Here is a 41068-nt window from a genome sequence, read left to right on the forward strand (position 1 = left end):
GCTTCGCGGGACAAGCCCGCTCCCACATTTGTTGCAACGTGCCGAACCTGTCAGGCCATGGTTGCCTGCCTTGGTGCATGTCTTGAGACTGGTGAGGCGGCGGCAGCGCCAGCCGAGAAATTGAGTCGGACCAACAAGGCTGACAACCATGGCCTGACAGACATGGCCACGTTGCAACAAATGTGGGAGCGGGCTTGTCCCGCGAAGCGCCGCGCGGGCGGCGCTCGATCTCACTGGCGCAGAAAGATGTCATGACAAGAGCAGGCTTGCCAAAACCATAGAATCTCCCACAGGGTCCCTGCTAATTCACAGGGTTATGTGAGAGCGGGTCCAATAAGGCAGCGCTTCAATAGAACAACCGCGGCTCCGGCGAATCCAGCAAGCTGACCAGCTTGGTCAGGGCAAAGCCGAGTTCCTGGCGGCTGGGGGCCATCAGGGCGATGCGCACGCCGCAGGGGGCGTGGCTGCGTTCTGGCAGGAACTGGCTGCCACTGACTACCGTGACGCCATTGTCGCGCGCCAGGTTGGCGAATTCGTCGCTGGTCCACGGCTCCGGCAACTCCAACCAGATGTGGAAGCTGTTGGGCTGGCTGCGGATCTTGTACTTGCCAAGGATCTCCCGGGCCATTTGCTGGCGCGCGGCCGCCTCGTCCTGCTGTACCCGCACCAACTGGTCGGCCATGCCGTTGTTGATCAGGTTGCTGGCCAGTTGCGCCATCAACGGCGATGGCATCCAGACGCTGCTGCGTACCATCGACGATAACCGCGAGAGGGTTTGCGGTGGCGCGTACAGGTAACCGATGCGCAGCGCCGGCAGCACACTTTTGGACAGGCTGGTCAGGTACACCGAGCGTTCGGGCGCATACGCGGCCAGGGGCTGGTAATCCGGTGCGGGTTCGAGAAAACCGTAGATATCGTCATCGACGATGAACAGGTCGAACTCGCGGGCGATCTCTGCAATGGCCTGGCGCCGTGCGTGGGGCATGATCGAGTTGGTCGGGTTCTGGTGGGTAGTGACGCACACCAGCAGGGAAGGGCGGTGCTCCAGGCAGGCCGCGCGCAATGCCTCGGGAATAAGGCCATGCTCGTCCATGGCCACGCCACGCAGGCGGCGGCCCATGCTGTGGGCCAGGGAGATGATGCCTGGGTAGCAGAACGATTCGCACAGCACCACATCGTCGCTCTTCGACAGGCTGCTGATGGCCACCAATAGTCCATGCTGGGCGCCAGAGGTCAGTACAACCTGTTGCCAGCGAGCATCAGGCAGCCAGCGCTGAATCCAGGCTGCCCCTGCTTGTTTGTGGGAGGTGTGACCACCCTCTGTCACATAGTCGAGTACCTGCCCCAGGTCCGGAGAAGTAGCCAGCTCGCTGATCGCCGCACCCAACCACTCACTCATGTGGGCGTCGTTGGGTTTGATGATCGAGAGATCGATCTGGCTGCTTTCGCCAGTAACTGGTGTGGGCACTGACGGGGCGGATAACCGCTGTCGCAACTGCCTGACAAATGTGCCACGGCCTACCTCTCCAACTACCAGGCCGCGCTTGGCGGCTTCGTCGTAGGCTCTTCCAACGGTGCCGGGGGTTACATTGAGTGCTTCGGCAAGGTCTTTGAGGGTGGGCAAACGATCGCCTGCTGCAAGCCGACCACTTTCGATGTCCTGTTCAAGGGCATTAGCGATCATCAGGTAAACCGGCTGGGTTTGATCGCCGTATTGAGGGACCCACATGGAAATGACACCAGATTCTGCAATTGCGCGCAGCCTAACATGAAAGCCAAGATGCAGTAATGATGGCAATCGTTGTCATTGAGTCGATTTAATTCGATATTGCATCGATTCAATTTTTGTAATTACAATCATCGCGCTGATTGGGACATGCACACTTGCGTTGTGCTTGGCAGGACACTCCACTGGATGGACTTCGCTATGGAAATTCTGGGCGCTTTCTGGGCTGAGCACTGGTTGCTGGCGGTCCTCATGCTAGGGGCGATTGCCTTCGTTGCCGGCTTCGTCGACAGCATTGCTGGTGGCGGCGGGTTGTTCCTGGTGCCGGGCTTTCTGCTGGTTGGCATGCCACCCCAGGTGGCCCTCGGCCAGGAAAAACTGGTCAGTACCCTCGGCACGCTGGCGGCCATCCGTAACTTCCTGGCCAACAGCAAGATGGTCTGGCAGGTGGCGCTGGTCGGCGTGCCGTTCTCGTTGCTCGGTGCCTACCTGGGGGCGCACCTGATCGTGTCTATCTCCCAGGAAACCGTGGGCAAGATCATCCTGGCGCTGATCCCCTTCGGTATCCTCATCTTTCTCACTCCCAAGGACCGCCCGGTCGAGGAGCGCGAACTGTCATCGCGCATGCTGTTCACCGTGGTCCCGCTGACTTGCCTTGCCATTGGCTTCTATGACGGCTTCTTTGGGCCCGGTACCGGCAGCATGTTCATCATCGCGTTCCATTACCTGCTGCGCATGGACCTGGTCTCCAGTTCGGCCAACTCCAAGACCTTCAACTTCGCGTCCAACATCGGCGCCCTGGTGGCCTTTGTCATTGCTGGCAAGGTCCTCTACCTGCTGGCGTTGCCGCTGGTGGCCTGCAACATCCTCGGTAACCACCTGGGCAGTGCACTGGCCCTGCGCAAGGGCAATGAACTGGTGCGCAAGGCGCTGGTGTTCTCGATGCTCTGCCTGTTTACCAGCCTGGGTGTGAAGTACCTGGCCTGACTGACCCTATCCATAGGAGACAACTGATGAAAACCGCATTTGTAACCGGCGCCTCCTCGGGCTTTGGCCGCGCCATCTGCCGTACCTTGATCGGCAAAGGCTACCGCGTGATCGGTGGCGCCCGGCGTATGGACAAGCTGCAAGCGCTGGAAGCTGAACTGGGCGCCAACTTCACTCCGCTGGCGCTGGATGTCACCGACCCGGTATCGCTCGAGACGGCGGTCGAGAAGATTCGCGATGCTTCGCTGCAGATCGACCTGCTGGTCAATAATGCCGGGCTGGCGCTGGGCGTGGACCGTGCCCAGGCCAGTAGTGCGGAAAACTGGCAGCGGATGATCGACACCAACATCACCGGCCTGGCCATGGTCACCCACAAGATCCTGCCGCAGATGGTGGAAGCCGACAGCGGCATGATCATCAACATCGGCTCGATCGCCGGCACCTACCCCTACCCGGGCGGTAACGTGTATGGCGCCAGCAAGGCCTTCGTCCGCCAGTTCAGTCTCAACCTGCGCGCCGACCTGGCGGGCACCCGCGTGCGAGTGAGCAACATCGAGCCGGGGTTGTGCTCGGGTACCGATTTCTCTGTGGTGCGCCTGAACGGTGACCTGGATGCCGTGCAGGCGCTATATCGGGATGTAGAGGCCATTCTGCCCGAGGACATCGCGGCCACGGTGGCCTGGATTGCCGAGCAGCCGGCGCATGTGAACATCAATACCATCGAGATCATGCCGGTGGCGCAGAGCAGCGCGGCGCTGAATGTGGTGCGCAACCTGCCGCGCTGCTGATCGGCCAGCGGTGGATGGCACTGGCGCTGCCCGCGAAGCAGGCGACGCCGGTAACAGAGCCTTTAGCTGACCCATGTCATCGCACCTTCTCGATTCTTGGCTAGTCTTACCTGTTGGCGGCCATTAATTGGCCGCCACCGTGACTACCAAGAGGCGCCGGCCATGTTCCGTGCGTCCACCACCTGATCAGGAGTGCACGATGGACCTGAACCGTCGGCAGTTCTTCAAGGTCGCCGCCGTCGGCCTTGGAGGCTCGAGCCTTGCGGCGTTGGGCATGGCCCCGACACCCGCATTCGCCGAGCAGGTGCGTCACTTCAAGCTGGCGCATACCAAAGAAACCCGTAACACCTGCCCCTACTGCTCGGTCGGCTGCGGCCTGATCATGTACAGCCAGGGCGATGCGGGCAAGAACGTCAAACAGAACATCATCCATATCGAAGGTGACGCCGACCACCCGGTCAACCGCGGCACCCTCTGCCCGAAAGGTGCCGGCCTGCTGGACTTCATCCACAGCCCAAGCCGCCTGCAGTACCCCGAGGTACGCAAGCCAGGCAGCAAAGAGTGGGTGCGGGTCAGTTGGGACGAGGCACTCGATCGCGTCGCCGACCTGATGAAGCAGGATCGCGACGCCAACTTCATCGAAAAGAACGCCCAGGGGCAAACGGTCAACCGCTGGCTCACCACCGGTTTTCTCGCTGCTTCCGCCGCCTCCAGCGAGGCCGGCTACCTGACCCACAAGGTCATCCGCGCAACAGGCATGCTGGGGTTCGATAACCAGGCTCGTGTCTGACATGGCCCGACGGTGGCAAGTCTTGCCCCGACGTACGGCCGTGGCGCCATGACCAACCACTGGTCCGATATCGCCAACGCGAATCTGGTCCTGGTGATGGGTGGCAACGCAGCAGAAGCGCATCCGTGCGGCTTCAAGTGGGTGACCGAGGCCAAGGCGCACAACAAGGCGCGGCTGATCGTGGTCGACCCCCGGTTTACCCGTACCGCTTCGGTGGCGGACTACTACGCACCGATCCGTACCGGTACCGACATCGCCTTCATGGGCGGGCTGATCAATTACCTGCTGAGCAACGACAAGATCCAGCACGAGTACGTGCGCAATTACACCGACGTGTCGTTCATCGTCAAAGAGAACTATGGCTTCGAGGATGGCCTGTTCAGCGGCTACGACGAGGCCAAGCGTGTGTATGCCGACAAGTCTGGCTGGGGTTACGAGCTGGGTGAGGACGGTTTTGCCAAGGTCGACCCGACCCTGCAGCACCCGCGCTGCGTGTTCCAGCTGATGAAGCAGCACTACAGCCGCTATACGCCGGAACTGGCGAGCATGACCTGTGGCATGCCGCAGGACGCCATGCTGAAGATCTGGGAAGAGATCGCCACCTGCTCGGTACCGGGCAAGACCATGACGATCCTCTATGCGTTGGGCTGGACGCAGCACTCGATCGGCGCACAGATCATCCGCAGTGCGGCCATGGTCCAGTTGCTGCTGGGCAACGTCGGCATGCCGGGTGGCGGGGTCAACGCCTTGCGCGGGCACTCCAACATCCAGGGCCTGACCGACCTCGGCCTGCTGTCCAACTCGCTGCCGGGTTACCTGACCCTGGCTGGCGATGCCGAGCAGGACTATGCGGCCTACATCGACAAGCGCGCCTCCAAACCGCTGCGCCCGGGGCAACTGTCGTACTGGCAGAACTACGGCAAGTTCCACGTCAGCCTGATGAAGGCCTGGTACGGCGCCAACGCCACCGTGGAAAACAACTGGGGCTACGACTGGCTGCCCAAGCTCGATGTGCCGGCCTACGACGTGCTGCGCATGTTCGAGATGATGGGCCAGGGCAAGGTCAACGGCTACATGTGCCAGGGCTTCAACCCGATTGCCGCGCTGCCGGACAAGAACCGCGTCACTGCGGCCCTTGGCAAGCTCAAGTGGCTGGTGATCATGGACCCGCTAGCCACCGAGACTTCGGAGTTCTGGCGCAACGCCGGGCCATTCAACGATGTCGACACGGCCAACATCCAGACCGAAGTGATCCGCCTGCCCACCACCTGCTTTGCCGAGGAAGACGGTTCGCTGGTCAACAGCAGCCGTTGGCTGCAGTGGCACTGGAAGGGCGCCGACGGTCCGGGCGAGACCCGAACCGACGTGCACATCATGAGCGAGCTGTTCCTGCGCCTGCGCCAACGCTACCAGGCCGAGGGCGGCGCCTACCCTGACGCGCTGATGAACATCAACTGGCCATACAAGATCCCTGAAGAGCCTTCCCCGGAGGAACTGGCCAGGGAAATGAACGGCTGGGCGGTGGCTGACGTCACCGACCCGACTGGTGCAGTGATCAAGGCCGGCCAGCAACTGGCGGGCTTTGGCCAGCTCAAGGACGACGGCAGCACCGCGTCCGGCTGTTGGATCTTCGCCGGCAGCTGGACCGAGCAGGGTAACCAGATGGCCCGCCGTGACAATAGCGACCCGTACGGCATGCACCAGGTGCAGAACTGGGCCTGGGCCTGGCCGGCCAACCGACGCATCCTCTACAACCGCGCCTCCAGCGACCCGCAAGGCAAGCCGTGGGATCCGGAGAAGAAGCGCCTGGTATGGTGGAACGGCAAGGCCTGGACCGGCACCGACGTGCCCGACTTCAAGGTCGACTCGCCGCCTGAGGCGGGGATGAACCCGTTCATCATGAACCCCGAAGGTGTGGCGCGGTTCTTCGCCATCGACAAGATGGCCGAAGGCCCGTTCCCCGAGCACTACGAGCCGTTCGAGACGCCGATTGGCATCAACCCGCTGCACCCGCAGAACAAGAAGGCCACCAGCAACCCCGCCGGGCGGGTCTTCGACTCGGTGTGGGACACCCTCGGCAAGCACGACGAGTTCCCGTATGCGGCGACCACGTACCGGTTGACCGAGCACTTCCACTTCTGGAGCAAGCATTGCCGGCTCAACGCCATTGCCCAGCCCGAGCAGTTCGTCGAGATCGGCGAAGTGCTGGCCAACGAGAAGGGTATCAAGGCCGGTGACCGGGTGCGGGTGTCGAGCAAGCGCGGGCATATCGAGGCGGTGGCGGTGGTGACCAAGCGGATTCGCCCGCTCAAGGTCAACAACCAGACCGTGCACCAGATCGGCATCCCGCTGCACTGGGGCTTCACCGGGGCTACGCGGCATGGCTACCTGACCAACACCTTGGTGCCATTCCTGGGTGACGGCAATACCCAGACGCCAGAGTCCAAGTCGTTCCTCGTCAAAGTGGAGAAACTCTGATGGCCAGCCAAGACATCATCGCCCGCTCGGCCACCACCACCGTACCGCCTTCGGTACGCCAGCAGCAGGAAGTCGCCAAGCTGATCGACACCACCAAGTGCATCGGCTGCAAGGCCTGTCAGGTGGCGTGTTCGGAGTGGAACGAACTGCGTGACGAGGTCGGTCACAACCATGGCACCTACGACAACCCCCAGGACCTCACCGCCGAGACCTGGACCCTGATGCGCTTTACCGAGCACGAGCGCGACGACGGCAACCTGGAGTGGCTGATTCGCAAGGACGGCTGCATGCACTGCGCCGAGCCAGGTTGCCTGAAGGCCTGCCCGAGCCCGGGGGCGATCATCAAGCACGCCAATGGCATCGTCGACTTCAACCAGGACCATTGCATCGGCTGTGGTTACTGCATCACCGGCTGCCCGTTCAACATCCCGCGCATCTCGCAGAAGGACCACAAGGCGTACAAGTGCACCCTGTGTTCCGACCGCGTGACCGTGGGCCTGGAGCCGGCCTGCGTGAAAACCTGCCCGACCGGTGCAATCGTGTTCGGCACCAAGGACGAGATGAAGGTGCATGCCGCCGAGCGCATCGTCGACCTGAAGTCGCGGGGCTACGACAAAGCCGGGTTGTACGACCCGGACGGCGTCGGTGGCACCCACGTGATGTACGTGTTGCACCATGCCGACACGCCGAAGCTGTATGCCGGTCTGCCGGACCAGCCGGTGATCAGCCCGCTGGTGGGGCTGTGGAAGGGCTTCACCAAGCCACTGGCGCTGCTGGCCATGGGCGCGGCGGTGCTGGCCGGGTTCTTCCACTATGTACGGGTCGGGCCACAGCGGGTGGAGGAGGACGAACATCCGACACCGCCGGATGAGAGCGTGCATCAGGTGGACCCGTCGGTCCATGTCTATGATCCGACCAAGCCCGGTGGGCAAGGGGAGCAGCGACCATGAACGACAACAAACCCATCCTGCGCTACAACGCCAGCGAGCGCAGCAACCACTGGGTCGTTGCGATCCTGTTCATCCTGGCTGGCCTGTCGGGGCTGGCGCTGTTCCACCCGGCGCTGTTCTGGCTCAGCAACCTGTTCGGCGGTGGGCCTTGGACACGCATCCTGCACCCCTTCATCGGGGTGGCGATGTTCGTGTTTTTCCTCGGCCTGGTGCTGCGTTTCTGGCGCGCCAACTTCATCACCGCCAATGACCGCCTGTGGCTGCGCCGCGTGGACCGGGTGATGCTCAACAAGGAGGAGGGTGTGCCGCCGATCGGCAAGTACAACGCCGGGCAGAAGCTGTTGTTCTGGACCCTGCTGGCGTGCATGCTGATTCTGCTGGTCAGCGGCCTGGTGATCTGGCGCGCATACTTCAGCCATTGGTTCGGCATCGAGGTCATTCGCCTGTCCGCGCTGCTCCACGCCCTGGCGGCGTTCGTACTGATCCTCAGCATCATCGTGCACATCTACGCCGGCATCTGGATCAAGGGCTCGATCGGCGCCATGCTGCATGGCTGGGTCAGCCGGGCCTGGGCACGCAAGCACCATGAGTTGTGGTACCGCGAAGTGACCGGCGACAAGACGCCGGGCAATCACGGACGAAAAGAAGGATGAGCGCTTGAGCACGATACTCGAACCTGGGCAGATCGAAGCGTCGGCGGTAATGCCGCCGTTTCTGCACCTGCCTCCCGCCAATCTGTTCGAACTGCGCGCCGCGCGCCTGGAGCAGCTGGCCGAGGGCAATGCCCTTGGCCAATACCTGAAGCTGGTGGCCCGCTTGTGCCGCATCCAGCAGCAGCTTGTGGATAACCCGCCCGGTGGCATGCCGGTGGCCGAGGAGCGCCAGCGCCTGTGCATAAGTCATGGTTTGCCGCCGCTGGCGGCAGACAGCCTGGTGCGCGAAGGCGCGTGGCTGGTCTGGTTGCAGGCCTTGCTCGAGCACTTCAAGGCGGAAACCAGCGGTCCCTTGGATGAGGCGCTGCAAGCCTTGCGTGGCAGTGACGACAATCAGCGCAAGGGTTGGGGCATTGCCTTGCTCGCCGGCCAGTACGACGCAGTGCCCGCAGCGCTGGTGCCCTTCATTGGGGCGGCCTTGCAGGCGGCCTGGTCCAGCTGGTTGCTGATGCTGCCCGCGCCCGAGCTCAAGCCCGCCGGCAGCCTGGCCCAGTGCCCGGCATGCGGTTCGCCGGCGATGGCCGGGGTGGTGCGCAACCGCGGCAAGCACAATGGGCTGCGCTACCTGGCCTGTTCACTGTGTGCCTGTGAATGGCATGTGGTGCGGGTCAAGTGCGTGTACTGCGAGTCGAGCAAGGACCTGCGTTATACCAGCCTCGACGATGACCGCCATGCGCCGGGCAAGGCGCCGCTGCGGGCCGAGTGCTGCCCTGAGTGCGAGAGCTACCTGAAGCAGAACTACCTGGAAAACGATGCGGCGGCCGAACCGCTGGCCGATGACCTGGCCAGCCTGGCGCTGGACATTCGCCTGGACGAGGAGGGCTTCCATCGGTTAGCACCGAACCTGATGCTTGCACCCGGGTAGTGGGTGAGTGTCTACACTGTAAGACCGAGTCGCCTTCTTCGCGGGTAAACCCGCTCCCACAAGACCCGCGCAGCTTCTGAGGCTTGCGCGGTACCTGTGGGGGCGGGTTTACTCGCGAAGAGGCCAGTACAGACAACGGATCAGTCCAAGGTAGTACCGCATGTCCTCCAGCCTAGCCAGCGACACCCCACGCCTGCCCTCCATCGACACCCTTCTGCGCCACCCGGCCTGCCTCCCGCTGATCGACCGCCACGGCCGCGACGCGGTCCTGGCCACCCTGCGGCAACTGCTCGACGACCTGCGCGACCCCGCCCGCACCGGCCAGCTCAGCGCCGCCGAACTGGCCGCTGAAGTCCTGCTGGGCCGCGCCGGCGAACGCCTGGTCACCCAGCAACGCAGCCAGGTTCGCCGTGTGTTCAACCTCACCGGCACCGTGCTGCACACCAACCTTGGCCGCGCCCTGCTGCCGGAGGAAGCCATCGAGGCCATGCGGACCGCCGCCCGCTACCCGCTCAACCTGGAATTCGACCTGGCCACCGGCAAGCGTGGCGACCGTGACGACCTGATCGAAGGCCTGATCCGCGAGCTGACTGGCGCCGAAGCCGTCACCGTGGTCAACAACAACGCCGCCGCCGTACTGCTGGCGCTCAACAGCCTGGGTGCGCGCAAGGAGGGGATCATCTCCCGCGGTGAACTGATCGAGATCGGTGGTGCCTTCCGCATCCCCGACATCATGGCCCGTGCCGGCGTGAAACTGCACGAAGTCGGCACCACCAACCGCACCCACGCCCGCGACTACGAGGCCGCCATCAGCCCACGCACCGGCCTGCTGATGCGCGTGCATTGCAGCAACTACAGCATCCAGGGCTTCACTACCCAGGTGCCCACCGCCGAGTTGGCGCGCATCGCCCATCAGCATGACTTGCCGCTGCTGGAGGACCTTGGCAGTGGCAGCCTGCTTGACCTTACCCGCTGGGGCCTGCCTGCCGAGCCGACCGTGCGTCAGGCCCTGGCTGACGGTGCCGATATCGTCACCTTCAGTGGCGACAAACTGCTGGGCGGACCGCAAGCCGGGATCATCGTCGGGTGCAAGGAACTGATAGCCAGGATCAAGAAGAACCCGCTCAAGCGCGCATTGCGGGTCGACAAGATCACCCTGGCCGCACTTGAGGCGGTGCTGGCGCTGTACCGCAACCCGGACCGCCTGGCCGATCGCCTGCCCAGCCTGCGCCTGCTGACCCGCAGCCAGGCCGAAATCCAGACCCAGGCCGAGCGCCTGGCCCCTGAGCTCAAGGCCCGCCTGGGTGAGCAATGGGCGGTCAGCGTGGAGCCGGCGTTGGGCATGATCGGCAGTGGCAGCCAACCGGTGGCCCGCCTGCCGAGCGCGGCGTTGTGCCTGCGCCCGCAGGTGTCGAAGAGGCTGCGCGGGCGCAGCCTGCATGTGCTGGAGCGGGCCTTGCGTGACTTGCCGGTGCCGGTGCTCGGTCGTATCGCCGACGACGCCCTGTGGCTGGACCTGCGCCAACTGGATGACGAAGCCCAGTGGCTGGCGCAGTTGCCCGCCCTGCAATTGGGGCCAGTACAGTGATCGTTGGTACCGCCGGCCACATCGACCACGGCAAGACCGCACTGCTCCAGGCCCTGACTGGCCAGGCCGGTGACCAGCGCCAGGAGGAGCGCGCCCGTGGCATGACCATCGACCTTGGCTACCGCTATGCGGCGTTGACCGAGGGGGCGCCACTGACTGGCTTCATCGATGTGCCGGGCCATGAGCGCTTTATCCACAACATGCTGGCCGGCGCCCACGGCATCGACCTGGTGCTGCTGGTGGTGGCGGCCGACGACGGGGTGATGCCGCAAACCCGCGAGCATCTGGCGATCATCGAGCTACTGGGTATTCCTCAGGCCTTGGTGGCGATCAGCAAATGTGACCGGGTAGAGCCAGCCCGCTTGGCCGAAGTGCAGGCACAGGTCAGCGAATTGCTGGCGTCGGGCCCTTATGCCGGTGCTCGGCAGTTTCCGTTGTCGAGTGTGACCGGCGAGGGGCTCGATGCCTTGCGCCAGGCCTTGCTGGCGGCCGAACAGCGCGTGCGTCAGCGCAGTGTGCGTGACGGTTTCCGCCTGGCCGTCGACCGCACCTTCGCCGTTCCCGGTGCGGGTGTGGTGGTCACGGGTACGGCGCTGGCCGGGCGGGTCAGTGCCGGCGACACCTTGTTGCTGGGCAAGGCCGGGAAGCCGGTGCGGGTGCGCGGCCTGCATGCGCAGAACCAGGCCGCGCTGGTGGCCGAGGCGGGCCAGCGGGTGGCACTGAACATCGCTGCCGAACGCCTGGCGGTGGAACAGGTGCGTCGGGGTGACTGGCTGGTGCCCGAGTGGCTGCATGCGCCCAGCGTGCGGGTGGATATCGAGCTGAACCTGTTGCCGGGCGAGACCCGGACCTTCGAACACTTTAGTGCTGTGCACGTACACCTCGGTACCCAGGACGTAACGGCCCGGGTGGCTCTGCTCGAAGGTGAAACCCTGGCGGCGGGCCAGCGCATGTTTGCCCAGTTGCTGCTCAACGCACCGCTGCAGGCCGTACACGGCGACCGCCTGGTGCTGCGCGACCAGCGTGCCCAGCGCACCCTGGGGGGCGGCAAGGTGCTCGACCCGTTCGCGCCAAGCCGTCAGCGTCGCAGCGATGAGCGCCTGCGGCAACTGCAGGTGCTGCGCGATGCCGAGGACCTGGAGCAGGCTCTGCCGGCACTGCTCGCCAGCGCACCGGGTGGTATTGACCCGCAGCGCCTGGAGCGGCAGTTCAATCGCCTGCGTGAAACCTGGCAGTTGCCGGAAGATGTGCTGGTGGTGGCCACGCGGCAGGGCCAACTGTTGTTTGCCAGTGCCCGGTGGCAGGTGCTCAAGCTTCAGGTGCTGGAGCAGCTGGCGCGGTTCCATGAACAGGAGCCCGACCAGCTCGGCCCGGACCGAGATCGCCTGCGCCGCTTTGCTGCCTTGGCGCTGGAGCGGCCCGCTTTTGTCAGCCTGCTGGATGAGTTGCTTGATGACGGCGCCATTGCCAGCAGCGGGCCTTGGCTGCACCTGCCCGATCACAAGGTGCAGTTGAGCGAAGCCGACAGCGCGTTATGGGCGCGTCTGCAACCGAAGTTGCTGGCGGGGCAATATGATCCGCCCTGGGTCAGGACGCTGGCGAGTGAGGAAAACTGTGCCGAAGCCGATGTACGCCTGTTGCTGCGCAAGCTGGCCCGACTGGGTCTGGTGCACCAGGTGGTACGCGACCTGTTCTACCCCGAGGCGACGCTACAGCGCATGGCAGAGCTGCTGCTGGGGCAGGCCGCTGAAACGCCGATAGTGCAGGTTGCCGCGTTTCGCGATATGTTGGGCATCGGTCGCAAGCGCAGTGTGCAGATTCTGGAATACTTCGACCGCATCGGGCTGACCCGGAGGGTGGCCGATCAGCGTCACATTCGCGCCGACAGCGCCCTGGCCCAGCAGCAGGCCAGGCACTGAGTTCAAGGAAGGCAATCGCGCCCGGTGGCGCGGCCGGGCTTCAAACCCGGTTGGGGACGGCAGCCGTTCCCGGGCAGGTTCGACTCCCGCTGCCTTCCGCCATTTTCTTTTGCCTGCCAGGGCCTATTCGCGGGTGAACCCGCTCCCACAGGTACCGTACAAGTCTCTGGAACTGTGACGCCCCTGTAGGAGCGGGTTTACCCGCGAAGAGGCCAGAGCAGGTAACAGTCAGGCCCGCTCGCCACACAGGTCCAGGGCAAACCACCGCTCTGCCGTGTCGACATCCAGCCCGGCCCCCAACAGCGCAACCATCTTGGCCAGCGCCGCCTCGCGGGTCATGCCCCCACCACTGACCAGCCCGGCCCCGCGCAAGCGGTTACCCGCCGCATAGGTATCGAACACAACCGAACCCTCAGGGCACTGGCTGATAGCCGCCAGCATCACGCCTCGCTGGCGCGCCGCGCTCAGCACATCCAGCAATGCCTGATCATCCGACGGCCCGGTACCGCTGCCGTAGCATTCAAGCAGCAACCCTTGCACGCCGCTGCCCAGCAACGCCTGCAAGTGCCCAGCCTGAAGGCCGGGGAACACAGGTACTACCGCCAGGTTGACCGGCTGGCGCGGGTGCTTGTAGCCAAGCTCGGCAGGGATCGCAGTGGCGCGCTCACTGTCACGATGACGCGGCAGCGCGACAAAGGCATCGAACGCCTCGCTGCGTAGCTTCGACGCCCGGCAGCCATGCAGCAGTTGCCCATGGAAGTACAGCTGCACGCCATCTTCCAGCCCTTGTTCGAACTGGCGCAGCGCGCCGCACAGGTTGCCCCAGGCGTCGCTGTCCGCGGCTCCCGCCGGCAGCATCGAGCCGGTCAGTAGCACCGGTACCGGCAGGCCCAGCAGCAGGAACGACAATGCTGCGGCGCTGTAGGCCAGGCTATCGGTGCCATGCAGCACCAGTACGCCATCATGGCCAGCTACCTCTACCGCTGCGACTATGGCATCGCGCATCGCCAGCCAGTTGTGCTGTTGCATGTTGGCGCTGTCGAGCAGCGGGTTCAGTTCCTGCAGTGTCCACTGCACCTGGGGCGCATCGGCCATGTGGGCGAAGTGTTCGCGCATGCGCGCTTCGAAACCACCAGCCGGCGCCAAGCCTTCGGGGGTTTCGAGCATGCCGATGGTGCCCCCGGTATAGAGAACGAGGAGATTCTTTACTGCTCGCATGGGAAGTATCCGTAGCGGTGAGCGGAGAAAGGTAAGCCGCCCACGAACGGGGCGGCTGGGAGGAGAGGATATCAGCGCTGCGTTTGGACTTCGCCGACTGCTTTGTCAGTGGCTGTTTCCGCCTGCGGATTGGCAGGCCAGGCATTGAGGTCCAGGTCCAGGTCGGCGAACTTGGCCGAGTCGAACACTGGCTGGTCGATGCCCGCCTTGCGCTGCTCGTCATAGTCGCGCATCACTCGCAGGCCGACCTTGAACAGCAGGGCCAGGGCCACCAGGTTGACGAAGGCCAGGCAGGTCATGGTGATATCGGCGAAGGCGAATACGGTCGACAGGTCCTGCAACGAACCCCACACCACCAGCGCCAGTACCAGGCCACGGAACACCATCAGTACCACGCGATTGCGGCTGAGGAACTGCAGGCTGTTCTCGCCCAGGTAGTAGTTGTAGAGGATGCAGGTGAACACGAACAGCGACAGTGCCACGCTGACGAACACGCGGCCCCAGTCACCGACCACGGCGGCCAGCGAGTTCTGGGTCAGGACGATGCCGTCACCTTCGAAGCCCGGGGTGTAGAAGCCCGACAGCAGGATCAGCAGCGCGGTGCAGGTGCAGATCAGGAAGGTGTCGAGGAACACGCTGAAGGCCTGGACCACGCCCTGGGCACCCGGGTGTTTCACGGCGGCCACGGCGGCGACGTTCGGCGCGCTGCCCAAGCCCGCTTCGTTGGCGAACACACCACGTTTCACGCCCATGACGATGGCGCTGCCGAGCAGGCCGGCGAAGGCCGGGTCGAGGCCGAAGGCGCTCTTGAAGATGGTTTCCAGCATGGCCGGCACGTGCTCGATCTGGGTGCCGATCACGTACAGGGTTACGCCGATATAGGCCAGGGTCTTGACCGGTACCAGCAGGTCCGACACCGCGGCGATGCGCTTGATGCCGCCGATGAAGGTGAGGGCCAGCAGTACGGCGAGGACGATACCGGTGTGCTTGGGGTCGAAGGCGAAGGCGTTCTGCAGCGAGTGGGTCACGGTGTACGACTGCAGGCCGATGAAGGCGAAGCCGTAGGTGACCAGCAGCAGGATGGAGAACACGATGGCCATGCTTTTCAGCTTCAGGCCGTGCTGGATGTAGTAGGCCGGGCCGCCACGGTACAGGCCGTCGCCGTCGGCGCGCTTGTAGACCTGGGCCAGGGTGCATTCGAAGAAGCTGCTGGACATGCCCACCAATGCGGTGACCCACATCCAGAACACGGCGCCTGGGCCACCCAGGGTCACGGCAATGCCGACACCGGCGATGTTACCGGCACCCACGCGGCCGGCCAGGCTCAGCATCAAGGCCTGGAAGGAGCTCAACTGGCCTGCCTGGCCCCGCAGCGACTCTTTGAACACACCGAACATGTGACCGAAGTGGCGGAACTGGACGAACCGGGATCGGATGGTGAAGTAGCTACCCAACCCCACGATCAGCACGATGAGAAGTTTCCCCGAGAGGAAATCGTTGATTACTTCGAGCATTGGAAATGACCTCGATTCTTATTGTTCGTGTGGAAAGACCAGCGGACGGCAGGCGCACCGCTATTCATGGGGGCGCATGGTTGGCTATGACAAGGACGGTTACAATTTCGCGGCTTGCTCCGATTTGGTGCAACTTGATGCTACAATGGCGCCATTCGCGTCACCTGAGTCCGCTGTCATGAGCGATCATTTCGCTACCAACCTCAAACTGGCTTGCAGCCATTACCGCTCTATCTCCGAAGTTTGCCGCCAGGTTGCGATCAACCGTGCGCAATTCAACAAGTATCTGAGTGGGCAGAGCCGCCCGACGGCTTACAACCTCAAGCGCATCGGCGATTTCTTCGGTGTCGAAGATTACGAATTGAATTTGCCACCCGAGCAGTTCAGCCGCTTGATCGGTGCTCGTGTGTCGGCCCCGGCCGAGCAGCCCGGCGACCCGATCAGCGATCTGTTCCGCCCATTGCACGCCCATGCGGGGAACCTGTCGCGCTATTGCGGCTATTACCTGGAGTATTCCAACTGCATGTCGGTCCCGGGCACGGTCCTGGTGTCACTGGTGCACCTGTGGGAAGAGCGCGGGCAGTTCCTTTTCGAACGCCAGGAACGCCAGGAACGCTCCAGCGCCACCGACCCCCATGCCGAGGTGCGTTGCCGCTACCTGGGTGCGGCGTTCCAGTTGCAGGACCGGATGTTCCTGGTCGACTACGAGTCGCTGACTTTCAACGAGATGAGCCAGACTATCCTCATCCCCAGCTTCAAAAGCCGCATCACCCGCCTTAACGGCCTGAAGGCCGGCGTATCCAGCGGCGACCAGCGCTACCCGGCCTGCACCCGGGTGGTGTGGGATTACCTGGGAGTGGAGATCAATCGCATCAACGCCTACCGGCAGGTAAAACTGTACCAGCCGGATGATCCACGTATAGATAACGACATCCGTGAGCGTTTGAGTGCGAGACCGCTTACTAACGGGTTGTTTGAAATCAAGTAATGGCCAACACGTCAAGCGTCGTCGAGGATGAAAGCTTCCACGGCGCTCGCAACCTGATCGGCAATCGCTGGTGCACTGCGTAAGTGGGCGGCGATGCCATGGTCACAGTCTGTAAGAAACAGGCATTGCAAACGCTCCGCTGAAACCGATTGCATCAGGGCCTGGGTAACTTCTTCAGGAATCGGGCTGTAGCGTTCGGCGCCGGCCAGCCACAGGTTACCTGCGCTAGTGCCCGGATCTTTGCCAAAACGTTGTGAATTCAGCCCGTCATATTCGCCGATCACCATCAGAACTCTGCCTTGGAACCGCTTGAGGAAGGCATAACTGTCGCAATCGAGAAAACCGTAGGGTTTTCTGATCGCGGCCGTGAATGCCGGGCCGAACGGTACCTGGTGAGCATGGTCTGGATAGACCGCCGGGCAGATCAGGACGATGCTGTCCACTTGCGGCAACTGTGCTGCAAGTTTTAGCGTTATTGCCGCACCGAGGCTGTGGCCTATTATCGTTCGACAGCGAAGTGCGATATGTGCGTGGAAACGCCGTGCTTCATCAAGGTTCGTAGCCAGTGAAGGCGACACTGCACCTGGCTCACTGGCGAGGCTATGGCCTGACAGATTGGCAGTGAGTGAACCAATGCCTGCGGCTTGCAGGCGATAGAGCAGGGGATTGAGCCGGGTAAAGTCGGAGCGCGCGCCCCCCAGGACGAATGCAGGCGCTGCGCGCTCGATATCGGGTAGCAGCAATCGGGCTTGTTGCTGGTAGTTTCCAAATACTTCGTCGATGAACAGTTCTTTGCCTGGAGCGAGTTCGTCGAACTGCCATTTCAGGCGCTGAGAAGATTCCGTTTGCAAGTGCATGGGGCCTCTAGAGGAATTGCTTGAGCCATTCGCCGAGTGGATTTCCCGTATCGAGTAGCAGTTTGATTGCCATGATGATGCAGACACTGACCAGCAGCGGCTTTATGAGGCGAGAGCCGAAACGAACTGCGCAGCGTGCACCCAATTGCGCGCCCAGAAACGCGGCCAGCGCCATTGCCAGCGCGAGCGGCCAGATGATGGCCCCACTGAGTGAAAAGACTGACAATGCGCCCAGGTTACAGGCTGCGTTCAAGAGCTTGCTGGTGCACACGGCTTGTATCAGGTGCTGGCCGAGGAGAATCACGCAGGCCAGCATGAAGAACGAGCCGACTCCAGGGCCGAAGATGCCATCATAAAACCCGATGATTGGAGCAACCGCCAGACAGAAAAGGCTAGTCGATATCTTCGCCTTGCGCGTTTGTTCATTCGGCTTTGGGCTAAAGGCAAAGTAGGCTGCTATCAGGATCAGCAATGGCGGAACGCATGCCTGCAAAAGACTTTTGGGGACATAAGTTATCGACAAGGCCCCCAAAGCGCCTCCAATAAACGACATCACCGCCATTGGGCTGCCTTGTCTCCAGTCGATCATGCCTTTGCGGGCGAAAGCGCACGTAGCCGAAACGGTAGCCGAGGCTGCCTGGAATTTGTTGGTGGCGATTGCTGCCAAGGGCTCTATACCGGAAAGAAACAATACAGGGAGTGTAATCAGGCCTCCGCCTCCGGCGATAGCATCGAAAAAGCCGGCCATGAGTGCAACAAGTGCGAGTATCGGAACAAGCGTCAAATCGAATTCGATCATTGGTTTTCCCTGTGATTAATCACGAACCAGCAGCGGGTCTTCAACTAGCACCAACGGTTCTGCAAAGGGAGAGTATCCGAATTGACGTATGAACAGGCGTCGATTGTCCTGAACCCTCTCGCGGCCGTGCGACGCTCTGCTGTTATTGCCACTCCCTTGGCTTCCGGGCTGCTCGAGTCTGTAATGGTTTGGCTTGCAAAGGCTATGGCCCGACGTTGGACTTCCCCGCCCAGAAACAGCAAAATGACTTCTTTCCTTCAATCAACCTCTCCGGATCTGCTGACTCTATGCGTATGCGCCTAATGCTGTTGGGTGGTGGCAATGCCCTCGGGCAAGCGCTGATTCGTCTTGGGGCCGAGGAGGACATCGCTTTCCTGGCGCCGCGCCCGCCCGAGAACGGCTGGACGCCGGCCAGCCTCACCCAGCTGCTGGACGATCATCGCCCTGATGCCTTGGTCAACCTGGCCTACTACTTCGACTGGTTCCAGGCCGAGGCAGTCAGCGAGCAACGCCTGGCCCAGCAGGAGCGGGCGGTGGAGCGGCTGGCGGAGCTGTGCCAGCACCACCAGATCACCTTGGTGCAGCCTTCCAGCTACCGGGTGTTCGATGGTTCGCGGGCCACGGCCTACAGCGAAAAGGACGAACCGGTGCCGCTGGGCCTGCGTGGCCAGGCCCTGTGGCGCATCGAGCAGAGCGTGCGCGCGGCTTGCCCGCAACACGTGCTGTTGCGCTTTGGTTGGCTGCTCGACGAAAGTATCGATGGGGCGCTGGGCCGCTTCCTGACCCGTGCCGAGCAACCCCAGGAGCTACTGTTGGCCGATGACCGGCGCGGTAATCCGACGCCGGTCGACGACGCTGCCCGGGTGATCCTGTCGGTGCTCAAGCAACTCGATTGCAGCGCGCCGCTGTGGGGCACCTACCATTACGCCGGCAACGAGGCAACCACGCCGCTTGCGCTGGGCCAGGCGATCCTCGCCGAGGCCGGCCATTATCGCCAGTTGGCCGTGCAGGCACCGACGCCGCAGGCCCATGCCGCGCGCCCGGATGCCAGCGAAGAGCCGCAGCACGCAGTACTGGCCTGCAAGAAAATCCTTCACACCTTCGGCATCAAGCCGCGCGCCTGGCGTGCCGGCCTGCCGCCCCTACTGGACCGGTTCTACCGCCATGGCTGACGCCCCCATCCTGATCACCGGCGGTGCCGGCTTCATTGGCTCCCACCTGTGCGATGCGTTGTTGGACAAAGGCTACGCCGTACGCATTCTCGATGACTTCTCCACTGGCCGGCGGGACAACCTGCCGGTCGGCCACCCACGGCTGGAACTGGTTGAAGGTGATGTCGCCGATGCCGGGCTGGTCACGCAGGTTGCGGCTGGCTGCAGTGCCGTGGTGCACCTGGCGGCAGTGGCCTCGGTGCAGGCCTCGGTCGAGGACCCGGTGCGGACCCACCAGAGCAATTTCATCGGCACCCTCAACGTGTGCGAAGCCATGCGCGTGCATGGCCTGCGCCGGGTGTTGTTCGCCTCCAGTGCAGCGGTGTATGGCAACAATGGCGAAGGCGAGTCAATTGCCGAAGACACCCCCAAGGCGCCGCTGACCCCTTATGCCGTGGATAAGCTGGCCAGTGAACAGTACCTGGACTTCTACCGTCGCCAGCATGGCCTGGAGCCGGTGGTGTTCCGCTTCTTCAATATCTTCGGGCCGCGGCAGGACCCGTCCTCGCCGTATTCCGGGGTGATCAGCATCTTCTCCGAACGCGCTGTGCAGGGTTTGCCGATTACGGTGTTCGGTGATGGCGAGCAGACCCGGGACTTCCTCTACGTGGGCGACCTGGTGCAGGTGATGGTGCAGGCGCTGGAGCAGCCGCAGGTCGAGGAGGGGGCGGTGAATATCGGCCTCAACCAGGCTACGTCGCTTAACCAGTTGCTGGCGGCGCTGGAGAAAGTGGTGGGTAGCTTGCCGGCGGTCAGCTATGTGGCGGCACGTTCGGGTGACATTCGCCATTCGCGGGCTGATAACCAGCGCTTGCTGACGCGGTTCGAGTTTCCGCAGGCGACGCCGATTGTCGAGGGGTTGGCGCGGCTTTTGGGTAAGCGCTGAAATCCCTGGGGGCGCTTTGCGCCCCTTTCGCGACACAAGGCCGCTCCCACAGGGATAGCGTAAAGCCAATAGACGTGCGGTCATGGCCAGCTGGTTGTATGCCCATTGGGGATCAGCGCGGTCGCGCTGGAGTACTGGCTATGGCTGCAACGAGCGAGGGCGGCCGAAGCCGCCCTGCAATGTTCAGGTCAGAACTTGTAGCCAAGGCCGACCATGTACACCCACGGGTCGACCTCGACGTCGACCTTGGTCTTGCTGTAGCCCAGTGCGGACGGGCCGTCGACGCTGGCCTTGGTGTCGATGTCGATGTACCAGACCGAGGCGTTGACCAGCAGGTTGTCGGTGATCATGTAGTCCATGCCCAGCTGGCCGGCGATGCCGACCGAGTCCTGCAGCTTCAGGTTGCTGAAGCCCTGCTGCTTGCGTGCACTACTGAGGTCTTCATCGAAGAACAGGGTGTAGTTGATGCCGACGCCGGCATACGGCTGGAACTTGGAAGTCGGTTCCATCGGGTAGTACTGCAGCGACAGGGTCGGTGGCAGTTGCTTGATGTCGGCCAGCTTGCCGTCCAGACCGCCGCCCAGGCCTTTGACCCCGACGGTGTGCTTGAATGGGCTGGCGGCCAGCAGTTCCAGGCCTACGTGGTCGGTGAGCATGTAGGCGAAGGTCAGGCCCAGCTGGGTGTCGCTGTCCAGGGTCGCCTTGGTGCCCGAGACTTTGTTGCCGTCGAATTTCAGGTCGCCGCTGCTTTCGTTGGGAGCGGTGGTGATGGCACCGGCGCGGACGATGACATCGCCAGCCTGGTGGGCGTGGGCGACAGGGGCAGCGAGCGCCAGGGCCGCAAGGGCGGCGCTGAGCAAGGACTTGTTCATGGAAGCTCCCAAAGGACGTGAGTAATCGAGTAGTCCAATGGTACGGATGCGGTTAAACAGAAAGTTTGACCCAGCTCAAAGAAGCGTCTTTACCAATTCGAAACAGTTCTCATCTCAGCTCATAAGCGTATATTTTCTCGGCTTCCATCTGGTAACCGGCATCGGCCAGTTCGCTGCTGGAGGCTCTGACCTGCATCTTTCCCTCGATCCAGTAGGGCTGGTAGAGGTCTTCGACCCGCACGCCCATTTCACTGAAAATGTGCACGATCTGGTTCGAGGGTGGTGGTGGCACGTGGATGCACGCGCCGTAGTAAGGAACTAGCAGGAACTCGGTGGTGCGGCCTTCTTCGCTCACCTCCAGCGGCACGATGTAGCCGGGCAGTTTGATCTGCTGGCCGTCGAGACTTTTTACCACCGGGGCGTCGGGGGCCTGTTGGCGCGCTGGTGGGGCGGATTCGGCGGACAGGGCGTTGCTGAGCTGCGACATGTCATGCAGTGGTGCGAGTTGGGGCGCAATGACCGGGGCGCCTTCGGGGATAAGGGCAGGCCAGTCCAGTTCGCGGGGTTCCGAGGCCCAGGTGGGCGATGCCAGCGAAAGCAGCATGACCAGTAGTAGTTGTACTGCCTGTACTGGCCTCTTCGTGGGTGAACCCGCTCCCACAGAACCCGCGAAGAAGGCGGTGAGATTTCTGATCATTGCATGCACTCAGAGGTGAATGGACAAGCCATCGGCCAGCGACTGCCGATAGGCTCGCCACGCCGGCACGCTGCCCATCAGCAGCGCAGCTCCCAAGATGATAGCCAGCAACGTCCATTCATGAGCGCTTGGCATGGCCAGCGGCAAATACAAGCCATAGTTGGCCTGCACATACCCCTGGGCCAGCACTATACCTGCATACAGCAAGCCAAGCCCGGCAGCGATCCCTACAGCCGCCAGCGACAGCGCCTCCAGCACCAGCAGCCCCGCGACATGCCACGGCCTGGCGCCAACCGAGCGCAATATCGCCATCTCCCGGCGGCGTTCGTTGAGGCTGGTAAGAATGGCCGTGAGCATGCCGATCAGGCCGGTCAGCACCACGAACAGCGATACCACGAACAATGCCTGCTCCGCAGTGCCCATCAGGCTCCACAACTCCTGCAGCGCCACCCCGGGCAGGATCGCCAGCAACGGCTCGCTGCGGTACTCATTGATCTCTCGCTGCAGGCTGAATGTCGCGATCTTGCTGTTCAGGCCGAGCATGAACGCAGTGATGGCGGCAGGTTGCAGGTCCATGGTCCGCGCCTGCTCGGCGCTGATACGTCCTGCACCACGGGCCGGCACGCCGTTGTGCCAGTCGATGTGGATGGCTTCCATGCCACCCAGGCTGATATGCAGCGTGCGGTCGACCGGCGTGCCGGTGCGCTTGAGCACTCCGACCACGGTAAACGGCTTGTCGTCGTGCTTGACCAGGCTGATCGCTGCGACACCATGTGCCAGCACCAGCTTGTCGCCCAGTTTGTAGTGCAACGCCTCGGCCACTTCGGCTCCGAGCACCACCTCGAATGGGTCGTCGGCGAACGCGCGGCCCTGGCTCAGTTCCAGGTGCTGGCGGCGACCGTACTGGTAATGGCTGAAGTAGTCGCCGGTAGTACCCATCACCCGATAACCGCGGTGCGAATCGCCCAGCGAGATAGGAATGGCCCATTTCACCCGCGGGTCCTTGGCGTAGTGCTCATAGCTGTCCCAGCGGATGTTGTTGGTGGCGTTGCCGATGCGGAACACCGAGTACAGCAGCAGGTTCACCGAGCCTGACCGGGCGCCGACGATCAGGTCGGTACCGCTGATGGTGCTGGCGAAGCTGGCCCGCGCTTCGGTACGGACCCGCTCCACGGCCAGCAGCAGGCACACCGACAGGGCAATGGCAAAGGCGGTGAGGAACGCGGTGAAACGGCGGTTGGCCAGGCTGGCCAAGGCAAGGCGGAACAGATACATCAGGCCTCCCGGGGCTTGGCGGCACGATTGAGTTCGGCCAGCGACAGGTGGCGGTCGAACAGCGGCGCCAGGCTCTGGTCGTGGCTGACGAACAGCAGGCTGGCGCCAGCGGCGCGGCATTCATCGAACAGCAGGCGGATGAACGCTTCCCGGGTGTCGGCATCCAGCGCCGAGGTTGGTTCGTCGGCGATCACCAGTTCGGGTTGGCCGATCAGTGCGCGGGCGGCGGCAACGCGTTGCTGCTGACCGATCGACAGGCTGTCGGCGCGGCGGGCGAGCAGGGCGGGGTCGTCCAGGCCCAGGTGGGCCAGCAGCTTGCTGGCCGCCTGGTCGACACTTCCATGGCGCTGCTCGGCGCGGGCCTTGCGGCTGCGCGAGAAGCGGCAGGGCAGCTCGACATTTTCGCGTACCGACAGGAACGGCAGCAGGTTGAACTGCTGGAAGATGTAGCCAGTATGGTCGACCCGGAAGCGGTCACGAGCGCCTTGGCCCAGGCGGCCGAGGTCCTGGCCGAGCAGCTGGATACGGCCCTGGCCCGGCACATTCACCCCACCCAGAAGGCCCAGCAAAGTGGTCTTGCCGCTGCCGCTGGGGCCCTTGAGGAACAGGGCCTCGCCAGCCTCCAGGCAGAATGCCGGAATATCCAGCAGCGCCGGTTGACCTGGCCATGCGAACACCAGGTCATGCAGTTCGATCAACGGTTGGCGCATTCAGAACGCGACCGCGGCCTTGGCCGGCGTGGTTTCCACGCCTTTCTGGCCATTGGGGCCGATCAGTTGCACGTTGATTTTCTGGGTGGCCGGGAAGGCCTTGAACAGTGGCGCGAGGTCCACCTGTGCCAGTTTGTCGGGGTTGGTGCAGGTCAGCTGGTAGTGGGCGCCGATGTCGCTGTGCTGGTGGCCATGCTCGTGCTCGTCATCGTCGTCGGCTTTCGGGGCGTCACCGAACAGCGGGCTTTCCAGTTCCTGCTGGTCTTCCTTGCAACCGGCGGCAGCGGGCAGGCCGAACAGCTTCAGCGGTTGCTCGAGCTGCTGGCGCACCGCCGCGACCTTGGCCTTGTCGGCGTCGCTGTTGGCGGCGTGTTCGAAGCCGACCAGGTTCATTGCCGGGCTGTCCAGCTCCAGCTCGAGGGTGTTGCCATCGAGCACGACATTGAGCTTGGCCACGCCATGCTCGTGGGCACCGAGGGTGCCATGGGCGTGGTCATGATCATGGTCATCAGCGTGGGCATTGGCCAGGGGCAGCAAGGCGAAGGGCAGGGCGAGCAACAGGCGACGCATGGACGACTCCGGAGCGGGCGGGAAGGTTGGGTTATGTTATAACGACTTTTCCGCGCGCCGCCAGTCTGCGTGGCGCAGGTTTCATGTTGGGGTAGGATGGTGGCATTGATTTGGGTTCAAGGAATGCAGCATGAGAATTCGTGGACAGATTGGTGACTGGCCTGTGGATCTGACCATCGAGCTGGAACCTGAAGAGTGGGCGCAACTGGGGCGGCAGATCGAATTGCCCGCGGTGGCGCATACCCCAGCAACGGAAACCGTGGCGACAACTCGGCAGGATGATGGGCAATGGACTGCGGCGTGTGAGGTGTTGCGCCTGGCTGGGCAGATGAACGGGCCGGAATTGCTTGATCGGCTGGAGGGGCTGGCGGGGAGTACGGCGGCGGGCAAGCGGCTGCTGGTGCGCTTGCGGCATAGCAGTGAGGTGAAGGTGGAAAGTGGCGTGGATGCGCCGGTTTATCACTGGGTGGGATAAATCTCTATTGCCTGTGCTGGCCTATTCGCGGGTAAACCCGCTCCCACAGGATTTCACCGCACTTGGGACCTGTGCAGTACCTGTGGGAGCGGGTTTACCCGCGAACGAGGGCGAAGCCCTCGCAACGGCCTCAGGTCAGAACATCGCCGCCGACAACTTGCGACGATACACGCCAACCAGCGGGTGATCACCGCCCAGCAGCTCGAACACCTGCAGCAACGCCTTCTGCGGCAACCCGTTCTCATAACCACGGTTACGCTGGAACAGCTTCAGCAACCCTTCCAGCGCCGCTTCATACTGCTGGCGTGCCAGTTGCTGGATACTCAGCTGATAAGCCGCCTCGTCATCCTGCGGGTTCTGCGCCAGGCGGCTTTTCAGGTCGGCCACTTCCGGCAGGCTGGCAGCCTGGCGCAGGAAGGTCAGCTGGGCCTTGGCGCCGGCCAGCGCAGCCTTGTGTTCGTCAGTCTTGACCGCATCCAGCACTACCTGGGCTTCACCCAGCTCCCCGCGCTCGGCCAGGCAGCGGGCGTACAGGATCAGCGCCTCGGCATTGCTGTTGTCATCACTCAGCAGCGCCTGCAACAGCGCTTCGGCCTCGGCAAAGCGGCTTTCGGCAAACAGCCCCTTGGCCTGCTCCAGCGGTGATGCGCTGGGTGCGGCGGGCAGTTGCACGTGTGGCTCGAGCATGGCGCGGATCGCCGACTCCGGCTGCGCTCCGGCAAAACCGTCCACCGGCTGGCCGTCCTTGAACAGCACCACGGTCGGCAGGCTGCGGATACCGAACTGGGCAACCACCTGTTGCTCCAGGTCGCAGTTGATCTTGGCCAGCAGCAGCTCGCCCTGATAGCCCTCGGCGATCTTCGCCAGCAATGGCATCAGCGCCTTGCACGGCGCACACCACTCGGCCCAGAAGTCCACCAGCACCGGCTTGTGGAAGGAGTTCTCGATCACCAGTTGCTGGAAGGTGGCATCGGTGGCGTCGAAAATGTAAGGCGTGTCTTGGGTCATCGCGACTCTCGCAAACTCGTGAATGGCACCACTATAAGGTGTCGCGGCTCGCGTGGTACAGGCTGACCCGGCGGAATTCGTGTGGCTCGGCCAGGTCCGGCAGGGTCAGTGCTTCAAGCACACCCAGCTGCTGGTACAGCGGGTGGCTGAAGTCGCGTACCCGCGAGTCTGCCACCAGCGCCTGGCGGCCGCGCCCGAGGAAGGCATCCAGCAACGGCAGGTTGGCGCGGTCGTACAGCACATCGGCAACCAGGATCAGGTCGAAGCGGTCGTCCTCGGCGAAGAAATCGCTGCTGTAACCCAGTTCCACCCCGTTCAGCGCGGCATTCGCGCGGCAGGCATCGAGGGCCATCGGGTCGAGGTCGCAGGCCACCACTTCCAGCGCACCGGCGCGGGCGGCGGCAATGCCGGCGATACCGGAGCCGGCGCCAAAGTCCAGTACGCGTTTGCCGGCTACCCACTCCGGGCGCTCGGCCAGGTAACGGGCCATGGCCAGGCCGCTGGCCCAGCAGAAGCTCCAGTAGGGTGGTTCTTCAAGAATTCGCCGGGTCTCTTCGCTGCTGAAGGCGCGGTCCATGTTCTGGTCGTCGATCAGCCACAGCTTCAGGTCGCAGCCGGGCAGCTCGCTGACGATAAGGCGCGCTTCGCCGATCAGGCTGCTGAGGGCCTGTTGCAGGGGCTGTTGTAGGGAGACTGGCGCCACTTATGGCGCCTTCTCGAAACGCAGCGGGCCGGTGACCTGGGTCTGGGCCTGGGTAATGCGTACGGGCGGCAGGTGCATGATCAGTTGGCCGGAGCGGCTGGCACGGCCGCGCAGTTCGACCCGGGCACCGGCGGGGAAGGCCTCGGGGTTGAAGCGCAGGCGGTAGGGCAGGGCCTGGCCGGTGCCGGTCAGGTTGCTGCTGGCCAGCAGGCGTTGTGGGCGGTCACGTTCGTCGATGACCAGCAACGCCAGCTCCACGTCAGCACCGGGGGGGATTTCCAGTAAGGTGCCGCTCAGCTCGCGCTGGTAGGCCGGCAGCGGGCCCAGTACTTCGGCGGGTTTGGCCGTGCGGGCTGGCGTGGGTGCCGGAGGGGTGTCGGGCTTCGGCCTGTCGCTGCCGCAGGCGGCGAGCAGGGCGGCGCAGCACAGCACGACGAGCGCTCGGTAGTGCATGGGGTAGTCCTTCACGGGCAGATTTCCCATGGATGTTAACCCCTTTGGCTTGTCTTGCCAGTGGGATGCGCTACCATGGCCCTCCCTTTTTTTGTTGCCTGCCACCATGCACTGTCCCTTCTGCGGTGCCAACGACACCAAGGTCATCGACTCTCGCCTCGTCGCCGAGGGCGAGCAGGTGCGCCGCCGCCGCGAATGCGTCGCCTGCGGTGAGCGCTTCACCACCTTCGAAACCGCCGAGCTGGTGCTGCCCCGGCTGATCAAGCAGGACGGCACGCGCCAACCCTTCGACGAAGAAAAACTGCGCGCCGGCATGCAGCGGGCACTGGAAAAGCGCCCGGTCAGCGTCGAGCGCCTGGAAGCGGCGTTGGCGCATATCAAGAGCCGCCTGCGTGCGACCGGTGAGCGCGAAGTCAAATCGCTGGTGGTGGGTGAAATGGTCATGGCCGAGCTGCGCAAGCTCGACGAAGTGGCCTATATCCGTTTTGCCTCGGTTTACCGGCGCTTCCAGGACCTCGACGAGTTCCGCGAAGAAATCGACCGCCTGGCCCGCGAGCCGGCTAAAGAGTGAACATGCCCAGCCAAGCTGCCATCCTCGACGCCCACTACATGGCCCGCGCGCTGGAGTTGGCGCGCAAGGGCCTGTACACCACCCACCCGAACCCGCGCGTAGGCTGCGTGATCGTGCGCGATGGCGAGGTGGTGGGCGAAGGCTGGCATGTGCGCGCCGGCGAGCCGCATGCCGAAGTGCATGCCCTGCGCCAGGCCGGTGAGCGTGCCCGTGGCGCCTGTGCCTATGTCACCCTCGAGCCGTGCAGCCACCATGGCCGCACGCCGCCGTGCGCCGAAGCACTGGTCAAGGCTGGCGTGGTGCGGGTGGTGGCCGCCATGCAGGACCCCAACCCGCAAGTGGCGGGGCAGGGCCTGCGGCGTCTGGCCGAGGCCGGTATCGAAGTGGCCAGCGGCGTGCTCGAGGCCGAGGCCCGTGCACTCAACCCCGGTTTCCTCAAACGCATGGAACATGGCCTGCCGTTCGTTCGCGCCAAGCTGGCCATGAGCCTGGATGGCCGCACCGCCATGGCCAGTGGCGAAAGCCAGTGGATCACCGGCCCGGCCGCCCGCTCGGCGGTGCAGCGCCTGCGCGCCCGTTCCAGTGTGGTGCTGACCAGCGCCGCCAGCGTGTTGGTCGATAACGCGCGGATGACCGTGCGCGGCACCGAGCTGGGCCTGGATGCCGAGACCACTGCCCTGGCACTCAGCCGCACACCACTGCGCGTGCTGGTCGATGGCCGCCTTCGCCTGCCGCTGGATGCACCGTTCTTCCAGGTCGGCCCCGCTCTGGTGGTGACCGCTGTCGCAGATGACCCGCGCTATGCCGCTGCCGGCCACGAACTCCTTGCCCTGCCGAGTGACAATGGCCAGGTAGACCTGCCGGCGCTGCTGAAGGCCCTGGCGGCCCGTGGCGTCAACGAAATCCTGCTGGAAGCCGGTGCCGGCCTGGTCGGCGCCTTTGCCCGGCAAGGCCTGATCGACGAGTACCAGTTGTTCGTCGCCGGCACCTTCCTCGGCTCCCAGGCCCGCCCGCTGCTGGACTGGCCACTGGACAAGATGAGCGAAGCACCGCGGCTGAAAATTACCGAAATGCGCGCAGTGGGCGATGACTGGCGGGTCACGGCCATCCCCCTGCCGGCGCCCGGCGTATAATGCCAGGCTTGCCCCGCGCAAACCGTTTGAGGAAGACCCCATGTTCACCGGCATCATCGAATCCATCGGCACCATCCGCAGCCTGACCCCCAAGGGTGGCGACGTGCGCGTCTACGTCGAAACCGGCAAGCTCGACCTGGGTGACGTCAAGCTCGGCGACAGCATCGCCGTCAACGGCGTGTGCCTGACCGCCGTCGAACTGCCGGGTGACGGCTTCTGGGCCGACGTCAGCGTCGAAACCCTGAAGCGCACCGCCTTCATCGACCTCAAGAGCGGCAGCAAGGTCAACCTGGAAAAAGCCCTGACCCCCACCACCCGGCTGGGCGGGCACCTGGTCAGTGGCCACGTCGACGGGGTCGGCGAAATCATCTCGCGCAGCGATAACGCCCGCGCCATCCAGTTCCGCGTGCGTGCACCGAAGGAACTGGCCAAGTACATCGCCCACAAGGGTTCGATCACCGTCGACGGCACCAGCCTGACGGTCAACGAGGTCAATGGTGCCGAGTTCGAGCTCACCATTGTCCCGCACACCCTGTCCGAAACCATCATGGCCGACTACCGCGCAGGGCGTCGGGTGAACCTTGAGGTCGACCTGCTGGCCCGTTACCTGGAGCGCTTGCTGCTGGGTGACAAGGCCGCCGAACCGAGCAAGGGCAGTGGCATTACCGAAAGCTTCCTGGCCGCCAACGGCTTCTTGAAATCCTGATTGAGAAGGGGGTGCCGCGTGGCGCTCAACAGCATCGAAGAACTGGTCGAAGACATCCGCCAGGGCAAAATGGTCATCCTCATGGATGACGAAGACCGCGAAAACGAAGGCGACATCATCATGGCAGCCGAGTGCTGCCTGCCCGAGCACATCAACTTCATGGCCAAGCACGCGCGTGGCCTGATCTGCATGCCGATGACCCGCGAGCGTTGCGAAACGCTGAAGCTGCCGTTGATGGCGCCGCGCAACGGCTCGGGCTTCGGCACCAAGTTCACCGTGTCGATCGAAGCCGCCGAAGGTGTCACCACCGGCATCTCCGCCGCTGACCGCGCGCGCACCGTGCAGGCGGCCGCCGCCAAGGACGCCAAGGCCGAAGACATCGTCAGCCCTGGCCACATCTTCCCGCTGATGGCCCAGCCTGGTGGTACACTGGCCCGTGCCGGCCACACCGAAGCCGCCTGCGACCTGGCGCGCATGGCCGGTTTCGAGCCGAGCGGCGTGATCTGCGAAGTGATGAACGACGACGGCACCATGTCGCGCCGTGCCGAGCTGGAAGTGTTCGCCGCCGAGCACGGCCTGAAGATCGGCACCATTGCCGACCTGATCCACTACCGCATGATCCACGAGCGCACCGTGCAGCGCGTCTCCGAGCAACCGATCGAAAGCGAGCTGGGCGAGTTCAACCTGGTCACGTATCGCGATGCGGTGGAAGGCGACGTGCACATGGCCCTGACCCTGGGCAAGATCTGCGCCGAAGAGCCAACCTTGGTGCGCGTGCATAACATGGACCCGCTGCGCGACCTGCTGCTGGTCAAGCAACCGGGCCGCTGGAGCCTGCGCGCTGCCATGGCCGCCGTGGCCGAGGCCGGCAGCGGCGTGGTATTGCTGCTGGGGCACCCGCTGGACGGCGACGTGCTGCTGGCGCACATCCGCGAAAGCGCCGGCGATGCACCAGTCAAGGCGCCGACTACCTACAGCACCGTGGGTGCCGGCTCGCAGATACTGCGTGACCTCGGTGTGCGCAAGATGCGCCTGATGAGTTCGCCGATGAAGTTCAACGCGATATCCGGATTCGATCTGGAAGTTGTAGAATACGTGCCCTCCGAGTGACTTGAGGCGGCAGTGACGCCCTTCAGCTCGAGTCGATACCCCTGCCGAGGCCGCCAGCATGCGGCCTCGCTATTGAAGATGAGAATATCGGAATGACCCTGAAGACCATCGAAGGTACCTTCATCGCCCCCAAAGGTCGCTATGCTTTGGTGGTTGGCCGCTTCAACAGCTTCGTCGTTGAAAGCCTGGTAAGCGGTGCCGTTGACGCCCTGGTACGCCACGGTGTCAGCGAAAGCGACATCACCATCATCCGTGCCCCGGGTGCATTCGAAATCCCGCTGGTGGCACAGAAGGTCGCCCAGCAAGGCGCCTACGACGCGATCATCGCCCTGGGCGCCGTGATCCGTGGCGGTACCCCGCACTTCGAATACGTGGCGGGCGAATGCACCAAGGGCCTGGCCCAGGTGTCCATGGAGTTCGGTGTCCCGGTGGCCTTCGGCGTGCTGACCGTCGACTCCATCGAACAGGCTATCGAGCGTTCCGGCACCAAGGCCGGCAACAAAGGTGCTGAAGCTGCCCTGTCCGCTCTGGAAATGGTCAGCCTGCTGGCGCAGTTGGAGGCCAAGTGATTAGCGACGAAAGCGATCGTTTCAACCCGCGCGATCCAAAACCTGCGGATGCCGGCAAGCCCTCGAAGAGTGCCAAGCGGCGCGAAGCCCGCAAGCTCGCGACCCAGGCGCTGTACCAGTGGCACATGGCGCAGCATTCGCTGAACGAGATCGAAGCGCAGTTCCGGGTCGATAACGATTTCTCCGATGTCGACGGCGCTTATTTCCGCGAGATCCTGCATGGGGTCCCGGCGATCAAGAGCGAAATCGACAGCGCCCTCAAGCCATGCCTGGACCTGGCACTGGAAGAACTCGACCCGGTCGAGCTGGCCGTGCTGCGTCTGTCCACCTGGGAGTTCATCAAGCGTGTCGACGTACCGTACCGCGTGGTGATCAACGAAGGTGTCGAGCTGGCCAAGGTCTTCGGTGCCACCGACGGCCACAAGTTCGTCAACGGCGTGCTGGACAAGCTGGCCCCGAACCTGCGTGAAGCAGAAGTCAAGGCGAACAAGCGCTGACCCTGGCGCTTGCGGACCATGGGTGAGTTCGAGCTGATCAGCCATTACTTCGCCGCCGCGCCCTGTGCGCAAGGCGGTGAAGGCGTGGCCCTGGGCATCGGCGACGACTGCGCCCTGCTGAGCCTTCCCGCCGGCGAGCAACTGGCGGTGTCGACTGACACCCTGGTCGCCGGAGTGCATTTTCCGGCTGTGTGCGATCCGTGGTTGCTCGGGCAGCGTTCACTGGCCGTGGCGGCCAGCGACCTGGCGGCGATGGGCGCCACCCCCATCGGTTTCACCCTTGCCCTGACCTTGCCCGAGGTCAGCACCGAGTGGCTGCAAGCCTACGCCAGTGGCCTGAACCGCATGGCCGGCCACTGCCAGTTGCGTCTGATCGGTGGCGACACCACCCGTGGCCCCCTGAGCATCACCATGACCGTGTTCGGTCGGGTTCCGACGGGGCAGGCGTTGCGCCGAGACGGCGCTCGCCCGGGCGACCTGCTGTGCGTGGGTGGTGAGCTGGGTAACGCGGCAGGGGCCTTGCCGCTGGTGCTGGGCCAGCGGCAGGCCGCTACCGCGCTGGCGCAACCGTTGCTCGATCATTACTGGTCGCCGTCGCCGCAGTTCGCTCTGGGCCAACTGCTGCGCGGGCGTGCCACCTCTGCGCTGGATGTTTCCGATGGCCTGCTGGCCGACTGCGGGCATATCGCCAAGGCCTCCCGCGTGGCGCTTGAGGTGAACCTGGAGCAGGTACCGGTGTCATCCGCCCTGCAGGGCTTCCTCGGTGCCGAGGCAGCCGTACACGCGGCGCTTACTGGTGGCGACGACTATGTGCTGGCGTTCACCTTGCCGCCAGCCGAGCTTTCATCCCTGCAGGCACCAGGCCTGGCGGCGTTCCATGTCATCGGGCGGGTGCTCGAAGGGCAGGGCGTCAGCCTGCGCGACCGGCAGGGCCAGGACATCACCCCGCGGCAACGCGGCTATCAACATTTTAGGGAGACACCGTGACCGATCACCCCAACCAGGTGCCTGCGGAGTTCGTTCCGCCTTCGGTCTGGCGCAACCCGTGGCACTTCATCGCCTTCGGTTTCGGCTCCGGCACCTTGCCCAAGGCACCGGGTACCTGGGGCTCGCTGGTGGCCATACCATTCATCCCGCTGTGGCAGATGCTGCCCGACTGGGGTTACTGGCTGTTGCTGGGCGTGAGCATGCTGTTCGGCTTCTGGCTCTGCGGCAAGGTCGCCAATGACTTGCGCGTCCACGACCATGAAGGCATTGTCTGGGACGAGATCGTCGGCATGTGGATAACCCTCTGGCTGGTGCCGGAAGGCTGGCAGTGGCTGCTGGCGGGGTTCCTGATGTTCCGCTTCTTCGACATCCTCAAGCCGTGGCCGATCCGCTGGGTCGACCGTCATGTGCATGGGGGCGTCGGGATCATGCTCGACGATATCCTGGCCGGCGTCTTTGCCTGGCTGGGCATGCAGGTTCTGGTTTGGGCGGTTGCCTGATACAGGGGGCGCGTGAATGGCCTTGAGGACGATGCCGCTGGCAATGCTGGTGAGCCTTGCCCAGTGGACGGCAGCAGCCATATCCCTTCAGTGCGGGACCGGGCGATAGTCGCTGCTAAGCATCGAACTTTTCGATCTTAACCCTCGGTATTCAGCCAGCCCACAGCCCCCAACCTGCTGATACAATCGGCCCACGAGAAATTTCCTACTTATGCCAGGAGCACAACGTGCCCGTCGTCTTTGTTGCCGCCTCTAAACTCCCGACTCCCTTCGCGACCTTCACCATGCATGGCTTTCTCGACGAAGCCACTGGCCGTGAGCACGTGGTGCTCAGCCTGGGTGACATCGCGGACGGCCAGCCGGTGCTGGGGCGCCTGCACTCCGAGTGCCTGACCGGCGATGCCCTGTTCAGCCAGCGCTGCGACTGCGGCTCGCAGCTGGAAGCGGCGCTGCAGGCCATTGCCCGTGAAGGCCGTGGCGTGTTGCTGTACCTGCGCCAGGAAGGCCGTGGCATCGGCCTGCTGAACAAGATTCGCGCCTACGAGCTGCAGGATGGCGGCGCCGATACCGTCGAGGCCAACGAGCGCCTGGGCTTCGCCGCCGACCAGCGCGACTACGCCATGTGCCTGCCGATGCTGGAACACCTGGGGGTGAAGTCACTGCGCCTGATGACCAACAACCCGCGCAAGGTCAAAGCCCTGACCGACATGAACATCGTCGTCGCCGAGCGCGTGCCGCTGCACACCGGGCACAACCCGCACAACCGCTACTACCTGGCCACCAAGGCCGGCAAGCTGGGCCACATGCTGGGTAACGAGCACCAGGGCGAGGTGCCCCAGGCGTGACCCGTGCCGAGGTCAAGCGGCGCCTGGCGCTGGCCTGGTGGCAGTACCTGGCGGCGGGCCTGGTGCCGCTGCCAGTGATGGCCTGGGCCTTCGGTGGTGGTGATGCGCTGGCCTCGGTGCTGGCCATGCCACTGTTCATTGCTGGCGCGGCGACCATGTTCCTCAGCCTGCCGCGTTTCGGTGCCTACAAACGCGCCCTCATCGCTACCTCCAAGGTGCTTGGCACTGGCGAAGAGCCCGCCGCCTGGATCGAGCTGGCGCGGGTACGGCGCCTGGCCATGCTGTATGCCTGCTTCCCCGCCTGGGTCGCCGGCCTGTCGGTGCTGGTCGGCCTTGAGGTGGTGCCACAGATCCTGCTGGCATTGTCCACCGTGGTTGTACTGTACCTCTACCGCATTCCACGTCAGCTCGGCTGATGCGCCTGCTGCCCGGCCTGCTGGCGCTGTTCGCCTGCTCCGCACTGGCCGGTGAACCCCTGCGGGTTGTCAGCCTGGCCCCGTCGATGAGCGAGATCATGCTCGAACTGCAGGCCGACGATCTGCTGGTAGGTGTGCTCGACGGTGGCGAACGGCCGGCAGCGTTGCGCGAGCTGCCCTCGGTGGGGCACCAGGGGCAACTGGACCTGGAGCGCCTGGTCAGCCTGCGCCCAGACCTGTTGCTGCTATGGCCTGGCAGTGTGCCGCCGGCCCAACGCGACCAGCTCAAGCGCCTTGGCATCCCCACGTTCAGCGCCGAACCCCATGATCTCGACCAACTGATCAAGCAGATCGAAGCCATCGCCGAGCGTATCGGCCGTGCCGAACAAGGCCATCGGTATGCCCAGGCCCTGCGTGACCGATTGCGGCAGTTGCGCCAGCAGTATCGACGGGACGAGCCGTTGCAGGTGTTCTATCAGGTCTGGGACCGACCGCTGTATACGCTCGGTGGCCGGCAGGTGGTCAGCGATGCCCTGGCCGTGTGCGGGGCGCGTAATGTCTTCGCTGATCTCACCCAGCCAGCGCCGCAGGTAAATGTGGAATCTGTGCTGCTGCGCAACCCGCAGGTCATTCTGGCGGGTGATGAAGCGCAGCTGGCGAGCTGGAAGGCTTGGCCGCAACTGCGTGCGGTTGCCGATGATGGTCTACTGGTGGTGCCCGACAAAGGCCTGGAGCGGCCTAGCGGGCAGATGATCGAAGCTACGGCGCGCTTGTGCGCGCTGCTCGAGGCTAACGCGCCGGCGTCCAAGTGAGCTTTTGCGAGGGCTGCGCCCTCGATCGCGACGCAAGGCCGCTCCTACAGGGACTGCACAAGGCTTGGTGTTTGCACGACCTTTGTGGGAGCGGCCTTGTGTCGCGAAAGGGCCGCAAAGCGGCCCCAGGGATTACAACCCGAGCCTGGCCATCCGAGCCTTCACCGACGCCTCGATCCCGGCCGCATCCAGCCCACACTCAGCCAGCATCTGCGCAGGTTTGGCGTGCTCGACATAGATGTCCGGCAACCCCAGGTGCAGCAGCGGTTTCACGATCGCCTGGCTGGCCAGGAACTCACCAACAGCCGCACCCGCACCGCCCATGATGGCGTTCTCTTCGATGGTCACCAGCAGCTCATGGCTTGCAGCCAGCTCCAGCACCAGCGCCTCGTCCAGCGGCTTGACGAAGCGCATGTCGACCACGGTAGCGTTGATCTGCTCAGCCACCTGCATGGCCTCGGCCAGTTGCACGCCGAACACCAGCAGGGCGACTTTCTCGCCCTGGCGACGGACCACACCCTTGCCGATTTCCAGCGGTTCCAGATCACCACTGATCGGCGCGTTCGGGCCGGTGCCACGCGGGTAGCGCACAGCCGCCGGGCCGTTGTACAGGTGGCCGGTGCTGAGCATCTTGCGCAGCTCGTTCTCGTCGCTTGGGGTCATTACCAGCATGCCCGGGATGCAGCGCAGGTACGACAGGTCGTAGCTGCCCGCGTGGGTCGGGCCGTCTTCGCCAACCAGGCCGGCGCGGTCAATGGCGAACAGCACGTCGAGGTTCTGGACTGCCACGTCGTGGATCAGCTGGTCGTAGGCGCGCTGCAGGAAGGTGGAGTAGATCGCCACCACCGGCTTGCTGCCCTCGCAGGCCATGCCGGCCGCCAGGGTCACGGCATGCTGCTCGGCGATCGCCACGTCGAAGTAACGCTCCGGGTAGCGCTCGCTGAAAGCGACCAGGTCGGAGCCTTCCTTCATCGCCGGGGTAATGCCCACCAGGCGGTTGTCGGCGGCGGCCATGTCGCACAGCCATTGGCCGAACACCGAAGAGTATTTCGGGCCGCTGGCTTTCTTCGGGGCGGCGGGTTTGTCGACCGGCTCCAGCTTGGTGATGGCGTGGTAGCCGATCGGGTCGATCTCGGCCGGGGCGAAGCCCTTGCCCTTCTTGGTCACCACGTGCAGGAACTGCGGGCCCTTGAGGTCACGCATGTTGCGCAGGGTGGCGATCATGGTCGGCAGGTCGTGGCCGTCAATCGGGCCGATGTAGTTCCAGCCCAGTTCTTCGAACAGCGTGCCCGGCACCAGCATGCCTTTGGCGTATTCTTCGGTGCGGCGGGCGATTTCCCAGGCGCCCGGCAGGCGTGACAGGACCTTCTTGCTGCCTTCGCGCATGCTCGCGTAGGTACGGCTGGAAAGGATCTTGGCCAGGTAGTTGGACAGGCCGCCGACATTGCGCGAAATCGACATGTCATTGTCGTTAAGGATCACCAGCATGTCGGCGTTGACTTCCTGGGCGTGGTTCAACGCCTCGAAGGCCATGCCGGCCGTCAGCGCGCCGTCACCGATCACCGCGATCGACTTGCGTGCGCTGTTCTGCAGACGGGCGGCAATGGCCATGCCCAGTGCGGCGCTTATCGAGGTGCTGGAGTGGCCGACGCCGAAGGTGTCGTATTCGCTCTCGCTACGGCGCGGGAAGGCCGCGATGCCGTCCTTCTGGCGCAGGCTGAGCATGCGGTTACGGCGCCCGGTGAGAATCTTGTGCGGGTAGGCCTGGTGGCCCACGTCCCACACCAACCGGTCGTCCGGGGTATCGAAGACGTAGTGCAGGGCGATGGTCAGCTCAATGACGCCCAGGCCGGCACCAAAGTGCCCACCTGTCTGCCCCACGGTGTAGAGAAGCTCCTGGCGCAACTCGTCGGCCAGGGTCTCCAGGTCGGCTTCGGCCAGCCGGCGCAGGCCGGCAGGCGTGTCAGCGCGGTCGAGCAACGGCGTGACCGGGCGTTCGCGGGGGATCTCTTGAAACGTCGTGGGCATCAGGCGAGTCGTTATAGGTGTGTGAAGACGCGGCAGTTTACCCCATTGTAGGAAATACTGCCCATTCAGACGGATGTCGCATGGGGCTGCTATGCAGCCCTTCGCGGGGAAACCCGCTCCCACATGTGTAGCGCTGTCCTGTAGGAGCGGGCTTGCCCGCGAAGGGCCGCACAGCGGCCCCAATCAAATCAGTTGCGGCGTTCGACGATGTAACGCGCCAACGCTCGAAGCGGTTCGGCGTTATCGCCGAACCCTTGTAGTGCGACCAGCGCCTGGTCACGCAATTCGATCGCATAGGCCTTGGCCGCGTCCAGTCCCAGCAGCGCCGGGTAGGTTGGTTTGTCACGGGCGATATCAGCCCCTTGGCGTTTGCCCAGGGTGGCGGTGTCGCTCTCCACGTCGAGGATGTCGTCCTGCACCTGGAACGCCAGGCCAATGGCCTGCGCATAGGTCTGCAGGGCATCCAGTTGTGCCTGTTCGGCGCGGGCGCTTGCCAGAGCGCCGAGACGCACGCTGGCTTCGATCAGCGCACCGGTCTTGTGTCGGTGCATGAACTCCAGTGCCTGCTGGTCCAGCTTCAGGCCCACCGAGCCCAGGTCGATGGCCTGGCCACCGACCATGCCTGCCGGGCCGGCAGCCTTGGCCAGGGCCTGGACCATGGCCAGGCGAATGCTGTCGGCCTGCGGGCTCAGGCGCGGGTCGAGCAGGGCGCTGAAGGCCAGGCTCTGCAAACCGTCGCCGGCTAGGATCGCGCAGGCTTCGTCGAAGGCTTTATGGGTGGTCGGCTGGCCGCGGCGCAGGTCGTCGTCGTCCATGGCTGGCAGGTCGTCATGCACCAGCGAGTAGGCGTGGATCAGTTCCACCGCACAGGCCGCGCCATTGGCCTGTTCGGCCGGGGCACCCAAGGCTTCGCAGGCCGCGTAGGCCAGTAGCGGGCGGACGCGTTTGCCACCGTTCATCACGCTGTAGCGCATGGCGGCGTAAAGGCGTTCGAGTTCCTTGGTCGGGGCGACGAACAATGGTTCGAGGGCTGCGTCGACTCGCGCCTGGCAGCTGGCCTGGTAGGTGCCGATCATGCTTCCGGCTCCGCGTCGAAGGGCTGGGCAGCCAGTTCGCCATCGCGCTCCAGCAGGATCTGCACCTTCTGTTCGGCCTGAGCCAGGGCGCCCTGGCAATCACGGGTCAGAGCGATGCCTTGCTCGAAGGCGGCCAGCGACTCTTCCAGCGACAACTCGCCGTTCTCCAGGCGCTCGACCAGTGCTTGCAGGTCTGCGAGGGATTGCTCGAAATCGAGGGAGGCTTTTTTGCGGGCCATGGCGACTGTCTCGGTGGCATTCAGAACGGCGCGACACTAGCAGAGCGGGGCGGGGGGAGCAAACTTCCGGCAGCCTGAGGTTGGACTTGCCGGCCTCTTCGCGGGTAAACCCGCTCCCACAGGTACTGCACCGGTTCCGAGTCTGCGCGGTCCCTGTGGGAGCGGGTTTACCCGCGAATGGGCCGCAAAGCGGCCCCGTGCGGTGGGTCAGGCTGGCTCGGCTTCCCGCTCCAGCATGGCCTCACGGTACCGCGCCAGTTCCTCGATGGTCAGCACCGGCAGATTGTATTGCCGCGCATACACCGCCACCTGCTCGCCACGGGCCATCGTGCCATCGGGGTTCATCAGTTCGCACAGCACTGCCGCCGGGCGCAACCCGGCCAGGCGCGCCAGGTCCACCGAACCTTCGGTGTGCCCGCGGCGGGTCAGCACCCCGCCATTGCGTGCGCGTAGCGGGAACACATGCCCCGGGCTGACGATATGGCGCTGATCCGCAGTGGAGCGCAGTGCCGCGCCAATGGTGGTGATGCGGTCCTGGGCGGACACCCCGGTAGTGATGCCTTCCGCCGCCTCGATGGTGACGGTGAAGCCGGTGCCATGGCGCGCCTGGTTGTTCTGCACCATGGGGGCCAGTTGCAGTTCGTCGACGGTGGCCTCGTCCAGGCACAGGCAGACGATGCCGCTGCAATCGCGAATCATCATGGCCATGGTCTGCAGCGAGATGTTCTCGGCGGCGGCGATGATGTCCGCTTCGTCCTCGCGGTCGTCGTCGTCGAGCAGCAGCACAGGGCGCCCGGCCTGGAAGGCGGCGATGGCGGCGTTGACATTGGGGAATTGCGGGTGGTGCATGGTGGACATGAAACGCTCCTCGTGAATGATCGATGAACGTCTCGGGGCGAACAAAATGCGCGCGCAGGGGCGCCCGGATGGCCCCTGCCTGACGCCTTCTTTCATCCGGACTATGACCGTCGGCTCTGGAGTTGCACCAGATCTGCTGACCCCCGGCATGGCCGGGGCGCTCGCGGGCTCATCTTTCGATTTACCGCCGGTGGGGACTTTCACCCCGCCCTGAAGACCGGCCAAGCATACAGCACATTGCCACCCCACTGGCAACCCGCGGCCCTACGACCTTTGGCGGTATCATGCCGGTATGCATTCGAGGAACAGCCCCATGGACATTCTCCAGGTCGCCGGCGGCAAGCCGGTCAAGTTGTGGACCGACGGCGTACCGGTCGAAGACGACGCCCGCAAGCAACTGCTCAACACGGCCAGGATGCCGTTCATCTTCAAGCACCTGGCGGTGATGCCGGATGTGCACCTGGGCAAGGGCTCGACCATCGGCAGCGTCATCCCCACCGTTGGTGCGATCATCCCCGCCGCGGTGGGTGTGGACATCGGCTGCGGCATGATCGCCGCGCGCACGTCGCTGCACGCCCGCGACCTGCCCGACAACCTGCATGGCCTGCGCAATGCCATCGAGCACGCCGTGCCGCATGGCAAGACCTTCGGCAAACGTGACCAGGGCGCCTGGGCCGATGTGCCAGCCAAGGCGGACAAGGCCTGGGGGCAGCTGGCCGGGCGCTTCAAGGTCATCACCGACAAGTACCCGCGGCTGGAGAAGACCAATAACCGCCATCACCTGGGGACGCTGGGCGGCGGCAACCACTTCATCGAGGTGTGCCTGGACGAGGCCGATCGCGTCTGGTTCATGCTGCACAGCGGCTCCCGGGGCGTGGGCAATGCCATTGGCAACCTGTTCATCGAACTGGCCCAGGACGACATGCGCCAGCACCTGGCCAACCTGCCGGACAAGGACCTGGCGTATTTCGAGGAAGGCAGCCGCCATTTCGCCGACTACGTCGAAGCGGTGGAATGGGCGCAGGACTACGCCAGGCAGAACCGCGAGCTGATGATGCTGGCGGTGGTTGGTGCGGCGCGCAAGGCGCTGGGCAAACCGTTCGAGGCCAGCCTGGAAGCGGTGAACTGCCACCACAACTATGTGCAGCGCGAGCAGCATTTTGGCCGAGAGGTGCTGGTGACGCGCAAGGGCGCGGTGTCGGCGCAGAAGGGGCAGTTGGGCATCATTCCAGGTTCCATGGGGGCCAAGAGCTTCATCGTACGGGGGCTGGGCAACGAGGAATCTTTCTGTTCCTGCAGCCATGGTGCCGGCCGGCTCATGAGCCGGACCAAGGCCAAGAGTCGCTTCACCGTGGAGGACCAGCGGCGGGCCACGGCACATGTGGAATGCCGCAAGGACAAGGAGGTGATCGACGAGATCCCCATGGCCTACAAGGACATCGATGCGGTGATGCGCGCGCAGCAGGAGCTGGTGGAGGTGGTGCACACCTTGCGGCAGGTGGTGTGTGTGAAGGGCTGACGGGTGTGCTGCCTGTGCTGGCCCCTTCGCGGGTAAACCCGCTTGTATGGTTAGACTTGAAGGGGGGGTGGGACTAAATGCCCGATTCTGACTGTTCACAGCAGTACAGACCGTGGGAGACATCGCCCCACCCCTTCCACCAAAGCGCCGATAAAGAATGCA

Annotated in this window: 41 protein-coding genes, 1 tRNA gene, 1 pseudogene and 1 riboswitch; of the genes and pseudogenes, 26 read left to right on the forward strand and 17 right to left on the reverse strand. The window is 64.1% G+C overall.

Translation table 11 applies throughout. From position 1 onward, the window contains the following. Nucleotides 1-346: 346 nt before the first annotated feature. Entirely contained in the window at nucleotides 347-1729 is a 1383-nt protein-coding gene (locus CAY82_RS23940) for a PLP-dependent aminotransferase family protein (RefSeq protein WP_087503329.1), read from the reverse strand. Nucleotides 1730-1927: 198 nt separating this feature from the next. Between CAY82_RS23940 and CAY82_RS23945 the strand changes: the two genes are divergently transcribed. The 9 genes from CAY82_RS23945 (at nucleotide 1928) to CAY82_RS23990 (ending at nucleotide 12906) form a co-directional block, all read left to right on the forward strand. Further along, nucleotides 1928-2713 (forward strand): TSUP family transporter, encoded by a 786-nt coding sequence (locus tag CAY82_RS23945; RefSeq protein ID WP_087503330.1) that lies wholly within the window; start codon nucleotides 1928-1930, stop codon nucleotides 2711-2713. A 26-nt stretch (nucleotides 2714-2739) separates the two neighbouring features. Beyond that, a complete protein-coding gene (locus tag CAY82_RS23950; RefSeq protein ID WP_087503331.1) occupies nucleotides 2740-3501 on the forward strand; it encodes an SDR family NAD(P)-dependent oxidoreductase in 762 nt (253 codons plus the stop codon). A gap of 199 nt (nucleotides 3502-3700) precedes the next feature. Then, nucleotides 3701-6769 (forward strand): formate dehydrogenase-N subunit alpha, encoded by a 3069-nt coding sequence (gene fdnG, locus CAY82_RS23960; RefSeq protein ID WP_140399135.1) that lies wholly within the window; start codon nucleotides 3701-3703, stop codon nucleotides 6767-6769. After that, nucleotides 6769-7719 carry a formate dehydrogenase subunit beta gene (gene fdxH / locus CAY82_RS23965; protein ID WP_087503333.1) on the forward strand — a complete coding sequence of 317 codons (951 nt, stop codon included), beginning with the start codon at nucleotides 6769-6771 and terminating at the stop codon, nucleotides 7717-7719. The genes fdnG and fdxH overlap by 1 nt, the downstream gene beginning before the upstream one ends. Beyond that, nucleotides 7716-8372 (forward strand): formate dehydrogenase subunit gamma, encoded by a 657-nt coding sequence (locus CAY82_RS23970; protein ID WP_087503334.1) that lies wholly within the window; start codon nucleotides 7716-7718, stop codon nucleotides 8370-8372. The genes fdxH and CAY82_RS23970 overlap by 4 nt, the downstream gene beginning before the upstream one ends. A 4-nt stretch (nucleotides 8373-8376) precedes the next feature. Next, nucleotides 8377-9297, forward strand: coding sequence for a formate dehydrogenase accessory protein FdhE (gene fdhE / locus CAY82_RS23975; protein ID WP_087503335.1), 921 nt, complete (start codon nucleotides 8377-8379; stop codon nucleotides 9295-9297). Nucleotides 9298-9457: 160 nt separating this feature from the next. Next, complete coding sequence (gene selA / locus CAY82_RS23980) at nucleotides 9458-10885, forward strand: L-seryl-tRNA(Sec) selenium transferase (protein WP_087503336.1); 1428 nt, start codon at nucleotides 9458-9460, stop codon at nucleotides 10883-10885. Beyond that, on the forward strand, nucleotides 10882-12804 hold the full coding sequence (gene selB, locus CAY82_RS23985; RefSeq protein ID WP_087503337.1) for a selenocysteine-specific translation elongation factor: 1923 nt from the start codon (nucleotides 10882-10884) through the stop codon (nucleotides 12802-12804). Before selA ends, selB begins: the two co-directional genes overlap by 4 nt. Nucleotides 12805-12810: 6 nt before the next feature. Then, nucleotides 12811-12906: transfer RNA gene (locus CAY82_RS23990), tRNA-Sec, on the forward strand. Between the two features lie 126 nt (nucleotides 12907-13032). Here CAY82_RS23990 and CAY82_RS23995 read toward each other — a convergent pair. Continuing rightward, nucleotides 13033-14022: an asparaginase gene (locus CAY82_RS23995; protein ID WP_087503338.1), complete on the reverse strand. Its 990-nt coding sequence runs from the start codon at nucleotides 14020-14022 to the stop codon at nucleotides 13033-13035. Between the two features lie 71 nt (nucleotides 14023-14093). Next, the gene (locus tag CAY82_RS24000) at nucleotides 14094-15536 is read right to left on the reverse strand and encodes a sodium:alanine symporter family protein (RefSeq protein WP_087503339.1); all 1443 of its coding nucleotides are present in this window, start codon (nucleotides 15534-15536) and stop codon (nucleotides 14094-14096) included. A 178-nt stretch (nucleotides 15537-15714) separates the two neighbouring features. Between CAY82_RS24000 and CAY82_RS24005 the strand changes: the two genes are divergently transcribed. After that, complete coding sequence (locus tag CAY82_RS24005) at nucleotides 15715-16524, forward strand: helix-turn-helix transcriptional regulator (RefSeq protein WP_087503340.1); 810 nt, start codon at nucleotides 15715-15717, stop codon at nucleotides 16522-16524. 11 nt (nucleotides 16525-16535) lie between these two features. On the opposite strand, the gene CAY82_RS24010 is transcribed toward CAY82_RS24005, so the two are convergent. Both CAY82_RS24010 and CAY82_RS24015 read right to left on the reverse strand, forming a co-directional pair. Next, nucleotides 16536-17381, reverse strand: a complete 846-nt coding sequence (locus CAY82_RS24010; protein ID WP_087503341.1) for an alpha/beta hydrolase — start codon at nucleotides 17379-17381, stop codon at nucleotides 16536-16538. A gap of 7 nt (nucleotides 17382-17388) precedes the next feature. Continuing rightward, on the reverse strand, nucleotides 17389-18180 hold the full coding sequence (locus CAY82_RS24015; RefSeq protein ID WP_087503342.1) for a TSUP family transporter: 792 nt from the start codon (nucleotides 18178-18180) through the stop codon (nucleotides 17389-17391). A gap of 287 nt (nucleotides 18181-18467) precedes the next feature. Between CAY82_RS24015 and CAY82_RS24025 the strand changes: the two genes are divergently transcribed. The 3 genes and pseudogenes from CAY82_RS24025 to CAY82_RS27170 all read left to right on the forward strand — a co-directional run. After that, nucleotides 18468-19352, forward strand: coding sequence for a sugar nucleotide-binding protein (locus CAY82_RS24025; protein WP_087503344.1), 885 nt, complete (start codon nucleotides 18468-18470; stop codon nucleotides 19350-19352). Then, nucleotides 19345-20277 carry an NAD-dependent epimerase/dehydratase family protein gene (locus CAY82_RS24030; protein WP_087503345.1) on the forward strand — a complete coding sequence of 311 codons (933 nt, stop codon included), beginning with the start codon at nucleotides 19345-19347 and terminating at the stop codon, nucleotides 20275-20277. Before CAY82_RS24025 ends, CAY82_RS24030 begins: the two co-directional genes overlap by 8 nt. A 76-nt stretch (nucleotides 20278-20353) precedes the next feature. Next, a pseudogene (locus CAY82_RS27170) lies at nucleotides 20354-20478 on the forward strand (MFS transporter); the annotation flags it as partial. Here CAY82_RS27170 and CAY82_RS24035 read toward each other — a convergent pair. The 5 genes from CAY82_RS24035 to CAY82_RS24055 all read right to left on the reverse strand — a co-directional run bounded on the left by CAY82_RS24035 (nucleotide 20466) and on the right by CAY82_RS24055 (nucleotide 24401). Next, nucleotides 20466-21149: an OmpW family protein gene (locus CAY82_RS24035; protein ID WP_087503346.1), complete on the reverse strand. Its 684-nt coding sequence runs from the start codon at nucleotides 21147-21149 to the stop codon at nucleotides 20466-20468. The pseudogene CAY82_RS27170 and the gene CAY82_RS24035 overlap by 13 nt on opposite strands. A 109-nt stretch (nucleotides 21150-21258) precedes the next feature. Next, nucleotides 21259-21753, reverse strand: a complete 495-nt coding sequence (locus CAY82_RS24040; protein WP_087503347.1) for a DUF3299 domain-containing protein — start codon at nucleotides 21751-21753, stop codon at nucleotides 21259-21261. 102 nt (nucleotides 21754-21855) lie between these two features. Then, entirely contained in the window at nucleotides 21856-23121 is a 1266-nt protein-coding gene (locus tag CAY82_RS24045) for an ABC transporter permease (RefSeq protein ID WP_087503348.1), read from the reverse strand. After that, entirely contained in the window at nucleotides 23121-23831 is a 711-nt protein-coding gene (locus CAY82_RS24050) for an ABC transporter ATP-binding protein (RefSeq protein ID WP_087503349.1), read from the reverse strand. The genes CAY82_RS24045 and CAY82_RS24050 overlap by 1 nt, the downstream gene beginning before the upstream one ends. Further along, nucleotides 23832-24401, reverse strand: coding sequence for a DUF2796 domain-containing protein (locus CAY82_RS24055; RefSeq protein WP_087503350.1), 570 nt, complete (start codon nucleotides 24399-24401; stop codon nucleotides 23832-23834). A gap of 130 nt (nucleotides 24402-24531) precedes the next feature. Here CAY82_RS24055 and CAY82_RS24060 point away from each other — a divergent pair, with 130 nt between their 5' ends. Next, nucleotides 24532-24876 carry a hypothetical protein gene (locus CAY82_RS24060; RefSeq protein ID WP_087503351.1) on the forward strand — a complete coding sequence of 115 codons (345 nt, stop codon included), beginning with the start codon at nucleotides 24532-24534 and terminating at the stop codon, nucleotides 24874-24876. Between the two features lie 135 nt (nucleotides 24877-25011). Here the strand turns inward: CAY82_RS24060 and trxA are convergent, their stop codons facing one another. The 3 genes from trxA to CAY82_RS24075 are packed head-to-tail and all read right to left on the reverse strand — an operon-like array spanning nucleotide 25012 to nucleotide 27040. Next, nucleotides 25012-25884, reverse strand: a complete 873-nt coding sequence (trxA, locus tag CAY82_RS24065; protein ID WP_087503352.1) for a thioredoxin — start codon at nucleotides 25882-25884, stop codon at nucleotides 25012-25014. Between the two features lie 31 nt (nucleotides 25885-25915). Further along, nucleotides 25916-26587 carry a methyltransferase gene (locus tag CAY82_RS24070; protein ID WP_087503353.1) on the reverse strand — a complete coding sequence of 224 codons (672 nt, stop codon included), beginning with the start codon at nucleotides 26585-26587 and terminating at the stop codon, nucleotides 25916-25918. Then, the gene (locus CAY82_RS24075) at nucleotides 26588-27040 is read right to left on the reverse strand and encodes a YbaY family lipoprotein (RefSeq protein WP_087503354.1); all 453 of its coding nucleotides are present in this window, start codon (nucleotides 27038-27040) and stop codon (nucleotides 26588-26590) included. It abuts the gene before it with no gap. A 106-nt stretch (nucleotides 27041-27146) separates the two neighbouring features. Here CAY82_RS24075 and nrdR point away from each other — a divergent pair, with 106 nt between their 5' ends. The 11 genes from nrdR to CAY82_RS24130 all read left to right on the forward strand — a co-directional run bounded on the left by nrdR (nucleotide 27147) and on the right by CAY82_RS24130 (nucleotide 35186). Next, on the forward strand, nucleotides 27147-27611 hold the full coding sequence (nrdR, locus tag CAY82_RS24080; protein ID WP_003255402.1) for a transcriptional regulator NrdR: 465 nt from the start codon (nucleotides 27147-27149) through the stop codon (nucleotides 27609-27611). A gap of 2 nt (nucleotides 27612-27613) precedes the next feature. Beyond that, a complete protein-coding gene (ribD, locus tag CAY82_RS24085; protein WP_087503355.1) occupies nucleotides 27614-28744 on the forward strand; it encodes a bifunctional diaminohydroxyphosphoribosylaminopyrimidine deaminase/5-amino-6-(5-phosphoribosylamino)uracil reductase RibD in 1131 nt (376 codons plus the stop codon). A gap of 40 nt (nucleotides 28745-28784) precedes the next feature. Beyond that, complete coding sequence (locus tag CAY82_RS24090) at nucleotides 28785-29450, forward strand: riboflavin synthase (RefSeq protein WP_003255399.1); 666 nt, start codon at nucleotides 28785-28787, stop codon at nucleotides 29448-29450. Between the two features lie 18 nt (nucleotides 29451-29468). Further along, the gene (gene ribBA, locus CAY82_RS24095; RefSeq protein ID WP_087503356.1) at nucleotides 29469-30560 is read left to right on the forward strand and encodes a bifunctional 3,4-dihydroxy-2-butanone-4-phosphate synthase/GTP cyclohydrolase II; all 1092 of its coding nucleotides are present in this window, start codon (nucleotides 29469-29471) and stop codon (nucleotides 30558-30560) included. Nucleotides 30561-30652: 92 nt separating this feature from the next. Next, a complete protein-coding gene (gene ribE, locus CAY82_RS24100) occupies nucleotides 30653-31129 on the forward strand; it encodes a 6,7-dimethyl-8-ribityllumazine synthase (RefSeq protein ID WP_003255395.1) in 477 nt (158 codons plus the stop codon). After that, entirely contained in the window at nucleotides 31126-31626 is a 501-nt protein-coding gene (gene nusB, locus CAY82_RS24105) for a transcription antitermination factor NusB (RefSeq protein ID WP_013970674.1), read from the forward strand. Before ribE ends, nusB begins: the two co-directional genes overlap by 4 nt. 18 nt (nucleotides 31627-31644) lie before the next feature. Beyond that, nucleotides 31645-32613: a thiamine-phosphate kinase gene (thiL, locus tag CAY82_RS24110; protein WP_087503357.1), complete on the forward strand. Its 969-nt coding sequence runs from the start codon at nucleotides 31645-31647 to the stop codon at nucleotides 32611-32613. Beyond that, complete coding sequence (locus CAY82_RS24115; protein ID WP_004376077.1) at nucleotides 32610-33113, forward strand: phosphatidylglycerophosphatase A; 504 nt, start codon at nucleotides 32610-32612, stop codon at nucleotides 33111-33113. The genes thiL and CAY82_RS24115 overlap by 4 nt, the downstream gene beginning before the upstream one ends. Nucleotides 33114-33340: 227 nt before the next feature. Then, on the forward strand, nucleotides 33341-33958 hold the full coding sequence (ribA, locus tag CAY82_RS24120; protein ID WP_003260612.1) for a GTP cyclohydrolase II: 618 nt from the start codon (nucleotides 33341-33343) through the stop codon (nucleotides 33956-33958). Further along, a complete protein-coding gene (locus CAY82_RS24125; protein WP_087503358.1) occupies nucleotides 33955-34374 on the forward strand; it encodes an MFS transporter in 420 nt (139 codons plus the stop codon). The genes ribA and CAY82_RS24125 overlap by 4 nt, the downstream gene beginning before the upstream one ends. Continuing rightward, a complete protein-coding gene (locus CAY82_RS24130) occupies nucleotides 34374-35186 on the forward strand; it encodes a cobalamin-binding protein (protein WP_087503359.1) in 813 nt (270 codons plus the stop codon). The genes CAY82_RS24125 and CAY82_RS24130 overlap by 1 nt, the downstream gene beginning before the upstream one ends. A gap of 132 nt (nucleotides 35187-35318) precedes the next feature. On the opposite strand, the gene dxs is transcribed toward CAY82_RS24130, so the two are convergent. The 4 genes from dxs to ribB all read right to left on the reverse strand — a co-directional run bounded on the left by dxs (nucleotide 35319) and on the right by ribB (nucleotide 39387). Beyond that, a complete protein-coding gene (gene dxs / locus CAY82_RS24135; protein WP_087503360.1) occupies nucleotides 35319-37214 on the reverse strand; it encodes a 1-deoxy-D-xylulose-5-phosphate synthase in 1896 nt (631 codons plus the stop codon). A 188-nt stretch (nucleotides 37215-37402) separates the two neighbouring features. Further along, nucleotides 37403-38290 carry a (2E,6E)-farnesyl diphosphate synthase gene (ispA, locus tag CAY82_RS24140; protein ID WP_087503361.1) on the reverse strand — a complete coding sequence of 296 codons (888 nt, stop codon included), beginning with the start codon at nucleotides 38288-38290 and terminating at the stop codon, nucleotides 37403-37405. After that, nucleotides 38287-38529 carry an exodeoxyribonuclease VII small subunit gene (locus tag CAY82_RS24145; RefSeq protein WP_003255380.1) on the reverse strand — a complete coding sequence of 81 codons (243 nt, stop codon included), beginning with the start codon at nucleotides 38527-38529 and terminating at the stop codon, nucleotides 38287-38289. Before CAY82_RS24145 ends, ispA begins: the two co-directional genes overlap by 4 nt. Nucleotides 38530-38736: 207 nt before the next feature. Continuing rightward, the gene (gene ribB / locus CAY82_RS24150) at nucleotides 38737-39387 is read right to left on the reverse strand and encodes a 3,4-dihydroxy-2-butanone-4-phosphate synthase (RefSeq protein ID WP_087503362.1); all 651 of its coding nucleotides are present in this window, start codon (nucleotides 39385-39387) and stop codon (nucleotides 38737-38739) included. A gap of 80 nt (nucleotides 39388-39467) precedes the next feature. Continuing rightward, nucleotides 39468-39609: riboswitch (FMN riboswitch) on the reverse strand. A 91-nt stretch (nucleotides 39610-39700) separates the two neighbouring features. Here ribB and CAY82_RS24155 point away from each other — a divergent pair. Then, complete coding sequence (locus tag CAY82_RS24155) at nucleotides 39701-40906, forward strand: RtcB family protein (protein WP_087503363.1); 1206 nt, start codon at nucleotides 39701-39703, stop codon at nucleotides 40904-40906. Nucleotides 40907-41068 lie beyond the last annotated feature (162 nt).

Origin of the sequence: Pseudomonas sp. SID14000, assembly GCF_002165135.1 — a bacterium.
Taxonomy (GTDB): domain Bacteria; phylum Pseudomonadota; class Gammaproteobacteria; order Pseudomonadales; family Pseudomonadaceae; genus Aquipseudomonas.

Coding starts and splice junctions, on each gene's coding strand:
- CAY82_RS24040 (WP_087503347.1), bottom strand. CDS start 21,753: ATGCTGCTTTCGCTGGCATCGCCCACCTGGGCCTCGGAACCCCGCGAA.
- ispA (WP_087503361.1), bottom strand. CDS start 38,290: ATGATCGGCACCTACCAGGCCAGCTGCCAGGCGCGAGTCGACGCAGCC.
- CAY82_RS24155 (WP_087503363.1), top strand. CDS start 39,701: ATGGACATTCTCCAGGTCGCCGGCGGCAAGCCGGTCAAGTTGTGGACC.
- CAY82_RS23970 (WP_087503334.1), top strand. CDS start 7,716: ATGAACGACAACAAACCCATCCTGCGCTACAACGCCAGCGAGCGCAGC.
- CAY82_RS24025 (WP_087503344.1), top strand. CDS start 18,468: ATGCGTATGCGCCTAATGCTGTTGGGTGGTGGCAATGCCCTCGGGCAA.
- CAY82_RS24030 (WP_087503345.1), top strand. CDS start 19,345: ATGGCTGACGCCCCCATCCTGATCACCGGCGGTGCCGGCTTCATTGGC.
- CAY82_RS24010 (WP_087503341.1), bottom strand. CDS start 17,381: ATGCACTTGCAAACGGAATCTTCTCAGCGCCTGAAATGGCAGTTCGAC.
- CAY82_RS24050 (WP_087503349.1), bottom strand. CDS start 23,831: ATGCGCCAACCGTTGATCGAACTGCATGACCTGGTGTTCGCATGGCCA.
- selA (WP_087503336.1), top strand. CDS start 9,458: ATGTCCTCCAGCCTAGCCAGCGACACCCCACGCCTGCCCTCCATCGAC.
- trxA (WP_087503352.1), bottom strand. CDS start 25,884: ATGACCCAAGACACGCCTTACATTTTCGACGCCACCGATGCCACCTTC.
- nrdR (WP_003255402.1), top strand. CDS start 27,147: ATGCACTGTCCCTTCTGCGGTGCCAACGACACCAAGGTCATCGACTCT.
- CAY82_RS24075 (WP_087503354.1), bottom strand. CDS start 27,040: ATGCACTACCGAGCGCTCGTCGTGCTGTGCTGCGCCGCCCTGCTCGCC.
- CAY82_RS24035 (WP_087503346.1), bottom strand. CDS start 21,149: ATGAACAAGTCCTTGCTCAGCGCCGCCCTTGCGGCCCTGGCGCTCGCT.
- thiL (WP_087503357.1), top strand. CDS start 31,645: ATGGGTGAGTTCGAGCTGATCAGCCATTACTTCGCCGCCGCGCCCTGT.
- CAY82_RS24130 (WP_087503359.1), top strand. CDS start 34,374: ATGCGCCTGCTGCCCGGCCTGCTGGCGCTGTTCGCCTGCTCCGCACTG.
- CAY82_RS24015 (WP_087503342.1), bottom strand. CDS start 18,180: ATGATCGAATTCGATTTGACGCTTGTTCCGATACTCGCACTTGTTGCA.
- CAY82_RS23995 (WP_087503338.1), bottom strand. CDS start 14,022: ATGCGAGCAGTAAAGAATCTCCTCGTTCTCTATACCGGGGGCACCATC.
- ribB (WP_087503362.1), bottom strand. CDS start 39,387: ATGTCCACCATGCACCACCCGCAATTCCCCAATGTCAACGCCGCCATC.
- CAY82_RS23945 (WP_087503330.1), top strand. CDS start 1,928: ATGGAAATTCTGGGCGCTTTCTGGGCTGAGCACTGGTTGCTGGCGGTC.
- CAY82_RS23950 (WP_087503331.1), top strand. CDS start 2,740: ATGAAAACCGCATTTGTAACCGGCGCCTCCTCGGGCTTTGGCCGCGCC.
- CAY82_RS24090 (WP_003255399.1), top strand. CDS start 28,785: ATGTTCACCGGCATCATCGAATCCATCGGCACCATCCGCAGCCTGACC.
- CAY82_RS23940 (WP_087503329.1), bottom strand. CDS start 1,729: ATGTGGGTCCCTCAATACGGCGATCAAACCCAGCCGGTTTACCTGATG.
- CAY82_RS24000 (WP_087503339.1), bottom strand. CDS start 15,536: ATGCTCGAAGTAATCAACGATTTCCTCTCGGGGAAACTTCTCATCGTG.
- CAY82_RS24060 (WP_087503351.1), top strand. CDS start 24,532: ATGAGAATTCGTGGACAGATTGGTGACTGGCCTGTGGATCTGACCATC.
- fdxH (WP_087503333.1), top strand. CDS start 6,769: ATGGCCAGCCAAGACATCATCGCCCGCTCGGCCACCACCACCGTACCG.
- ribE (WP_003255395.1), top strand. CDS start 30,653: ATGACCCTGAAGACCATCGAAGGTACCTTCATCGCCCCCAAAGGTCGC.
- CAY82_RS24045 (WP_087503348.1), bottom strand. CDS start 23,121: ATGTATCTGTTCCGCCTTGCCTTGGCCAGCCTGGCCAACCGCCGTTTC.
- CAY82_RS24055 (WP_087503350.1), bottom strand. CDS start 24,401: ATGCGTCGCCTGTTGCTCGCCCTGCCCTTCGCCTTGCTGCCCCTGGCC.
- CAY82_RS24005 (WP_087503340.1), top strand. CDS start 15,715: ATGAGCGATCATTTCGCTACCAACCTCAAACTGGCTTGCAGCCATTAC.
- dxs (WP_087503360.1), bottom strand. CDS start 37,214: ATGCCCACGACGTTTCAAGAGATCCCCCGCGAACGCCCGGTCACGCCG.
- CAY82_RS24145 (WP_003255380.1), bottom strand. CDS start 38,529: ATGGCCCGCAAAAAAGCCTCCCTCGATTTCGAGCAATCCCTCGCAGAC.
- ribD (WP_087503355.1), top strand. CDS start 27,614: ATGCCCAGCCAAGCTGCCATCCTCGACGCCCACTACATGGCCCGCGCG.